The sequence below is a fragment of the Actinomadura sp. NPDC049382 genome (assembly GCF_040677125.1).
Lineage (GTDB): Bacteria > Actinomycetota > Actinomycetes > Streptosporangiales > Streptosporangiaceae > Spirillospora > Spirillospora geliboluensis.
This window is the reverse complement of record NZ_JBFARO010000056.1, coordinates 1-50,800: the sequence shown is the minus strand read 5'-3', so window position 1 is coordinate 50,800 and position 50,800 is coordinate 1. Positions and strand designations below refer to the sequence as shown.

52 protein-coding genes are annotated in these 50,800 nt (G+C 71.2%); 22 read left to right on the top strand and 30 right to left on the bottom strand.

Annotated features, from left to right (window positions below):
• Positions 1-227 precede the first annotated feature (227 nt).
• Positions 228-1,667, top strand: coding sequence for a class I SAM-dependent methyltransferase (locus AB0K34_RS27795; protein ID WP_364551868.1), 1,440 nt, complete (start codon positions 228-230; stop codon positions 1,665-1,667).
• Here AB0K34_RS27795 and AB0K34_RS27790 read toward each other — a convergent pair.
• The 3 genes from AB0K34_RS27790 to AB0K34_RS27780 form a co-directional block, all read right to left on the bottom strand.
• On the bottom strand, positions 1,660-2,895 hold the full coding sequence (locus tag AB0K34_RS27790; protein WP_364551865.1) for a sodium:proton exchanger: 1,236 nt from the start codon (positions 2,893-2,895) through the stop codon (positions 1,660-1,662). The genes AB0K34_RS27795 and AB0K34_RS27790 overlap by 8 nt on opposite strands.
• Before the next feature lie 66 nt (positions 2,896-2,961).
• Positions 2,962-4,032, bottom strand: coding sequence for a quinone-dependent dihydroorotate dehydrogenase (locus AB0K34_RS27785; protein ID WP_364551863.1), 1,071 nt, complete (start codon positions 4,030-4,032; stop codon positions 2,962-2,964).
• Between the two features lie 39 nt (positions 4,033-4,071).
• The gene (locus tag AB0K34_RS27780) at positions 4,072-5,073 is read right to left on the bottom strand and encodes a hypothetical protein (protein WP_364551861.1); all 1,002 of its coding nucleotides are present in this window, start codon (positions 5,071-5,073) and stop codon (positions 4,072-4,074) included.
• Positions 5,074-5,262: 189 nt separating this feature from the next.
• On the opposite strand from AB0K34_RS27780, the gene AB0K34_RS27775 reads away from it, so the two are divergent.
• Together AB0K34_RS27775 and AB0K34_RS27770 are read left to right on the top strand one after the other, a co-directional pair.
• Positions 5,263-6,192: a hypothetical protein gene (locus tag AB0K34_RS27775; RefSeq protein WP_364551859.1), complete on the top strand. Its 930-nt coding sequence runs from the start codon at positions 5,263-5,265 to the stop codon at positions 6,190-6,192.
• Between the two features lie 418 nt (positions 6,193-6,610).
• Positions 6,611-7,267 carry a hypothetical protein gene (locus tag AB0K34_RS27770; RefSeq protein ID WP_364551857.1) on the top strand — a complete coding sequence of 219 codons (657 nt, stop codon included), beginning with the start codon at positions 6,611-6,613 and terminating at the stop codon, positions 7,265-7,267.
• On the opposite strand, the gene AB0K34_RS27765 is transcribed toward AB0K34_RS27770, so the two are convergent.
• On the bottom strand, positions 7,185-7,577 hold the full coding sequence (locus tag AB0K34_RS27765; protein WP_364551854.1) for a helix-turn-helix transcriptional regulator: 393 nt from the start codon (positions 7,575-7,577) through the stop codon (positions 7,185-7,187). The two genes, AB0K34_RS27770 and AB0K34_RS27765, sit on opposite strands and share 83 nt — an antisense overlap.
• 234 nt (positions 7,578-7,811) lie before the next feature.
• On the opposite strand from AB0K34_RS27765, the gene AB0K34_RS27760 reads away from it, so the two are divergent.
• Both AB0K34_RS27760 and AB0K34_RS27755 read left to right on the top strand, forming a co-directional pair.
• Positions 7,812-8,501, top strand: coding sequence for a class I SAM-dependent methyltransferase (locus AB0K34_RS27760; protein WP_364551852.1), 690 nt, complete (start codon positions 7,812-7,814; stop codon positions 8,499-8,501).
• 59 nt (positions 8,502-8,560) lie between these two features.
• Positions 8,561-9,085 (top strand): DinB family protein, encoded by a 525-nt coding sequence (locus AB0K34_RS27755; protein WP_364551850.1) that lies wholly within the window; start codon positions 8,561-8,563, stop codon positions 9,083-9,085.
• Between the two features lie 11 nt (positions 9,086-9,096).
• On the opposite strand, the gene AB0K34_RS27750 is transcribed toward AB0K34_RS27755, so the two are convergent.
• Both AB0K34_RS27750 and AB0K34_RS27745 read right to left on the bottom strand, forming a co-directional pair.
• Entirely contained in the window at positions 9,097-9,621 is a 525-nt protein-coding gene (locus AB0K34_RS27750; protein WP_364551848.1) for a GNAT family N-acetyltransferase, read from the bottom strand.
• A 25-nt stretch (positions 9,622-9,646) separates the two neighbouring features.
• On the bottom strand, positions 9,647-10,141 hold the full coding sequence (locus AB0K34_RS27745; protein WP_138639555.1) for a nuclear transport factor 2 family protein: 495 nt from the start codon (positions 10,139-10,141) through the stop codon (positions 9,647-9,649).
• A gap of 103 nt (positions 10,142-10,244) precedes the next feature.
• Here AB0K34_RS27745 and AB0K34_RS27740 point away from each other — a divergent pair, with 103 nt between their 5' ends.
• Entirely contained in the window at positions 10,245-11,228 is a 984-nt protein-coding gene (locus AB0K34_RS27740; protein WP_364551846.1) for an alpha/beta hydrolase, read from the top strand.
• Between the two features lie 62 nt (positions 11,229-11,290).
• Here AB0K34_RS27740 and AB0K34_RS27735 read toward each other — a convergent pair whose 3' ends face one another.
• The gene (locus tag AB0K34_RS27735) at positions 11,291-11,821 is read right to left on the bottom strand and encodes a hypothetical protein (protein WP_364551844.1); all 531 of its coding nucleotides are present in this window, start codon (positions 11,819-11,821) and stop codon (positions 11,291-11,293) included.
• A gap of 196 nt (positions 11,822-12,017) precedes the next feature.
• Between AB0K34_RS27735 and AB0K34_RS27730 the strand changes: the two genes are divergently transcribed.
• Positions 12,018-12,218 carry a hypothetical protein gene (locus AB0K34_RS27730; RefSeq protein ID WP_138639558.1) on the top strand — a complete coding sequence of 67 codons (201 nt, stop codon included), beginning with the start codon at positions 12,018-12,020 and terminating at the stop codon, positions 12,216-12,218.
• 13 nt (positions 12,219-12,231) lie between these two features.
• Here the strand turns inward: AB0K34_RS27730 and AB0K34_RS27725 are convergent, their stop codons facing one another.
• Entirely contained in the window at positions 12,232-12,744 is a 513-nt protein-coding gene (locus AB0K34_RS27725) for a TetR/AcrR family transcriptional regulator (protein ID WP_171069275.1), read from the bottom strand.
• A gap of 120 nt (positions 12,745-12,864) precedes the next feature.
• Positions 12,865-14,031 carry an acyl-CoA dehydrogenase family protein gene (locus AB0K34_RS27720; RefSeq protein WP_364551842.1) on the bottom strand — a complete coding sequence of 389 codons (1,167 nt, stop codon included), beginning with the start codon at positions 14,029-14,031 and terminating at the stop codon, positions 12,865-12,867.
• 111 nt (positions 14,032-14,142) lie between these two features.
• On the opposite strand from AB0K34_RS27720, the gene AB0K34_RS27715 reads away from it, so the two are divergent.
• On the top strand, positions 14,143-14,727 hold the full coding sequence (locus AB0K34_RS27715; protein ID WP_301174738.1) for a TIGR03086 family metal-binding protein: 585 nt from the start codon (positions 14,143-14,145) through the stop codon (positions 14,725-14,727).
• 38 nt (positions 14,728-14,765) lie between these two features.
• On the opposite strand, the gene AB0K34_RS27710 is transcribed toward AB0K34_RS27715, so the two are convergent.
• The 3 genes from AB0K34_RS27710 to AB0K34_RS27700 all read right to left on the bottom strand — a co-directional run bounded on the left by AB0K34_RS27710 (position 14,766) and on the right by AB0K34_RS27700 (position 17,583).
• Entirely contained in the window at positions 14,766-15,674 is a 909-nt protein-coding gene (locus AB0K34_RS27710; protein WP_138640648.1) for a metal-dependent hydrolase, read from the bottom strand.
• 65 nt (positions 15,675-15,739) lie between these two features.
• Complete coding sequence (locus tag AB0K34_RS27705) at positions 15,740-16,705, bottom strand: alpha/beta fold hydrolase (RefSeq protein WP_138640647.1); 966 nt, start codon at positions 16,703-16,705, stop codon at positions 15,740-15,742.
• On the bottom strand, positions 16,702-17,583 hold the full coding sequence (locus AB0K34_RS27700) for a M24 family metallopeptidase (protein ID WP_364551839.1): 882 nt from the start codon (positions 17,581-17,583) through the stop codon (positions 16,702-16,704). The genes AB0K34_RS27705 and AB0K34_RS27700 overlap by 4 nt, the downstream gene beginning before the upstream one ends.
• Positions 17,584-17,738: 155 nt before the next feature.
• Here AB0K34_RS27700 and AB0K34_RS27695 point away from each other — a divergent pair, with 155 nt between their 5' ends.
• The 3 genes from AB0K34_RS27695 (at position 17,739) to AB0K34_RS27685 (ending at position 20,731) form a co-directional block, all read left to right on the top strand.
• Positions 17,739-18,341, top strand: coding sequence for a TetR/AcrR family transcriptional regulator (locus AB0K34_RS27695; RefSeq protein ID WP_138640645.1), 603 nt, complete (start codon positions 17,739-17,741; stop codon positions 18,339-18,341).
• 409 nt (positions 18,342-18,750) lie between these two features.
• Entirely contained in the window at positions 18,751-19,035 is a 285-nt protein-coding gene (locus AB0K34_RS27690) for a hypothetical protein (protein WP_138640644.1), read from the top strand.
• 178 nt (positions 19,036-19,213) lie between these two features.
• Positions 19,214-20,731 (top strand): hypothetical protein, encoded by a 1,518-nt coding sequence (locus tag AB0K34_RS27685; protein WP_364551835.1) that lies wholly within the window; start codon positions 19,214-19,216, stop codon positions 20,729-20,731.
• A gap of 59 nt (positions 20,732-20,790) precedes the next feature.
• On the opposite strand, the gene AB0K34_RS27680 is transcribed toward AB0K34_RS27685, so the two are convergent.
• Complete coding sequence (locus AB0K34_RS27680; RefSeq protein WP_364551832.1) at positions 20,791-21,135, bottom strand: hypothetical protein; 345 nt, start codon at positions 21,133-21,135, stop codon at positions 20,791-20,793.
• 185 nt (positions 21,136-21,320) lie between these two features.
• Here AB0K34_RS27680 and AB0K34_RS27675 point away from each other — a divergent pair, with 185 nt between their 5' ends.
• A complete protein-coding gene (locus AB0K34_RS27675) occupies positions 21,321-21,722 on the top strand; it encodes a cupin domain-containing protein (protein ID WP_364551830.1) in 402 nt (133 codons plus the stop codon).
• A 60-nt stretch (positions 21,723-21,782) separates the two neighbouring features.
• On the opposite strand, the gene AB0K34_RS27670 is transcribed toward AB0K34_RS27675, so the two are convergent.
• Complete coding sequence (locus AB0K34_RS27670; protein ID WP_364551828.1) at positions 21,783-23,249, bottom strand: M1 family metallopeptidase; 1,467 nt, start codon at positions 23,247-23,249, stop codon at positions 21,783-21,785.
• A 155-nt stretch (positions 23,250-23,404) separates the two neighbouring features.
• Here AB0K34_RS27670 and AB0K34_RS27665 point away from each other — a divergent pair, with 155 nt between their 5' ends.
• Entirely contained in the window at positions 23,405-23,959 is a 555-nt protein-coding gene (locus AB0K34_RS27665; protein WP_138640640.1) for a dihydrofolate reductase family protein, read from the top strand.
• An 88-nt stretch (positions 23,960-24,047) separates the two neighbouring features.
• Here AB0K34_RS27665 and AB0K34_RS27660 read toward each other — a convergent pair whose 3' ends face one another.
• The 3 genes from AB0K34_RS27660 to AB0K34_RS27650 are packed head-to-tail and all read right to left on the bottom strand — an operon-like array spanning position 24,048 to position 25,239.
• On the bottom strand, positions 24,048-24,221 hold the full coding sequence (locus tag AB0K34_RS27660; protein ID WP_364551826.1) for a DUF397 domain-containing protein: 174 nt from the start codon (positions 24,219-24,221) through the stop codon (positions 24,048-24,050).
• The gene (locus AB0K34_RS27655; RefSeq protein ID WP_138640638.1) at positions 24,218-24,433 is read right to left on the bottom strand and encodes a DUF397 domain-containing protein; all 216 of its coding nucleotides are present in this window, start codon (positions 24,431-24,433) and stop codon (positions 24,218-24,220) included. The genes AB0K34_RS27660 and AB0K34_RS27655 overlap by 4 nt, the downstream gene beginning before the upstream one ends.
• Entirely contained in the window at positions 24,430-25,239 is an 810-nt protein-coding gene (locus AB0K34_RS27650; protein WP_364551823.1) for a helix-turn-helix transcriptional regulator, read from the bottom strand. The genes AB0K34_RS27655 and AB0K34_RS27650 overlap by 4 nt, the downstream gene beginning before the upstream one ends.
• A gap of 102 nt (positions 25,240-25,341) precedes the next feature.
• Here AB0K34_RS27650 and AB0K34_RS27645 point away from each other — a divergent pair, with 102 nt between their 5' ends.
• Positions 25,342-25,794, top strand: a complete 453-nt coding sequence (locus tag AB0K34_RS27645; RefSeq protein ID WP_301176911.1) for an ATP-binding protein — start codon at positions 25,342-25,344, stop codon at positions 25,792-25,794.
• Positions 25,794-26,126: a hypothetical protein gene (locus AB0K34_RS27640; protein WP_364551821.1), complete on the top strand. Its 333-nt coding sequence runs from the start codon at positions 25,794-25,796 to the stop codon at positions 26,124-26,126. The genes AB0K34_RS27645 and AB0K34_RS27640 overlap by 1 nt, the downstream gene beginning before the upstream one ends.
• Before the next feature lie 42 nt (positions 26,127-26,168).
• Here the strand turns inward: AB0K34_RS27640 and fahA are convergent, their stop codons facing one another.
• From fahA to AB0K34_RS27620, 4 genes are all read right to left on the bottom strand, one after another.
• Complete coding sequence (gene fahA, locus AB0K34_RS27635; protein ID WP_364551818.1) at positions 26,169-27,335, bottom strand: fumarylacetoacetase; 1,167 nt, start codon at positions 27,333-27,335, stop codon at positions 26,169-26,171.
• Complete coding sequence (locus tag AB0K34_RS27630; RefSeq protein ID WP_364551816.1) at positions 27,332-28,189, bottom strand: hypothetical protein; 858 nt, start codon at positions 28,187-28,189, stop codon at positions 27,332-27,334. The genes fahA and AB0K34_RS27630 overlap by 4 nt, the downstream gene beginning before the upstream one ends.
• A complete protein-coding gene (locus AB0K34_RS27625; RefSeq protein ID WP_364551813.1) occupies positions 28,165-29,370 on the bottom strand; it encodes a cupin domain-containing protein in 1,206 nt (401 codons plus the stop codon). The genes AB0K34_RS27630 and AB0K34_RS27625 overlap by 25 nt, the downstream gene beginning before the upstream one ends.
• Before the next feature lie 129 nt (positions 29,371-29,499).
• Positions 29,500-30,027, bottom strand: a complete 528-nt coding sequence (locus AB0K34_RS27620; protein WP_138641771.1) for a MarR family transcriptional regulator — start codon at positions 30,025-30,027, stop codon at positions 29,500-29,502.
• A gap of 229 nt (positions 30,028-30,256) precedes the next feature.
• Between AB0K34_RS27620 and AB0K34_RS27615 the strand changes: the two genes are divergently transcribed.
• Positions 30,257-31,990, top strand: coding sequence for a pyruvate dehydrogenase (locus AB0K34_RS27615; protein WP_364551810.1), 1,734 nt, complete (start codon positions 30,257-30,259; stop codon positions 31,988-31,990).
• A gap of 46 nt (positions 31,991-32,036) precedes the next feature.
• Here AB0K34_RS27615 and AB0K34_RS27610 read toward each other — a convergent pair whose 3' ends face one another.
• Together AB0K34_RS27610 and AB0K34_RS27605 are read right to left on the bottom strand one after the other, a co-directional pair.
• Positions 32,037-32,732: a TetR/AcrR family transcriptional regulator C-terminal domain-containing protein gene (locus AB0K34_RS27610; RefSeq protein WP_364551808.1), complete on the bottom strand. Its 696-nt coding sequence runs from the start codon at positions 32,730-32,732 to the stop codon at positions 32,037-32,039.
• 57 nt (positions 32,733-32,789) lie between these two features.
• A complete protein-coding gene (locus AB0K34_RS27605) occupies positions 32,790-33,434 on the bottom strand; it encodes a hypothetical protein (protein ID WP_364551805.1) in 645 nt (214 codons plus the stop codon).
• Between the two features lie 107 nt (positions 33,435-33,541).
• Here AB0K34_RS27605 and AB0K34_RS27600 point away from each other — a divergent pair, with 107 nt between their 5' ends.
• Positions 33,542-34,264 carry a hypothetical protein gene (locus AB0K34_RS27600; protein ID WP_364551803.1) on the top strand — a complete coding sequence of 241 codons (723 nt, stop codon included), beginning with the start codon at positions 33,542-33,544 and terminating at the stop codon, positions 34,262-34,264.
• Here AB0K34_RS27600 and AB0K34_RS27595 read toward each other — a convergent pair.
• Positions 34,261-34,998 (bottom strand): TetR/AcrR family transcriptional regulator, encoded by a 738-nt coding sequence (locus tag AB0K34_RS27595; RefSeq protein ID WP_364551800.1) that lies wholly within the window; start codon positions 34,996-34,998, stop codon positions 34,261-34,263. The two genes, AB0K34_RS27600 and AB0K34_RS27595, sit on opposite strands and share 4 nt — an antisense overlap.
• A 151-nt stretch (positions 34,999-35,149) precedes the next feature.
• Here AB0K34_RS27595 and AB0K34_RS27590 point away from each other — a divergent pair, with 151 nt between their 5' ends.
• Positions 35,150-36,763, top strand: coding sequence for an MDR family MFS transporter (locus AB0K34_RS27590; protein ID WP_364551797.1), 1,614 nt, complete (start codon positions 35,150-35,152; stop codon positions 36,761-36,763).
• Between the two features lie 98 nt (positions 36,764-36,861).
• Positions 36,862-38,460, top strand: coding sequence for an AMP-binding protein (locus AB0K34_RS27585; protein ID WP_364551795.1), 1,599 nt, complete (start codon positions 36,862-36,864; stop codon positions 38,458-38,460).
• A 195-nt stretch (positions 38,461-38,655) separates the two neighbouring features.
• Here AB0K34_RS27585 and AB0K34_RS27580 read toward each other — a convergent pair whose 3' ends face one another.
• On the bottom strand, positions 38,656-39,054 hold the full coding sequence (locus AB0K34_RS27580; protein ID WP_364551792.1) for an ATP-binding protein: 399 nt from the start codon (positions 39,052-39,054) through the stop codon (positions 38,656-38,658).
• A gap of 254 nt (positions 39,055-39,308) precedes the next feature.
• Between AB0K34_RS27580 and AB0K34_RS27575 the strand changes: the two genes are divergently transcribed.
• Together AB0K34_RS27575 and AB0K34_RS27570 are read left to right on the top strand one after the other, a co-directional pair.
• Complete coding sequence (locus tag AB0K34_RS27575) at positions 39,309-40,574, top strand: hypothetical protein (RefSeq protein WP_364551790.1); 1,266 nt, start codon at positions 39,309-39,311, stop codon at positions 40,572-40,574.
• A 53-nt stretch (positions 40,575-40,627) separates the two neighbouring features.
• Entirely contained in the window at positions 40,628-41,509 is an 882-nt protein-coding gene (locus tag AB0K34_RS27570; RefSeq protein ID WP_138642014.1) for a hypothetical protein, read from the top strand.
• 6 nt (positions 41,510-41,515) lie between these two features.
• Here the strand turns inward: AB0K34_RS27570 and AB0K34_RS27565 are convergent, their stop codons facing one another.
• From AB0K34_RS27565 to rph, 5 genes are all read right to left on the bottom strand, one after another.
• Positions 41,516-42,121, bottom strand: a complete 606-nt coding sequence (locus tag AB0K34_RS27565; protein ID WP_138642013.1) for a DUF4232 domain-containing protein — start codon at positions 42,119-42,121, stop codon at positions 41,516-41,518.
• On the bottom strand, positions 42,118-43,527 hold the full coding sequence (locus tag AB0K34_RS27560) for a helix-turn-helix domain-containing protein (RefSeq protein WP_364551787.1): 1,410 nt from the start codon (positions 43,525-43,527) through the stop codon (positions 42,118-42,120). Before AB0K34_RS27560 ends, AB0K34_RS27565 begins: the two co-directional genes overlap by 4 nt.
• A gap of 133 nt (positions 43,528-43,660) precedes the next feature.
• Complete coding sequence (locus AB0K34_RS27555) at positions 43,661-44,845, bottom strand: serine hydrolase domain-containing protein (RefSeq protein WP_364551785.1); 1,185 nt, start codon at positions 44,843-44,845, stop codon at positions 43,661-43,663.
• A gap of 126 nt (positions 44,846-44,971) precedes the next feature.
• Positions 44,972-45,604, bottom strand: coding sequence for a dihydrofolate reductase family protein (locus tag AB0K34_RS27550; protein ID WP_301176896.1), 633 nt, complete (start codon positions 45,602-45,604; stop codon positions 44,972-44,974).
• Between the two features lie 82 nt (positions 45,605-45,686).
• Positions 45,687-48,461, bottom strand: a complete 2,775-nt coding sequence (rph, locus tag AB0K34_RS27545) for a rifamycin-inactivating phosphotransferase (RefSeq protein ID WP_301176895.1) — start codon at positions 48,459-48,461, stop codon at positions 45,687-45,689.
• Positions 48,462-49,273: 812 nt separating this feature from the next.
• Between rph and AB0K34_RS27540 the strand changes: the two genes are divergently transcribed.
• Positions 49,274-50,596, top strand: a complete 1,323-nt coding sequence (locus AB0K34_RS27540; RefSeq protein WP_364551782.1) for a DUF222 domain-containing protein — start codon at positions 49,274-49,276, stop codon at positions 50,594-50,596.
• Positions 50,597-50,800: the final 204 nt, after the last annotated feature.

The window sequence follows — 50,800 nt, the reverse complement described above, 5'->3', positions numbered from 1 at the left end:
GGCCCCGGCCGTGCCCCCCCCCCCCCGGCCCCCCACACCACACCCCCCCCCCCCCCCGGGCGGGGCGGGCGCCCCGCGGGGGGGGGGCCCCCCCCCCCCCCACGACCCGTGTTGGCCCAGGGAGGCGACCCCCGGAACTCGTGCGGCCTCCGGGCGCACCGGGGCTGGTGGTTGAGGTTCGGGGTTAGAGGGTGTGTGGGGGTGGGCTTGTCCGGGAGGATGGGTTGGTGAGCGGTCTGGTTCGGGTGCGGGAGTTGTTGGTCGGTGGCGGGTACACCGTTGCCGGGGTGCGGGAGCTGCTGGGGGGCGTCGCGGGTGGGGCGTTGGCGCGGGACGAGATCGTGCCGGCGTTGCGGGCCACGCGGGGCGGGTCGCCGGTGGAGGTGCTGACGCGGCTGTTCTGGTTGCAGGTGCCGGTTCCGGCGGACGCGATCGCGGCGGACGAGCTGGTGGCGGCGGGTCTCGCCGAGGTGTCCGGTGGGGAACTGCGGGCGCTGCTGCGGGTGGAGCCGCTGGAGGCCGTCGACGGCGATGGGCATGCCGGATATGTCGTGTCCGACCTGAAGGTGCGGCCCGGGGCGGGGCGGGTGCCGGCGGACGATCATGTCGTGGGGACGGGCGGGGCGTCCGGGAGTCTGGCGCGGCTCGTTGTCCACAGCCCTGTGGACAACGTTCTGGATCTTGGGACCGGGTGCGGGGTGCAGGCCGTCCATGTGGCGGGGCGGAATCCGGCCGCGCGCGTCACGGCGACGGACGTCAATCCGCGGGCGCTGGAGCTCGCGGCGATGAGCTTCGCGCTCTCCGGCGTGGACGGCGCCGAGCTTCGCGCGGGGTCGCTGCTGGAGCCGGTGCGGGGGCGGCGGTTCGATCTGATCGTGTCGAATCCGCCGTTCGTGGTGGCGCCGGAGGAGGGGCCGCGGTTCACCTACCGCGAGTCGGGGATGGCGGGGGACGACTTCTGTCGGCGGCTCGTCGGCGAGGCGGCGCAGCATCTGGAAGACGGCGGATACTGCCAGCTCCTGGCGAATTGGCTGCATGTCGACGGGGTGCCGTGGGACGAGCGCGTCGGCACGTGGGTGGACGGCTGCGACGCGTGGATCGTCCAGCGGGACGTCCAGGATCCGGCGGAGTATGCCGAGTTGTGGCTCCGGGATTCGTGTGAGGCGGGGACGCCCGAGTACCGGGCGCGGTACGACGCGTGGCTCGATCACTTCGAGCGGCGGAACGTCGTCGGGGTCGGGTTCGGGTGGATCACGTTGCGGCGGAGCGAGCGTCCCGTGGTGCGGGTGGAGGAGCTGCGGCACGCCGTCGAGGAGCCCGTCGGCGCCTACGCGGGCGAGATCCTGGACGGGCTCCGGAAGGGCGCGGAGTTTTCCACAGCCTGTGGACAGTTTCTCGCGGCGGCGGACGGGCTCGTCCAGGAACAGGTCGGCCCGCCCGGCGCCGAGGACCCGGAGCGGATCGTGCTGCGGCAGACCCGGCGGCTGCGCCGGGCGGCCGGTGTCGGGACGGTCGAGGCCGGTCTCGCCGGGGTCTGCGACGGCACGCTGCCCCTCGATCCGCTGCTCGGCGCCATCGCCCAGCTGACGGGCATGGACGCCGACCAGGTCCGCGCGCACGCCGACGCGGTGCTGCCGGAGCTGATCGCGGACGGCTTCTTCATCTAGGCCGGACGACCGCCGACATCGCCGCGCCCAGGTCGCGGTGCCGCTGGATCAGCACGGAGAAGCCGATCGCCAGGTAGACGCCCGACAGGACGAGCCGGGCGGTCTCGTCCGGCAGGACGAACTGCACCGCGAACAGCGCGAACAGCGCGGCGGCCTCCCACCGTTTGAAGACCAGGTCGATGAGGAGGGCGAGCCCGAGGACGGTCTGCGCGGCGGTCAGCAGCACCTCCTCGGTCTGGCGTGAGTCGAGCGGCAGCGACCAGGTGCCGCCGCCGAGCCGGTAGGCGAGCGGGAGGGTGCCGATCAGCAGCGTCCACTGGTTGACCTTGCTCGACAGCAGCGTCCCGATCGCGTCGGCGTCCCGCAGCCGCCACGCGAACATGACCGCGACGAGCAGTTCCGGGGCCTCGGACGCCAGCGGCGCGAGCCACTGGACCAGGAGGAACTCGTCGATGCCGAGGGCGGCGCCCGCGTCCACGAGCGCGTCGGCGAACGGCTTCGCCGAGGCGTAGACGAGACCGGCGCCGAGGGCGAAGCCGGTCCAGGTCGCGAGGCGCCGGCGGCGGGCGGGCAGCGCGGCCAGCCGGGCGGGGACGCCCGCGAGCTCCTCGACGTCCTGGCCGCGGTCGCGTGCGATCCGGGCGAGGTAGAGGGCGTAGACGGCGATCAGCACGATCGCGATGTACCAGCCGATCTCGCCGGCCAGCGCGGGGACGAAGCCGAGGACGCCCGCGAGCGCGAGGAAGCCCAGCTCGACGCGGTGGCGTTTCGTCAGCATGACGTCGCGGCGGCCGGTGCCGGGGGCCGCGTGCCGGCCCCGTCCGGAGACGCGGCGGACGCCGAGCGTGAACGCCAGCACCACGAGCGCCCAGCCGACGCCGACGAGCAGCCGGTTCGCGCCCGTCATGTTGGCGGCGGCATAGGCGGTGTACTGCGGCCGTGTTCCGGCGGCGTAGGCGTAGTACAGGTCGACCGCGTACTCGGGCAGCACCGCGATGAGGGCGAGGAGTGCCAGCGCGAGTGCCCCGGACATGTCGGCGCGCGCGGTCTCCGCGGCCCACATCAGCAGGACGGCCGCGGCCAGCACCCCGGCGCCGGACACGACCATGGCCGCGACCGCCGGCAGGTCGAACCCGCCCGCCCGCGTGACGGCGGCGGGGACGCCGAGGAGCAGCGCCAGCGCGATCCGGGTGAGCAGCGTCCTGCGGGTGATCAACTCGCCGGCCATACGGGCACGGTGCCCGCAGGCGTCCCGCCGATGCGCGCGGGCAGGGGAAAAGCCGGGCGGGACGCGTCAGCGGCGGGCTTCGTCCAGGGTGCGGAAGGTGCTCGCGCGGAGGCGGCGGGACAGGTCGCGGTTGACGCGGTGCGCCCAGAACGGGCCGCCGTAGATCATTCCGGTGTAGCCCTGGACGAGGGTCGCGCCCGCGCGGACGCGTTCCCACACGTCGTCGGCCGACTCGACGCCGCCGACGGAGATGAGCGCGAGCCGTCCGCCGGTGCGGGCGCGCAGGCGGCGCAGGACGTCCAGCGAGCGCTCCTTCAGCGGCGCGCCGGACAGCCCGCCGGTCTCCTTGACCAGGGCGGGCGGGCTGAGCAGGGCGTCCCGGCCGATCGTGGTGTTGGTCGCGATGATGCCGTCCAGGCCGAGGTCGAGGGCGAGGTCGGCGACCGCGTCGACGTCGTCGTCCGCCAGGTCGGGGGCGATCTTGACCAGGAGCGGGACGCGGCGCGCGGACGCCCGGTCGGCGGCCTCCCGCACGGCCGTCAGCAGCGGGCGGAGGTGCTCGACGGCCTGGAGGTCGCGCAGGCCGGGCGTGTTGGGGGAGCTGACGTTGACGACCAGGTAGTCGGCGTAGGGGGCGAGCCGCTCGGTGCTGGCGACGTAGTCGGCGGCGGCCGACGCCTCGGGGACGGCCTTCGTCTTGCCGATGTTGACGCCGACGATCGTGCCGGGGCGGCGGTCGCGCAGCCGCCGCGCGGCGGCCTCGGAGCCCGCGTTGTTGAAGCCCATCCGGTTGATGACCGCCCGGTCGGGCGGGAGCCGGAACAGCCGCGGGGTCGGGTTGCCGGGCTGCGGGCGGCCGGTGACCGTCCCGATCTCGACGTGGCCGAACCCGAACGCGCCGAGCGCCTCGTAGGCGACGGCGTCCTTGTCGAACCCGGCGGCGAGCCCGAGCGGGCTCGGGAAGTCCAGCCCGAGCGCGTGGACGGCGAGCGCCGGGTCGCGCGGGGCGAGCAGCCGCCGCAGCAGCGGCGCCAGCCCGGGCACGGCCTGGATCGCGCGCAGCCCCCGCAGCGTCAGGTGGTGCGCTGCCTCGGCCGGGACGCGGGTGATGACCACGGAGAACAGGAATCGATACATCGTGCTCGATTATCTCAGCCGCCTCCGGCGGGCCTGCGATCAGTGCCCGCGGAAGGTGCGGCGCAGGGCCAGGCGGACGTCCCGGGTCGCCTGCCGCATCGTCCGGCGGACGGACCGGGCGGGCTCCAGCACCGAGACCCGCCACGCCGCGGCGATGCCGTGCCCGATCGGCCGCAGCACGTTCGTCCCCACCCAGCGGGCCGGGACGACGACCACGACCCGCACCGGGAGCACGACGAACGTGCGCCAGAGCCAGCGCAGCAAGCGGGCCGCGAGCCGCCACGCGCCGACCGCCCCCGCGACGATCGGCGCCAGGACGTACCGCCACAGAGCCCGCGCCGGGACGACGAACAGCACCCGTCCCAGCCAGCCGAGGCACCGCCCGAGCGCCCGCCACGACCAGACCACCCCGGCCGCGAGGGCGCCGAGGACGAGGAGCGTCCCGCGTCCGAGCCAGGTGAGGCCGCTCCAGGCGACCCGGCACAGCCAACCGAGGACGAGCAGCGGCGGGCGCAGGACGTACCGCCACAGCAGCGTCGCCGGCAGGACGATGAGCACGCCGATCAGCCACACCAGCGGACGCAGCAGGACGAGTTCCAGCAGCCGGCCGAGGCCGCGTCCGAGCATCGCGAAGAACCGGCCGACCGGGGCGATCAGCGCGCGGTAGAACCACCGGGCGAGCCGTCCCGACCCGCGGCCGAACCAGCGCAGGAACCCGAGGACCACCACGACGGCGAGCCACCGCAGCGGCCGCAGCAGGAGGAAGTCCAGCACGGCGGCGATGCCGCGGCCGATCGCGGCGGCCAGCCGGCCGAGCGGGGCGAGCAGCCACCGGTACAGCGCGCGCCCGGTGCCGCGCAGGCCGCGGCCGAGCAGTACGAACAGGTCGTGGACGAGCCGCAGCGGCAGCACGACGATCAGCGCGACGACACGGGCGGGGACGACGATCCAGGCAGGGCCCTGCCGCTCGGGTTCCGGACGTCTGCTGGTCGGCCGCTTGGTCAGGTCGATCGTGCCGCCCGCAGGTTCGTCTCCGGTCACCGCTGCCTTCCTTGTCGCCTTCGCCCTGCTTTGACCCGTCCGATGGGTCCGCGGTTCCCGGCTTGAACCCCTTCCGTGCGGTTCACCGTACTCCTCGTCGATCCGGGCGAGCGGCGCGGCGGCTCGCCCCGGATCGCGGGACGGGACCTGGACCGGAGCCGGGGCCCAGACGACCGGGAGGACAACGCCATGAGATTCCCACGCTGGGTGATCCCCCTAGCGGCCGCCCTGACCGCGACGGGACTCGTCGTGAGCGCCTGCGGGCAGGAGCGCCCCGGCGGCGGGCAGAACACCGCCGCCGGCTCCCAGGCGCAGGCCGCGCCGGCCGCCCCGCCCGCGCCCGCCGCGGCGCCGACCGCGCTGGAGGTCGCGGGCGTCGCGAAGCTCGGCAAGGTCGTCACCGACGGGAACGGCATGACGCTGTACCGGTTCGACAACGACACCGCGCGCCCGCCCGCGTCCACCTGCGCTGACGCGTGCGCCCGCGCCTGGCCGCCGGCCGTGGCCGGCCAGGGCGACATCAAGGCGACCGGCGTGGAGCAGTCGCTCGTCGGCAAGGTCAAGCGTCCCGACGGCACCTGGCAGGTCACCCTCGCCGGATGGCCGCTGTACCGGTTCGCCAAGGACCAGGGCCCGGGCGACGTGAAGGGCCAGGGCGTGGGCGGCACCTGGTACGCCGCCGCCCCGACCGGCAAGAAGGCCGCTCCCGTCAAGACCGACAACCGCTGGAAGGGCTGGACGGTCGTCAAGGCGAAGAACGACCCGAAGCTCGGCCTGATCCTGACCGACGGCGACGGTCGGACGCTGTACCGCTACGACAGGGACACGAACAAGCCGCCGACCACCAACTGCTTCGGCGCCTGCAAGAAGGCGTGGCCCCCGGCCACCTTCAAGGGCTGGAAGAAGCTCAAGCTCGAAGGCGTCAGCAAGAAGGTCGTCGGCTTCATCGAACGCAAGGACGACGGCAAGTGCCAGCTCACCATCAACGGCTGGCCCATGTACTACTACGAGAAGGACGAGCAGCCCGGCGACACGAAGGGCCAGGGCGTCGGCGGGGTCTGGTGGGCGACCACCCCCACCGGTAAGAAGGCTGCAGGCGCCGCAGGAGGCGGCTACTGACGCGCCCCACGAGCGAAGGCGCGGAGGTCTCGCGGGTCGGTCGGGGTCCGCGAACCCTCCGCGCCTTCTCCCCATTCCGAATGGACTCCATCTCCCACCGCGAACACCCTCGCTTCCGGGCGCGAGTAGGGAGATAATAGAACTATAACCCGACAGATAGCTTGCAGTAGATATCAGTCTGTCAGGTGGCAGATCGCCAGGCGTCTCATTGTTCTGGTGCGGCTACCAGCGGCCTCTCCGAGTCATTTGCTGTAATGCACGCAGCCTGCCTGCTGGCTCTGCGAAGCGTGGCCAAATGACATATGTCAGTGTGCTCCCTGCCGTCCTCCAGGTGGCTGCAAAAAGGCCCGGCGAAGTGCGATTCTTGAGCCGAGGCCAACCAGAGTCGCACCAGGGCCAGATGGGGGCGAGGGCACATATGACGATCACTCCAGCACCGCCGGCCGAGTCGGGTTCCACCGCACGGCTGCTCTTCCGATTCCTGCTCGCGATAGACATCCAGGGGTACAGCGCCCGGCCGCCCCGCCTCCAGTTGCAGGCACAGCAGGTCCTGCAGGAGTCGATCGAGGCCGCGGCCGCGGCGGCCGGCCTTGACAGGGGGCAGTGGCTGCGGCAGGTCAGCGGCGACGGAGAACTGGCGGTACTGCCGGAGGACGCGGACATCGTCACGGTCATCGGCGTTTTCGCCCCCGCCCTCGAACGCGCGCTCGCGGAGGCGAACCGCCGGGCGTCCCGGCATCCCCGGGTGCGTGTCCGGCTCTCCTTCCACCACGGAGCACTGATCATGGGATGGCCGGCCTCGCTCGGGCCGGCCGGGGACGCGCCGGTGGTCGTGAGCCGGCTCCTCGACGCCCGCCCGCTCCGCCGGCACCTGGACTGCCGGCCGGAACGGAACGTCGCCCTGATCGTCTCGGACCAGGTCTTCCGCGAAGTGGTCTGCAGCGGCTTCTGCGCGCTGTCGCCGCGGCATTTCCAACCGACCCGGACGACGGTCAAGGGCATGGTCTACACCGGGTACATCTACGACCCCGACCGGGCGGAGACCGCGGCGAGCGACGGGGAGAAGCCCCGCTGACCCGATGGGGGCCGCGGACTCGTAACCGATCAGGTCGTAAATGCGGCGGCAGCACTTTCAGGTAGCCGCTCCGCCAAGTGCGTTCACGCGCTGCCTTGGTCAATTGTGCGAGGTCGTCGAGGCGATCGATCGCGATGCCGTAGAGCGCGAGGACCGCTTTGGGGCGGGTGTCCGAGATATTAGCCGCGCCGGACTCGATGCGAATGGTTCTTGAAAGGGACCAGTCGAGGTTTTCGGCGACCTGCTCCTGGGGGAGAGCGGCTTCATCCCTGGCCCTGCGAAGCCCGGCACGCAGGTGCTGCCGTCGCACCGTGGGACGGTCTGTCGCAGGCACCGGCTGCGGCCCGCCCCGGTTCGTGTGGCGCTTCCGAACGTGGTTTTGCCCCTTGGTGAAGAGTCACTCGCTCGGTGGTGAAGGGCGTGTGGCCTGAGAGGTGTTGCTCCTGCTCAAGCAGAAGGCGGCACCATCGGCACCCGTGAGGCTGACCCGCCATGGTGGGACATATTGACAGGGGCAGTCGATCTTTCTGGCACGATCGGGGGCATGTACGAGCAATTCGCCCGCGAGTATGCGGCCCATGCCGAGAACAGTGCCTACAACGCCCTCTACGACCGTCCGGCCGTGCTGGGTCTTGCCGGTGACGTCGGCGGGCTGGCGGTCTTCGACGCCGCTTGCGGCCCCGGCCTGTACGCCGCCGAGCTGCTGGAGCGCGGGGCTCGCGTCGCCGGCTGCGATGCGAGCCCCACCTTCGTCGACATGGCCCGCGCGCGCACCGGGGGCCGCGCCGACCTGCGCGTCCACGACCTGTCCCAGCCACTGACGTGGGTCGAGGACGACGCGTACGACCTCGTCGTCCTCGCCCTGGCCGTGCACTACATCGACGACCGTGTGGCGCTGCTGTCGGAACTGCGCCGGATCCTGAAGCCCAGCGGAGCTGTCGTCCTCTCCACCGAGCACCCGACCATGGCATGGATGCGGCTCGGCGGCTCCTACTTCACGGAGGAGCCAGTCGAGGAGTCCCTGAGCGGTGACCGGGACTGGCCGATCCGGGCCTGGCGACGCCCCTTGACGTCGATCTGCGCCGAATTCCGCGCGGCGGGCTTCCTCATCGAGGAGTTGCTGGAGCCGCGTCCCGTCCCCGAAATGGCCGACCGCTACCCGGACGACTACGCCCACCTGGAAGCTCTCCCGGCCTTCATCGCCTTCCGGCTCGTGCCCGCCCCGTCCCGGTGACGCGGCAGGGCCGATAATCGCGTGGCGGCGCGGGCGGCGGCGGAGTTAGCGTCCGCCGTATGGCCGACTCATCCCCGGTGCCCGAACCGCCGGACACGCTGACCGACACCCGCGAACTCCTGCTCGGCTACCTCGACCACTACCGGTCCGCGCTGCTGCGGAAACTCGACGGCATGCCCGAGGACGACCTGCGCACGAGCAGGCTCCCGTCCGGCTGGACGCCGCTCGGGCTGCTCAAGCACCTGGCCTATGTCGAGCGGCGCTGGTTCCGCTGGGGCTTCGCCGCCGAGCGGGTGGACGACGTCGACGGCGACCGCGACCCCGGCAGCGATCGCTGGCACGTCGGCCCGGAGGAGTCGGTGGACGGTCTCAAGCGGCTCTTCCTGGACGAATGCGCACGGTCGCGCGAGATCGTGGCGGGCGCCGACCTGCAGGACCCGGCGCGTACGGGCGGCGGGTTCGGGCCGTCCGAGCACCGGCCGGCACTGGTCTGGATCTTGTTCCACGTGCTGCAGGAGTACGCCCGGCATGTCGGGCACCTCGACATCGTCCGGGAGTTGGCCGACGGCGTGACCGGCGAGTAGCCGCGCGGCTGTCAGGCGAGCTTCTTCACGAGGAGTTCGAACTCCAGGTCGTCGCGTTTGGGCAGGCCGAAGCGCTCGTCGCCGTAGGGGAAGGGGCTCGTCTCGCCGGTCCGGGCGTAGCCGCGGCGGACGTACCAGGCGATCAGCTCCTCGCGGGCGCTGATCACCGTCATGTGCATCTCGGTCGCGTCCCACTCCTCGCGCGCCACGCGCTCGGCCTCGGCGAGGACCTGCTTGCCGAGGCCGCCGCCCTGGAGGGACGGGGCGACGGCGAACATGCCGAAGTAGGCGTGGCCGCCCCGGTTCTCCAACTGGCAGCACGCCGTCAGGGCGCCGCCGGTCTCGGCGACGAGCATGCGCGAGCCGGGGCTGGTCAGGACGTCCGTGACGGCCTCGGCGTCGGTGCGCTGACCGCCGAGGAGGTCGGCCTCGGTCGTCCAGCCGGCGCGGCTGGCGTCGCCGCGGTAGGCGCTCTCGATCAGTGCGACGAGGGCGGGGACGTCGGCCGGGTCGGCCGTGCGAAATGTCGTGTCCATCGGGCGGAACTCTAGCCGGGGCGGCCTACTGGTCGACGCGGCAGTCCGGGCCGATCGGGCGAGTGATCGACCAGTAGCGGTGGAAGTGGCATTTCGACATCTTCCAGCGGCCGTCCTCGATGACGTATTCGTCGTCGTACTCGCCGGTCGCCACGGTCTCGGTGTTGTCGAACAGGTTCACCTGGCGGAACTTCAGCGTCCAGCGGCCGGACGCGCTCGTTTCGCTGTGCACGGTGATGTCCGGGTGCAGCGCGTGGTGCATGTCGAGGATCGCATTCCGGCCGTCGATCTTCTGCAGCGCGATCCGCTCGAAGACCTGGGCGATGCCGTCCGCGTCGTCGAAGGCGCCGAGCCGGCCGTAGTCGATCGAGGCGCCGGACGCGATGAAGCACGCGCGGAACTCCGCGGGGTCCTTGGCGTCGCAGGCGCGCAGGTAGCGGTGCTTGAGGGCCTTGATGGCCTCGACGGCCTCCAGCCGCGCGACGCGCGCGGCGAGGTCGGGGCTCGGTGGCTGCGGCATGGTGGCTCGACCTTCGCCGACGGCCGGCGGTCCGTCCAGTCCCCTGTCCCGGTGAACGGGAGGGGAGCGGACCGCGGCGGGACGGGCGCCGAGGATCGTCGGCATGAGCCTTGGCGAGGAGGACGTCCGGCACCGCGTGCTCGACGTCGGCGGCATCGCGCTTCACGTGGCCGAGTCGGGTGAGGAGCAGGGGCTCCCCGTGGTGATGTGCCACGGCTTCCCCGGCCTCTGGTACAGCTGGCGCCACCAGTTGCCGGTGCTGGCGGCGGCCGGGTACCGGGCCATCGCGGTCGACATGCGCGGTTACGGACGCAGCGGCCGTCCCGCCTCGCCGGAGCAGTACGACCGGAGCCGCACCGTCGCGGACATGGTCGGGCTCTTGGATGGCCTAGGCATCGATGAGGCCGTCTTCGTCGGACATGACTTCGGAGCCGCTCTCGTCTGGGACCTGCCTCAATGGGCCCCTGGACGAGTCAAGGCGCTGATGCAGCTGAGCGTGCCGCGCATGCCGGTTTCCAGCCGTCCGCCCACCGAGCTTTACGCGCGGATGGCCGAACAACACTTCGTCCACGTGCACTACTTCCAGGAGGAGGGGCCTGCCGACCGGGAGCTGGGGGCCGAGCCAGAGCGCTTCCTGGCGAACGTGTTCTGGGCGCTCAGCGGCGGTTACCGATACCTCGACATTTGGCAGCACCCCAGCGAAGGCAACGGCTACCTGGACGTACTACCGGAAGCCCCGCCTCTGCCCTGGCCGTGGCTGTCGCAGGAGGAGTTCGCCTACTACGTCGACGAGTTCCGCCGGACGGGGTTCACCGGCGGCCTCAACTGGTACCGGGCCTACGACCATGTGTGGAGAGAGAAGCAGGATCGTCCGGACGAGCCCGTCACCGTCCCGACGATGTTCCTTGTGGGCGAGCGTGACCCCGTCCTGCAGATGATGGGGTCGAATGCTCTGAAGCAGATGGAGAGCCTGGTGCCGGGCTTGCGCGACGTCCACACCGTTGAAGGAGCGGGACACTTTGTGCAGATGGAGGCCCCGGAGAAGGTCAACGAAGCGATGCTCGCCTTCCTAGCGCGCCTCGGCTGACCGACGGCGTCAGCGGCCCAGATCCCCACCGCCACCGCCAACGCCGCCGGGCCAGTGGTGTGTCAGCAGGTGCCCTCGTCCACGGACGTGCTGATCGAATGGCTCCAGGGGTCGGACCCGCCCAGCCTCAGTTTGTTGTCGACCGTGACGGTGAGGCAGACGGGGTTCTTGCCCTTGCGATTCGTCAGCTCGTACTTGCCGCTGCCGGCGCGCCGGACCCTCACGTTGCCGTTTCCCTCCTCCTGCACGGCATCGAAGACGTCGCTCCCCGCTCGATAGCTGGAACCGAGCCCCGTCCCCGACCCCCGGTCCACTTCCGAGGCCGCCGCGTACGCGACCGACCTCACCTGCGCGGTGGAGTAGTCGAGCGAACTGTCCGCCGCCTTGAAGACGAACCCCATGACCACGAAAACCACGGCGCCGATCACCAGCGAGGCCCGGCGCATGGCGAACGCCGACTCGGAAGGCTCGTTGGCCTCCGGGTTCCGGTACTGCCAGGCGCCGGTCTTCCAGTAGAGCTTCCGCTGGTCCACGCACGCGAGGAGCAGGCAGCAGGCCGCCAAGACGAACATGAGGGCGATCAGAGCTGTCATGGGGGTCCTTCCCTGCCGCGGGCGGTTCACCATCGGACTCGCCGGAACGCGATTCGGTTCATCCGAAAGCCGGCCGCCGTGCCCGCCCTCGTGCCCGCCGCAGCACCCCCGAGCCCCGGCGCCGGAGGGTTAGCGCAGGTCGGCGGGGTAGCAACAGCACAACGACCGGTCCATCCGGAAGCGGGGGAAGCCCGATATGAACCAGCGAGCCAGTGGCCAGGACGCCGAAGCGGACATGCGGCGGCGCATCCACCGGGTCGGCACCGGGGCGAGCGACGCCCCCGGACACCTCGACGCGGACGAGGGCCCGAGCACCCACGACGCCGAGCAGGACATCGAGGGCCGCATCGAGCGCCGGGGGACGGGCGCGAGCGACAGGCCGGGACGCGCGGACTAGCCGCCCGGCCGGGTCACGCCAGCAGGATCTCCAGCGTGCGTTCGTACAGGTCGGAGCCGTCCTCACCGGGCATGAGGTAGCCGCCGACCCAGGAGCGCAGCATCAGCCGGGCGCGCAGCCGCGCCTCCTCGGCGCCGAAGCCGAGATCGTCCAGGCAGGCGGCGATGTGCCCGAGCAGGGCCCGGTCGGCGTGCCGCACCGCCTCCTCCGCCGCGGGCTCGTGCTGCGCCCACAACCGCATGGCGCGGTCGATCGGGGCGACCTCCCGGCCGAGCGCCTGGATGCGGCGCAACCGCTCGCGCGGGTCGGCGGTGCTGCCGAGGGAGAGGCCGAGCACCTCGTCCGTCCGCTCGTGCGCCCACCGGTCGAGCAGCGCCCGCATCAGCTCGGGACGGTCGGTGAAGTGCCAGTAGAAGCTGCCCTTGGTGACGCCGAGCCGGGCCGCGAGCGCGTTGATCGTCACGCCGCGCTCGCCGGCGCGGGCCAGCTCCTGGTAGGCGGCCTCGATCCAGTCCCGCCGCGCCATTCTCGTCCGCGCCGTGCTCGTCCGCGCCGTGCTCGTCCGGGTTGTCCTTGTCCGGGTTGTCCTCGTCCGGGGCGTCATGCCCGGCTCACCGGGGGACGTCATGCCCGCGCCCGCCGCCGGTCAGACGAGGACGACCGGGCCGGGGTCGAGGCCCAGCCCGATCCTGCCGTAGAGCGCGTAGGCCGCGTCCGGGTCGAACACCACATGCCCGGAGATCGTATTCACATCGCGCTGCGCCCGCTGGAACGGGGAGGACGTGAACTGCGCGCTCGCCCCCGCCGCGGAGCACAGCTCGTTCACGACCCGCCGCGCGGTCACCGCCACGTGCGCCGCGACCAGCCGGGCCCGCGCCCGCTCCGTCATGTCGAGGGGACGGCCCTCGGCGATGGCGGCGGTCACGTCGCCCAGCGCGCCGTCCAGCAGGAGGCGGGCGGCTGCCAGGTCCGCGGTCGCCGCGGCGAACCGGATCTGCCCGCTCATCAGGTCGCGCTGCCGCTGGCCGCTGTAGGCCATCACGCGGGTCGACATCCGCTCGGTGAACCGCGCGAGGACGCCCTCGGCCGCGCCGAGCACGGGCGCCGCGCCGGTCAGCGCGAACACCGGCACCAGCGGCGTCCGGTAGAGCGGCCCCGGGTGGACGCGCGACCCGGGCGACCGGCCCTCGGCCAGTTCCAGCATCGGCACCGAGCGGTGCGCGGGGACGAACACGTCCGCCACCTCGATGTCGTTGCTGCCCGTGCCCCGCATGCCGCTGGTGTGCCAGACGTCGTGGACGGTCACGTCCGCGCGGGGGATCAGGAACAGTCGGGGCTCGATCGCGTCGTCCACCGTGACCAGCGCCATCACCATCACGTGGTCGGCGTGCATGACGCCGCTGCCCCATCCCCAGCGGCCGGTGACGGTGTGGCCGCCGTCCACGGGCTCCGCGGTGCCGGACGGCGACAGGGCGCACGGGATCAGCGCGTACGGCCGCTCCGCCCACACCTCGGCCTGGGCCTGCTCGGGGAACAGCCCGACCATCCAGTTGTGCAGCGTGTAGATCACCGAGAGCCATCCGGTGGACGCGCACGCCGCCCCCGCCTCCCGGCACGCCGCCGCCATCGCCTCGAACCCCAGCTCGGCCCCGCCGAACCGCTTCGGGACCAGCATCCCGAACAGCCCGGTCGCGGCGAGGTCCGCGATGGTCTCGTCCGGCAGCCGCCGCGCCGCCTCGGCGGCCTCCGCGCGCTCAGCCAGGACCGGTGCCAGTTCCCTGACGCGCTGCACGATCTCGTCTCCATACTCCATGGTACGGAGACCATACTCATAAGTATGGTCCAGCGATAGAGGCTTCCCCCGAATTCTGTCGGGGACGGTGAGTAACGTTGCGGCTACCTGTTGTATCGGAGGTGTCAGCGCATGACCCCATCACCCGTCGAAGACCTCGCCTCGCTGCTGGCGGCGGCCGGCGACCTGGTCGCCGGCGTCCGTGACGACCAATGGAACGACCCGACTCCCTGCACCGACTGGGACGTCCGCGACGTGGTCAACCACCTGGTCATCGGCGACCGCGTGTTCACCGCGACCCTGCGCGGTGAGGAACCTCCGGCGCCGGGCGCCCGCGATCCGAAGTTCAACGACGCCCTCGGCGACGACGCCGCCGCGGCCCAGCGGAAGGGCGCCCGTGAACTGATCGCCGAGCTCGCCCGGCCGGGCGTGCTGGAGCAGACCTTCCAGAGCCCGATCGGCCCGATCCCGGGCAGCGCCGCCGCGCGCCTGCGCGCCACCGAGGCCGTCGTCCACGGCTGGGACATCGCCCAGGCCACCGGCCAGGACCCCCGTTTCCCGGACGGCATCGTCGAACGGATCCTGGAGTTCACCCGCGCCCGACTCGCCGACGTCCCACCCGACCGCACCCCCTTCGGCCCGCCGCAACCGGCCCCGGAGGACGCCCCGCCCGTCACCCGCCTAGCAGCCCTGCTGGGCCGCCCCGTTCAGCCATGACGTGCCGTCCGAGACCGTCGCCCTTGGACGGGCGGCGGTCAGGTGGGTTTGTTTGAGCCGATCGCTTGGGCGGCGGGGGAGGTCGCCAGGTAGTCCAGGGCCTTCTGGGTGGAGCACTCGGTGGACGGGTGGTAGTCGCGCCGCAGGTAGCGGCGGGCGGCGGCGACCATGAACCGGTTGCCGGGCAGCAGGCCGCGGCGGACGGCGCGGCGGTAGTCGCGGACGCGCGGGCGCACGCCGTGCAGGGTGGGGTCCTTGGCGCACAGGTAGGCCGCGCCGGCGTAGGCGGCGAGCGGCAGCGCGAGGACGCCGACGAAGAAGGTGACGAACCGCCGCCAGTAGGCGCCGGACACGTACTCGTAGACGTCGAAGGCGACCGAGCGGTGCTCGACCTCCTCCGCGCCGTGCCAGCGCAGCAGGTCCATCATGGTCGGGTCGGCGCCCGCCGCGTCCAGCTCCTCGGCGTCCAGGATCCACTGGCCGAGCACCGCGGTGTAGTGCTCGATCCCGGCGATGATCCCGACGCGCAGGTTGAGCCAGCGCCGGCGCGAGATGAGCGGCAGCGGCGGACGGTCGCCGAGGAGGGCGGTGAACAGCCATTCGATCTTGCGGGTGAGCGGCCGCGGGTCCAGCCCGCGCTCCAGCATCTGGCGGTCGAGCACGCCCTGGTGGGAGTAGGCGTGCACGGCCTCCTGCCCCATGAAGCCCTTGACCTCCGCGCGGAGCCGGGCGTCGCGCTCGTCGATCAGCGGAAGCGTCTGCTTGTAGACGCGGACGAACCAGCGCTCACCGGCCGGGAGCAGCAGGTGCAGGGTGTTGATGAAGTGCGTGGCGACGGGCTCGCCCGGGATCCAGTGCAGCGGCGTGCCGTCCCACTCGAACTTCACCCGCCGCGGGGCGATCACCGGGTGCCGCTCCCTCTCGTCGGCGGCGCGGGTCTCCGTCATGGCTTCCTTCCTCGGGTGCACCGCTGTGCAGTGCGGTCAGGGGGTTCGGGCGGGGGGTCAGTGCGTCAGGAGGTCGCTGCGCGTTCGGCGGTGCGCGGTGCCGGGAGGGCGGTGACGCGCGCCCGCTTCAGCGCCGCGGGCTCGTCCCGTCCCTCGATGTGGTGGACGAGTTCCGCGACGGCCGTCGCCACGGCCCCCGAGTGCGCGGCGATGGAGCCCCAATGGCCGGCGGGCAGCTCGCGCCGCCACAGCCGGCCGGTGTAGCGGGCCAGGTCCTTGGACTGCTCGGGCGAGACGAACCGGTCCCTGGTCGGTGCGATGACCTGGACGGGGACGCCGGTGCGGATCATCCGGCCCGGACGCAGGAAGCGCAGGCCGTTGGCCTTGTACAGCTTCATCCCGTGCAGCGCGTCCTTCTTGAACGTCGCGGCGGGGGTGCGTTCGATGCCTTCCGTCCGTTCGACCAGCACCGGGAACAGCCGGGTGCCGCCGAGGTGCCACACCATCCGGCCGACCCCGGGGATCATGCCGCCCACCAGGTACCAGGACCGCGCGAGTTGGCCGAGCAACTGCCGCATGTGGCGGGGCGTGGGCCTGCGCAGCCGGTCGCGGACCCACTGGCCGAAGTGCTCGATGCACGGCCCCGAGATCGAGGTGAACGATGCGATACGTCCGTCTGCGCGCGCGCCCGCGACGGCTGCCCAGCTCTGCACCGACCCCCAGTCGTGCCCTACCAGGTGCACCGGGCGGTCGGGGGAGACCGCGTCCAGTACCGCGTGCAGGTCGCCGTTCAGCTCGTCCATGACGTAGGACCGGGTGCGGCGCGGCCGTGTCGAAGCACCGGCACCGCGCACGTCGTAGGTGACCACGTGGAAATCATCGGCCAAAAAGCGCGCGACCGGTTCCCAGACCGCCTGGGTGTCGGGGTAGCCGTGCACCAGGACGACGGTCGTCCGGCCTGGTTCGCCGTACTCGCGGACGGCCAGCCGCACCCCGTTCGACGTGACCGTACGGCCGGTGAACCCGCTCACGCCGACTCCCCGCTCGCCGACTCCCCGGTCAACGACTCCCTGGTCACCGGCTCTTCGGGCACTGGCTTCCCGGTGTGCGATGCCGTCCAGCGCCGGACGTGCGGCAGGTCGTCGTCCAGCCAGTACGCGCCGTCCTCGGTGACCACCAGCAGTTCCTCGAACTTGGCGCCCACGCCGCCGAGGGCGAGGTGCGGCTCCACCGCCCAGAGGCCCGGCGTCGGTGCGTGTCGTGACCGCCGGGAGCCGTTCCAGAGCGTGGACCGCCCCTGCAAACGCTCCTTGACCAGTTCGCGCGCCACGGTCTGCACTGTGCGCGCCCCGAACGCCCCCACGATGACCTTGCGCGGCAGCCGGCTGGTGACCCGGCCGACCTGATGGCCGATGACCCTGCCCGGGTACTTGCGGTGCCGGTTCTCGTACCCGTGCCGGACGATCTGCCGGTCGACCTCGGCGTAGATGTCGGCGAAGGGGCGCCTCTCCCGCACCAGCTCCACGATCATCTCGCGGTACACCGCCAGGTCGGCGGTCAGCTTCTCCCAGGTCGGGTTGGCGCCCAGGCATCCCGCGTAGCCGATGTCCGCGGTGTACCCGTCGGCGATCGGCGCCGCGTCCAGGATGTAGGGCATGCCCTCGGCCAGCCGGCGGCCGGTCGGCAGGAACTGGTGCGGCAGGACGACCCCGCGGAAGGCGGTCCGGTCGCCGAACCAGGCGAACGGGACATGGAACCAGTCGTCGACCCCGCGGCTCTCCAGCAGGCGGCGCAGCCGTCGTGCGGCCTGCCGTTCCGTCACCCCTGGCGCGAGGCTCGCCGCCACCTCCTCGGCCGCCTCGTACGCCAGCCGCTGCAGGTCGCGAAACCGCTCCGGACTCTCGTTCATCGCATCACGCTCCGTGCGCCGGGTCGCCGGGTCCCTCGCGTCCCTCACGGGCCGCACAATTAGACTCGCGATCTAATATCGGCCCGGTTTGAACGAAAGTCAAGAACGACGGATCCCTTAGCCTTGGGGCGCTGGACGACGGTCAGGAGGGCGCCATGGCGGACCGGCACCGTCCCGACCGGCGCGCCGCCATCATGCGGACCGCGGCGCGGCTCTTCGCCGACCGCCCGTACGACGTGCTGTCGATGGACGAGATCGCCGCCGCCGCGGGCGTCGCCAAGGGGCTGATCTACTACTACTTCGGCAGCAAGCGGGGCCTGTTCCTGGCGGTCATCGAGGACGCCGCCGGACACCTCGGCGAACTCGCCGCGGAGTTCGGCGACCTGTCCCCGGTCGAGCGCCTGACCCGCAGCCTGGACGGCTTCCTGTGCTGGGCCGAAAGCCACCGCGCCGCCTTCCAGACCATCACCAGCGGAGGCGTCGGCGTGGACGCCGAGGTCGCCGCCCTCCACCACCGCGTCCGCGGCGACCTGCTCGCCGCCCTGTCCCACGGCCTGACCGGCCGCGCCATCCCGTCTCCGGCCCTGCGCATCGCCCTGGAGGGCTGGCTGTCGTTCGTCGAGGGAGCCGCCACGTCCTGGCTGGCGGAACAGGACATGGAGCGAGACGACGTCCGCGACCTCGCCGTCCGCGTCCTGGGCGGCGTCCTGAAAGCCGTCGAGGCCCCCGCGCGTCCACCGGGGCCGGGCGAACACTGACCGTGCGGGCGTGGGGCGGCGTCCAGCTCTCCGCCCCACGCCGGGACGAGCGGGCGCAGCGCGTCGTGGACGGCGCCGGCCAGCGCCGCGTCCTGGAAGTTCGGGGCCTTTCCCGGCACGCCGACCGCCATTGTCGGCGCGACACCGCAGACCAGCAGTCGCCGGGCATCGAATCGTCATGAAGTAACCCCTTCACGAAGGTTGGCCAACACCCCCCGACAACGGCCTCGCGCCATCGCCATTCACCGAGCGAGAGCGTCCGTAAGACCACCGTGACAAATGGCCCGCTTGAGCGGCCCTTCCGGCCGCCGGTCATGGCCGCCATTGGCCTGATGCGGCCAACGGCGATTCCAATGGCGGGCGGCCGCTATGATCATGCAGCTTTGTCACGCACATTCAGAGGGAAATCATGAATATCGACTTCGGCGCCGATGCCGCATTCTCGTGGTACGTCGTCTTTCTGCTGGTGTCCGGCCTCGCCATGCTTCTCATGGCGGCCGTCGGGGGCGGCCAGAGCGGGGGCGAGCGGCTGCTCAACCTGGCGTTCGGCGTGGGCTTCCTCGGCTACGCGATCTACCTCGGGTTCATCTTCGACGGCGGCGAGTACTTCATGTTCTTCTACGCCTTCATTCTGCCGGTCCTGATGCTCTTCAGGTTCGTGAAGGCGCTCTTCGGAGAACGCGCGAGCGCCTGACCCGAGAGGCCCGGGACGCCGGCCGCGGGACCGCTCCCCCGGTCCCGCGGCCGACGTCTCTCCCCGGCGATCCGGCCGTCTCCTCGGTGATCAAGCTGTGGCCTAACAGCTGTCCGTGTATCGTCGATTCCGCTACGTAGTGGCCGGTCCGCCGGCTCGCGACGGACGGGAGCGCCGATTGAAGAAGCTCCGTTTACTGGTCGCCGTCAGAGAAGGCGATTGGGCCACGTTCCATGGCCCCTTCAGCGCCCGCCTCACTTACCGCATGAGGGATATAGCGGCCTTTTCTCCCACGGCGGCCACTACGGCGGACATGACGGAGCGGTGGCGTGAACTGGATCGGGCCGGATTCGGCGAGACGGTGCGGGTCGCCGTCCCGCCGCGGCTGCCGATCGCGGAACTGACCTCCCTGGCCCTTGCCGCCGCACGCAAGCACGGCCTCGCCCAACCCGACGACGGCAGGCGTCCGCGGTACGGCGGCGACACCGGCCCGCTGTTCTCCCGGTACGGGTCCCTCATCCGCATATGGCTTCATGACACGGACGGTGAGCGATACCCCGAGGACATCTCGGTGGGGGACGCCGGGCTGTGCGATGGCGACACCGTCGTCCTGAGCATCGAGCGCGAGGCGGGCGGCGCCTATTCCGTGGGACCCGCGCCCGATCCGCAGGCATTGTTCCGCAGCCTGCAACTGGGCTCACGCTCACCGTCGCCCCAGTCGCTGCCCCGGCTGTGGGGAATCCTTCTCTACACCGACGCGGACGTCGAACTGGCCACCTATGTCCGCACGCACTTCGACGAACTGAACGCGCTCTCGGGCCCGATATTCCGGTTGTTCGTCCTTGAACGCCCGTCCAACTGGTCGGCGACGAAGCGCTACTGGCGCGACAACCTCGAACCCGAGCTGTACCGGGTCTTCAACACGCTGCGCTGGCTCAAATGGAAACCCTACGAGCGGCACCGCGCCTACGACATCGCGCGCACTCTCGGCATCGACCCGGATCTGCTGCCGTGTCTCGCACTGGTCCGCGGCGACGCGATGGAGAACCGGATCGTGTTCCCCATCAACGAGGTCTCGGCGACGTACCTGCGCAAGCTGTTCGGCGAGATCCTGCGAGCGCTCGACGCTCCGCCCGAGCCGTACTCCATCGCCGAGGCGCTCTACTCGTTCGAGGAGAATCACCCATCGGCCGTCGACGGCGACGCGGCCGAGAACGACCAGGCGGCGTTCGAGCGGGTCGCCCGCGCGGAGGAGCGCATCCGGCGGTCGCTCGCCAGGCCGCTCTTCCGCAAGCGCGAGAACAAATACATCCTCAACGGCCACACGGCCATCGTCGAGAGCGGTGCCAGCATGGTGGAGAACTTCAATTTCCACGGCCAGACCACGTTCATCAATCGGCCGGTCGACACCGTCATCCAGGACTTTCAGAACACCCATTCGGCGTTGGCCGGGCAGGAGCACCTCGCCGAGTTGCTGCGGCTCGTCCTGTCCAGTGCCGATCTGCCCGACGAGGACAAGGAGGAGGCGGCCAACGTCATCCAGGGCGTGGCCGTCGACCTCGACCGGGCCGAACCCGACCAGGCGGCCGCGAAGACGAAACTGGAGATGCTCCGCACGGGCCTCGCCCAGGCCGCCGACATAGCCGGCCCGGCCTCCACGATCCTGGCATCGATCCTCGGTGCGCTAGGCGCCTGACCCGCCACCCCGAACCCGCGACCTGCCCCCGCCTCGTGGAATCTGCCGATTCTCTGCCGTCAGGTGGAGTATTCGCCGTCCCAGGGGGCGCTGAATCCGAGGTTGTCGGGATAGAGCTCGGCCCAGTCGTCTTCGTTCTCGTCCTCCCCGTGCCGCTCGATGACCAGGCCGAATAGGACGCCGTCGGCGGTCACCCGGAACGGGCGGATTCCGATGTCCTGGTATTCGCGCTGCGGTAGAGCGTCCAGCAACTCCGCCATGCGCGCCTCCGCGCGAACCCCGGGCGAATCTGCTTGGCCGCGTTGCTGCTGCTCCTCGCGTGCTGTCCCAGCGCACCAGATGTCGGAGTCGATGTGGCGGCCCTCGAAGTCGAACCGATGGAGGACGGTGTAAAGCCGCTTCACGTCCTCCCAGCCCTCGCCGTGGCGGTACCCGTCCGGGAACGCGTAGGTGATCGACGCGAGGAACTGGCCGCCGGCACCCTAGCCGCGGGCTCCGACATGATCCCCGCCTTGCGCGGCGCTGTCACAAACGGGCGGGGCGTCCGGTCCTTAGCTGTGGACATTCACCAGCTGTGGAGGAGGAACGCATGAGCTCTCACCTGCCCCCGGGCGTCGAGGTGGTCTCGACCCTGCCGGACGCCGCGGCCAAGATCGTGGACGGTGCCGAGGCCAGGACGATCCGCGTCACGCTGCCGCCCGGCGACCCGGGCGCGCCGCCGCACCGGCACCCCGGACCGGTGTTCGGCTACGTGACCCAGGGCGAGATCCTCTTCGAGCTGGAGGGCCAGGCGCCGCGGGTGATCAAGGCCGGTGACGCCGTGTTCGAGCCGGGCGGCGACGTGATCCACATCCAGGGCGCCAACAACCTTCCGGACGCGCAGTCGCAGCTGGTGGTGACCATGTTCGCGCCTCCCGGGACTCCCGTCCTGACCGTGGTCGGCGAGGAGGAGCTGGCCGAACGCCGACACCTGCGGGTCCCCAGGTCCTGAGGGACGCGCAGGGAGGAGCCGGGCGGGCGGGGGCTGCCGCCCGTCCGGTCCGCCGGGGCGCTACCACCAGGCGGGCGGTTTGCCGGTGCTGTGGAGCCACGTCGTGAAGAACGCGCCGAGGTCCTGGCCGGAGACCCGCTCGGCGAGGGCCTCGTACTCCTCGGTGGTGCCGTTGCCGTACTTGTGCTCGTCCAGCCAGGTGCGGGTCAGCTTCATGAACAGGTCGTCGCCGATCCTGTGCCGGAGGGCCTGCAGCGCCATTCCGCCGCGAAAGTAGATCGAGCGGTGGAACATCTGGTCGCGGCCCGGGTCGGCGGTCACGACGCCCCAGAACGCGGGCCGTCCCGGCGGCATGGGCGGCGGGTCGGCGTAGATCTGCTCGAACGCCTCCTGGGCGGACGGGCCGCCGTGCTTCTCGGCCCAGTACTTCTCAGTCCACAGCGCGTAGCCCTCGTTCAGCCAGACGTCCTTCCAGCGTCCGGGGGAGACGCTGTTGCCGAACCACTGGTGGCTCATCTCGTGCACCACACCCTTTTCGATGGGGTGCTTCTGGTAGGTCGGACGGGTCTGCGTCTCCAGCGCGTTCTCGATGTTGAGCGGCGGGACGGAATTGTTCTCGATGATGGAGCCGGAGCTGGTGAACGGGTAGGGGCCGAAATAGTCGGCCAGCCCGTCGGTCGCCCGCGTCGTCCATTCCGGGGTCTGGAGCGCGTCGGGGTCGGACGCCACCGCCGGGTCGACCGCGTCCAGTTGCGGGACGCCCTTGGGGGTGGTGGTCGTCGACACGTTGAACCGTCCGATCGAGACGGTCGCGAGGTAGGTCGTCATCGGCCTGTCCTCGCGCCAGCGGAAGGTCTCCTTGCCGCCGGCGGTCCACCGCTTGACCAGGTGGCCGTTGGAGATCGCCTTGAGCCCCTTCGGCACCGTCGTCTCGATCGTGAAGAGCGCCTTGTCGCGCGGGTTGTCGTTGGACGGGAACCAGGTGGAGGCGGCGTTGGGCTCGGAGACCACCGTGGCGCCGTCCGGCGTGTGCAGGAACCCGTACGGCAGGTCGAACACGATCGGGCCGCCCAGCGTCCGCGGCACGCCGTCGTACCGGACGACCACGGTGAACGGCCGCGACTTGCGCAGCCCCCGCCGCGGCGTGATCTCCAGCTCGCGCTCGCCGGTCCGGGCGAACGCGGCCTTGTGCCCGTTCACGCGCACCGACCGCACGTTCAGTTCGAACAGGTCCAGGTTGAACCGGGACAGGTTCTGGGTGGCGGTGGCCGTGATCGTGGTCGTCCCTGTGAGATGGTCGGTGTCGGGGTCGTAGGCGGTCTTCAGGTGGTAGCGGGCGACGTCGTACCCGCCGTTGCCGAGGTCGGGGAAGTAGGGGTCGCCGAGCCCGGGCGCCCCGGGCTCGTACCGGACATCGGCGGATGCGCCGGGCACGCAGAGCCCGAACGTCACGGCGGCGGCCGCGCCGACCACCACCGGAAGCCGCCTCGCCCCGCCGACCGGCCTGTCTCCATCAGATCCGAACATGATCATTAACGTCCCCGGCCCGCTCCGGTGATGATCATGGCCCCGCTCCATTGACCGCATCCGGCCACCCCGCCCGCCCTGCACGGCGGCCGATGAGTTTCGGCGCTCCGCCAGGTCTGCACGCTGGACGACCTCTACGACCGGTGAGGAGCTTCATGGGCAAGGTCATCTACTGGATGAACACCTCGATGGACGGCTATATCGAGGACCCCGGCGGCGGCATGGGCTTCATGGACCCGGACGACGACTTCCGCCGGGCGGCGAACGAGCATGTCCGCCGGATCTCGGCGTTCCTGTTCGGGCGGCGCCTGTACGAGGCGATGGAGAAGCCCTGGACGCAGGACCTCGGCAAGGAGGACGCCCCGCCCCTCGAGCGGGAGTTCGCCCAGCTCTACAAGGAGACGCCGCGGTACGTCTTCTCCGATACCGTCCAGACCGTCCCGGAAGGGGTCACGATCGTCCGCCGCAAGGACGCCGAGTCCACGGTGACGCGCCTCAAGCAGGAGTTCGACGGCCCGCTTCAGCTCGGCGGCCCCGAGCTCGCCGCCTCCCTGGCGGACCTGATCGACGAGTTCTGGGTGTACGCGTCCCCCGTGATCATCGGCGGCGGCAAGCCGTACATGCCCGTGAGCAAGGAGGTGCGGCTGCACCTGGCCGAACACCGAGTCTTCCCCTCGGGCATCACGTTCCGGCGCTACACCCGCGCGTGACCGGCCAAGAGTCGAACCCGCCCTACCGACCAGCGTGAAGGCGGCCGACTAGAGCATCTCGCCGACAGGCCCTCGCCTGGCAATGGAACTAGTCCCGCTTGGCTTGGGCAATAAGGGAGGCGAAGGCCCGGCGGGTGAGGATGAGGTGCCCGGCGTCGGCGTCCTTACTGTCACGGACGCCGACGCCCCCCGCGAGTCGTGCCAGTTCGACGCAGTTGCCGTGGTCGTCCGACCGCGTGGATTTGCGCCATTGGGTGGTCATGAGAGCGCGATCGAGGGGCCTCGGTGAGGCGACTCATCCCGCAGAGCTAGGGAAAGGAGGCCGGCGAAGGCTTGCCGGGAGAGAGCGAGGTGGCCTGCGCCGGGTGCCTTGCTGTCCCGAATGCCAATCTCCGGGCCGAGATCAGCGACCTCAATACAGTCCGACTGGGTCGAGGTACTACCGCTGTAGCTGGACTTTCGCCATTGGATCATGAGAATCGCTCCAGCATCTTGATGAGCACGTTCAGTGATGCGTTCTTGGGTAAGGCCACATCTCCGATGAGGTCGAACCACACCCGATATGAGGCTATCTCGGTTGCATCCTGGACGAGTCGTCCGCCCCCATGGGCAGCACAGTAGACCGTGTGCGAGCGGTCCACGGTCATGATCTTGAAAGAACCGTCGCGGCCTACGTGCGCACCGGCGTCCCTGGGAACGATTCTGATGGTGACATGGGAGAGACTGGCCATCTCCACGAGATGGGCAAGTTGCTCGCGCATGATCGCGGTGGAGCCCACCGGCTGCTCTATGACGCCTTGGTCGAGCAGAACCCACACTCGGGGCCGTGGCTTGCGGTGGAGGTACTCCTGGCGCTGGAGACGGGCCTTGACTCCGTCCTCGGGGTCTTCTATCCCGGCCGCGTCGAACATGGCGCGGATGTAGCCCTCGGTTTGGAGTAGGCCCGGAACCCAGCCGAGCTCCCATATCCGAAGTTCAGCGGATCTTGCTTCAAGATCTAGATGTGTCTTGAACCATTCGACCTCGTGCCCCGCCTTGGCGAAGTTCACCAAGCGCCTGAAAGAGCAGCCCAAGCCCCAGGCGCTGTCGATCTTGCTTGCGTGGTTCGCCTGGAGCCTGGTGTCTCCTGATTCAACACGGGCAACCAATGACCGATCCCTGTCGATCAGGTCGCCCACGGCAGCGAGGGACAGTCCTCGCTCAAGGCGCTGTCTTCGCAGCTCAACGGCTATGAAGTCCCAGAGATCATTGTCGGGATCGAAGCCGTGACGCGTGCGCATGGTCATCCTTGGCTTGTTGAGCTTGTTGAACTCCCGTAGCCAATATATGTCAACCGGAGGCAGCCTTGTCGTGGAAACGCGAGGGAAAGGGAGGTGGGTGAAATGGGAGTGAAAGCCTCGGGTTCGGGCGAGTTGGACATTTCTTGTCTCGCGGCCGGGACGGTGTCGGGGCTGGTGCGGACTCTGGTGGAGTTCCGGCTTGCGGAATGGGGGCTGGAAAAGCTCGCGGACGATGTTCTGTTGATCGCCGGTGAGCTTGTCGCCAATGCCGTCCGGCACGCGCCGGCGGATCGGGAGATCCGGGTCCGGTTCACGCGGGAGGCTTCGGCCGTCGTGCTGGCGGTCTGGGACTCGTCCGATGCCATGCCGGTGGTGCGGCCGGTCGTGGAGCTCACGCTGGACGACGTCGTGCCGGACGCTCGGGCCCTGGAGGACGGGCACGACGACGGGATCGGCGGGTGGGGCCTCCCGCTCGTCCAGGCCCTCTCGTCCGGCTGCGGAGTCCGTGACACCGAGCCGCACGGCAAGTGGGTTTGGGCGAAGGTCGCCACCTGATGCGTACGGCCTTGCTGTGGGGGCGGACGGCGGCGGGGCGCCGCATGGCCGTGCGCTGGCTCGATCTTCTTGCCGACGGGGTCGGTGCGCGCGGGTATCGGTGCGTCCGGCTCTATCGGGTCGGGTGGCGGCCGATGCTGTGGGTCTACGCGCGCGGGGCCGTCCGGGATGTCGGGGTCCTGCTGGACGTGCGGGCCGTCCCCGGGGGCCTCGCCTACCACGAGACTGAGCGGGGACGGGCGGGCTACCTATCTCCGTGCGGAGAGGTCGAGGGAGCCGTTGAGCAGGTTGACCTGCTTCTCAAGCACCGCATGTTCCCGGCCACCTGGTAGAGCTGAGCCACCGCCCACGGAGGCTGTGGGCGGTGGCTGTGTTCAGCGGGCGGGCAGGATTCGGCCCGTGACTTCGCCGAAGCCGATGCGGGTGCCGGACGGGCCGGGGGCCGTGGCGGTGATGGCCACCTCGTCGCCGTCCTCTAGGAAGGTGCGGGGCTCGTTGTTGACCTCGATGGGCTCCTTGCCGCCCCAGGTCAGTTCTATGAAGGCGCCGCGCTGGTCCTTGGCCGGGCCTGAGATGGTGCCGGACGCGAACAGGTCGCCTGTGCGGGACGAGGCGCCGTTCACCGTCATGTGCGCGAGCATCTGCGCCGGGGACCAGTACATCTCGCGGTAGGGCGGGCGGGAGACCACCTGGCCGTTCCACGAGACCTCAAGAGAAAGGTCCAGGCCCCACGGGTTCTTCTCCTGGAGGTAAGGGAGGGGCTCCGGGTCCTGGGGCGGGGTCGCCACGCGGGCCGCTTCCAAGGCGAGGAGGGGGACGACCCAATGGGAGATGGACGTCGCGAAGCTCTTCCCTAGGAAGGGCCCAAGGGGGACGTACTCCCACGCCTGAATGTCACGGGCCGACCAGTCGTTGACCAGGACGACCCCGAAGACGCGCTCGGAGAAGTCTTCCGTGGTGACCGGCGTGCCCAGGGGCGAGCCGGTGCCCACGACGAAGCCGACTTCGGCCTCGATGTCGAGGCGGCGGCTCTCGCCGAAGGTCGGGGCGTCCTCGCTCTTGCGCTGGCCGGTGGGGCGGACGATGTCCGTCCCGGACGGGACGACCGTGCCGGCGCGGCCGTGGTAGCCGACCGGGAGGTGCTTCCAGTTCGGCATCAGCGGTTCGGAGCCGGGGCGGAACAGGCGGCCGAGGTTCGACGCGTGGTGCTCGGACGCGTAGAAGTCGACGTAGTCGGCGACCTCGAACGGCATGTGCATGGTGACCGCGTCCACCGGGTGCACCGCCGCGTCGGGGATGTCGTCCCCGACCAGGTCGAGGAGCTGTTCGCGGACCTCGACCCAGCGGGCGTGGCCCTGCGTCATGAACGGGTTCAGGGACGGTGCCGCGAAGACGTCGTCGCCCAGCGCCGCGGCGAGGTCCACGACCGAGTCGGCCACGCGGACGCCCGCGCGCGGTGAACCGCCGGGGGGAGAGAAAACGCCGTACGGGAGGTTGGCGAGCCCGAAGTGGGAGCCTTCGGGGATCGCGATGCGGGTCATCGGGTGGTCTCCTGGAGGGCGGACGCGAGCAGGCCCAGGTCCGCGAGTTCGTTCAGCGGGTCGGTGATGCTGCACGTCCCGAAGGACAGGAAGCGGCCCCGGGCGGCGATCGTGCGGGCCGTGCCGAGCGTCGAGACGTGGGACGCGACGGAGCGGGCGTCGCGGTCGGCCAGGATCGCGGCCAGTTCGGTGACGGGGCGGCCGCGCAGGGCGGCGTCGGTCGCGAGCAGCAGGTTCAGGAAGCCGTGCTGGTGGAAGCCGGTCTCCGGGTCGGTGTTGCGGACGGGGTGGTGCAGCCCGGCCGTCGCCTTGAACGGGAGGCGGGCGTCCACGACCTGCTTGATCCCGGCGGCGAGCTCCTCCGGGCTCGGGTAGAGGTGCGCCTTGACGCCGCCGGTGCGGAACTTGGCGCGGTGCCGCCGGGCGGCGACGGCGGCGATCATCGCGGAGCGGCGGTCGTCGCGCGGGATCTCGACGTAGACGGGGACGTCGGCGCGGCCGAGCAGGCGGAAGAACTCCTCCGGCTGCATGCCGGGCGGGACGGCGACCTCCAGGCCGCGCACCGTGATCGGCAGGTCGGCGGCGGCCGCGAGGGCCTTGGACGCCTGGCACGGGCCGCTCGGCGCGGTGATCGACACGTCGAGGGGCTCCCCGCCGAGCAGCGGGTAGAGGTCGTCCAGCGCGGTCGCCGGCAGGACGAGCGGGCCGACGAGGTCGGCGTACGGGGCGGCGCGGTGCGCGCGGTGGGCCGGGACGGCGTCGGCGAGCGGCGCGAGACCCGGCGGGAACACGGCGGCGTCGTCGCACAGGCCGTGGGCGAACGCGGGGATCACGGCCGCCTCGCCCAGGTCCACGCGTAGGCGGAGTCTTCGCAGGCCAGCCCGCCTTCACCGAGTTCGAGCGGGTGGAACGTGTCGACCATGACCGCCAGCTCGTCGAAGAACTCGACGCCGATGCTGCGCTCGTAGGCGCCGGGCTGCGGGCCGTGCGCGAGGCCGCCGGGGTGGACGGAGACGGAGCCCTGGCCGATGCCGGAGCCCTTGCGCGCCTCGTAGTCCCCGCCGCAGTAGAACATGATCTCGTCGGAGTCGACGTTCGAGTGGTAGTACGGCACCGGGATCGACAGCGGGTGGTAGTCCACCTTGCGCGGCACGAAGTTGCACACGACGAAGTTGTGGCCCTCGAACACCTGGTGGACGGGCGGCGGCTGGTGGACGCGGCCCGTGATCGGCTCGAAGTCGTGGACGCTGAACGTGAACGGGTACAGGCAGCCGTCCCAGCCGACGACGTCGAACGGGTGCCGCGCGTAGGTCATGCGGGTGCCGACGATGCGGCGCGACGTGCGGTGCTTGACGAGGACCTCGACGTCGGTCTCGTCGGAGAGCAGAGGTTCGGACGGGCCGTGCAGGTCGCGTTCGCAGTACGGGGCGTTCTCCAGGAACTGCCCGTAGCGGGACAGGTAGCGCTTGGGCGGCGCGATGTGGCCCGTCGCCTCGATCGCGTAGGCGCGCAGCGGCTCGTCGCCGGTCGGCAGCCAGCGGTGCGTGGTGGACGTCGGGATGATGACGTAGTCGCCCTGCTGCGCGGACAGCGTGCCGAAGACCGTCTCGACCGTGGCCGTTCCCGACTCGATGTAGACGATCTCGTCGCCGGTCGCGTTGCGGTACAGCGGCGAGTCGGCGGACGACACGACGTAGGAGAGGCGCACGTCGCTGTTGGCGAGGATCACCCTGCGGCCGGTGACGACGTCGGTGTCCGCCCAGGTCTCCTTGGGGAACAGCTCGTGCAGCTTCAGGTGCCGCGGCTTGAGCGGGTGGTTGGGGGTCGTCGCCGTGTCGGGGACGTCCCAGGCCCGGGAGTCGGTGATCGCCGACGGGATCTCCCGGTGGTACAGGAGGGACGAGTCGGACGAGAAGCCCTCCTCGCCCATCAGTTCCTCGAAGTACAGCCGCTCCTCGCCGTCCCCGTGGTCGATGTGCCTGTGCTGGGTGTGGCGCTTCGGCGGCACGTGGCCGACCCGACGGTAGTGGGCCATGTCCATCGCCTCCGATGGTTAATGCATTAACTACTTTCTGCCGACCTTACGGGTGTTCTTCCGTTCAGGGAAGGGCCTAACCCGGTCACGGCGGCCCGGCCCTCCCCGTGCCGCCCGGCCGGCGTGGGGTCAGGAACGCTCGCGGGCGTCGAAGGACGTCCGGCCCGCGATGAGCTTGTCCAGCAGCATGATCAGCATCCGCTGCTCGGTCTCGGTCAGCGTGCCGGCCCACTGCCGCTCGCGCTCGTGCTGCGCGGCGAAGATCTCCAGCATCGCCGTGCGGCCCTTCTCGGTCAGCGACAGGATCACCGACCGGCCGTCGCGCTCGCCGGGCGTCCGGTCCATCATCCCGTCCGCGACCAGCGTCTTCGCCAGGTTGGAGACGGCGGCGCGGCTCATCCCGGCGAGCGTCGCGGCCCGGCCCGGCTCCAGCGGACCGGCGAGCCAGGTCACGAACAGCAGCCGGAACCCGGCCCAGGAGTGCCCGCGCGGCCGGTGCACCGTGGACTCCAGGTCGTAGGTGACGATCGCCGACGCCCGGTTCAGGGTCAGCAGCAGCCGGGTCGCGAGGCGGTCGGGGAAGCCGAACTCCTCCGCCAGCCGCCGCCCCGCGAGGTCGACGAACGTCCAGAAGCCGAGGTCGTCCCGCTCATCCATCGCCCCCACCCCACATCCCACCCGCGCTCCACATCCCACCCGCACCCCACATCCCACCTGCGACCCGCAGTCGACCGCCACCCCACATCCCACCATCGCGCCGCATTCGACCCGCACCCCACATCCGGTTCATGGTTTGACCATTTAACCCGGCGGGCCGCCGGGTGTCAGGGGGAGATCATCGGGCATTTCCCGGAGCGGGGAGCGGGCAGACCACGGGGAGGCACGCATGGCGACCGTCGCCGACCAGTTCATCGAGGTGCTGCGGCAGGCCGGCGTACGGCGCGTCTACGGGGTGGTGGGCGACAGCCTCAACCCCGTCGTGGACGCCGTCCGCCGGACGGCCGGGATCGACTGGGTGCACGTCCGCAACGAGGAGGCGGGCGCGTTCGCGGCGGCGGCCGAGGCGCAGACGACCGGGCGGCTCGCGGTGTGCGCGGGCAGCTGCGGGCCCGGCAACACGCACCTGATCCAGGGCCTCTACGACGCTCACCGGTCAGGGGCGCCGGTGCTGGCGCTGGCGTCGCAGATCCCGAGCGTCCAGATCGGCAGCGGCTACTTCCAGGAGACGCATCCCGAGCGGCTGTTCACCGAGTGCAGCCACTACTGCGAGCAGATCGTCACGCCGGAGCAGATGCCGCGCATCCTGCGGACCGCGATCCAGCACGCGATCGGGCACGGCGGCGTCGCGGTGCTGACGATGCCCGGCGACACCGCCGGCAAGGACGCGGTCGCCCCGACCGGGGAGCACGACTTCCTCGTCCGGAAGGGGATCGTCCGGCCGCCGTCCGACCAGGTCGCGCAGCTCGCCGGGGCGCTGAACCGGGCGCGCAGGCCGATGCTGTTCTGCGGCTCCGGCGTGAAGGACGCGCACGCCGAGGTGATGGAGCTGGCGCACAGGCTGCTGTCGCCGGTCGGGCACGCGCTGCGCGGCAAGGAGTGGATCCAGTTCGACAACCCCTTCGACGTCGGCATGAGCGGGCTGCTCGGCTACGGCGCCTGCTACGAGGCGATGCAGGCCGCCGACCTCGTCCTGCTGCTGGGCACCGACTTCCCGTACGACCCGTTCCTGCCCGGCAAGAACACGATCCAGGTGGACGACGACCCGGCGAAACTGGGGCGGCGCACACCGCTCGACCTGGCCGTCCATGGTGACGTGGGCGAGACGCTGAGACTGGTCATGGACCAGGTCGAGCAGAAGCAGGACCAGTCGTATCTGGACGACATGCTGCACCGCCACACGCGCGCGCTGGAGAACGTCGTCTCCGCCTACACGCGCGACATCGAGAAGCACATTCCGATCCATCCGGAGTTCGTCGCGAGCGTCCTGGACGACCTCGCAGCCGACGACGCGATATTCACCGTCGACACCGGCATGTGCAACGTGTGGGCCGCCCGCTACCTCACCCCCAACGGGCGCCGCCGCGTGATGGGCTCGTTCGTGCACGGCTCCATGGCCAACGCGCTGCCGCACGCCATCGGCGCCCAGTACGGCGCGCCCGGACGCCAGGTCGTGTCGCTCTCCGGCGACGGCGGCCTCGGGATGCTGCTCGGCGAGCTGCTCACCGTGAAGCTCCACCGCGTCCCCGTGAAGATCATCGTGTTCAACAACGCGTCGCTCGGCATGGTGAAGCTGGAGATGATGGTGGACGGCTTCCCCGCCTACGAGACCGACCACGAGGCCGTCGACTACGCGGCGGTCGCGGCGGCCATGGGGATCGAGTCGGCGCGGGTGGAGCGCCCGTCCGACGTCCGCACGCTGATGGAGCGGGCCCTCGCCGCGCCCGGCCCGTACCTGCTGGACGTCGTCACCGACCCGAACGCCCTGTCCATCCCGCCGCACATCACGCCGCAGCAGGTCAAGGGGTTCGCGCTGTCGGCGGGCAAGACCGTCCTCACCGGCGGCGTCGGCAAGATGCTCGACCTGGCGCGCAGCAACCTGCGCAACATCCCCCGCCCCTGACCGCCCGGGCGCCGCGGTCGGCATCAGGGGAGAGCCGCGGTCGGGGTCAGGCGGGGAGCCGCGCCGCGATCCCGTCCAGGACGATCGACAGGCCGAGCTCGAACCCCGCGCCGAAGTCGGTGCCCCCGGCGTCCATGTGCGCGGCGAGCGTCGGGTAGTCGGCGGCGTCCCGCCGGATCAGCTCCCCGGCCCGCTCCCGCAGCTCCGCCTCCGCGGCCGGGTCGCGGAACCGGGCGCGCCATGCCAGCTCCTCTGCGACGAACCCGTGCAGGTAGCCGCTGACCGCGCTCACGGCCGCGGTGAGCTCCGGTCCCGACAGGCCCGCCCGGTGGAGCGCCGCGAACACGCGCTCGGAGCGGGCCAGGGAACCGGGGCCGAGCAGCGGTCTCGTCCCCATCAGGGCGGGCACCCACGGGTGGCGGAGCAAGACCTCCCGCCCGCGAGCCATGTGCGCGGCGACGACGTCCCGCCAGCCGCCGGTCTCGTCCGGCACCGGCTCGATCTCGGCGATGGCGGCGTCGAGGGCCAGATCGAGGACGTCCTCCTTGGCGGCGACGTACTCGTACAGCGACATGGTCCCGGCGCCGAGCCGGGCGGCGAGCCGCCGCATCGAGAAGCCGTCCACGCCCTCGGCGTCGAGCAGCGCGACCGCCGCCGCGACGATCCGCTCGCGCGACAGCCGGGGCTTGCGCGGACGTTCCGCGCCGCGAAACCAGACCGAGTCCGTGCGTGCAGTTCCCATCCGTGCAGTTCCCATCCGCGCAGCCTCTATCCGTGCAGTGTACGGAAAACCGTACGGCTAGCTTGGCCTCGATTGCGGAACCCCCTCTGACAGAAGGAGGCCGACATGGACGACGAGTGGCTGCGCTCGTACGCGCTGCTGGCGCTGCGGGTCGCCCGAGCCGCGGACGGGCCGAACACCAGCGGGCTGGCGCTGGTCTACCGCGGCCCGGCCGGATGGCGGGAGGCGGTCGCGGCGGAGGAGCCGGTCCCACCCGCCCGCCTCGCCGACGACGCGGACACGCTGCTGGACGCCCTGCCGTCCGAACCCGCCCACGCCCCTCACCACGCCACCCGCCGCACTGACCACCGCGCCGACCGCGATGCCGACCGCGATGCCGGCCACCGCACTGACCACCGTGCCGACCACCGCACTGACCACCATGCCGACCGCGATGCCGACCGCCATGCCGACCAGCGCGCTGACCACCGCACTGACCACCGCACTGACCACCGCACTGACCACCGCACTGACCACCGCACTGACCACCGCACTGACCACCGCGCCGACCACCGTGCCGCCCATCTCGCCGGGCAGGTGCGGGCGTTGCGGGCGGTGGCGCGGCGGCTCGCGGGCGCGCCGGCCGCGCTGCCGGAGTACGTCCGCGAATGCCTGGGCATCGAGGCGGAGCGGGTGCCGGAGGCGGTGTTCGCCGAGGCGCACGAGATGCTCGACGCGGCGCTCCCGCCGGGCACCCCCGGCGGGTCGCTCGCCGGGCGGGCTGGCGCGGCGCCCACCGGCTCGACGACGTCGACCGGCTGCCCGCGCTCGTGGACCGCGCGGTCACCGAGACCCGGGTCCGCACCTCCCGGATCGTCCCGCTGCCCGAGGACGAGACCGTCACGTGCCGGCTCGTGTCCGATGTGCCGTTCCACGCGGCGGGCGAGTACGCGGGCGGGAGGTCCTCCACCATCCACATCAACCGCGATGTCCCGTTCAACCTGGCCGACCTGCTGTACGTCGTGGCCCACGAGGGGCATCCGGGGCATATCGCCGAAGCGGTGCTCAAGGAGATCCATCTGCCCGGACGGCTCGAACGGCGGGTCTGGTTCCTGCTCTCACCGCAGGGCGTCCTCAGCGAGGGGCTGGGGCTGGCGGCGGAGGAACTGGTCTTCCCCGGGGACGAGGCCCGGGAATGGCTCTCCCGGAACGTCCTCGGCCGGGACCCCGGCGAGGTCGCCGCCCTGCACCGCGCGGCGAACCTGCTGTGGGGCGTCTGGCCCAACGCCACGCTGATGGCCGCCGAGGGGCGGCCGGAACGCGAGGTCCGCGAGTATCTGGTGCGCTGGGCGCTGCTCGGGGAGGACGAGGCGGCCGCCGCGATGCCGCTCGTCATGGTGCCGGGAGGCAACCCCTACCTCTACGCCTACTACCACGGATGGCGGCTCGTCCGGGCCTGGCTGGACGGCCCCGACCGGTGGGCGCGGGCGCGGCGGCTGCTCACCGGGGACCTGCACCCCGCCGAGCTCGCGGAGAGCGCCGGCGCCGGTTAGCGGTACTCGCGGGCGATCTCGGCCAGGGACTCCTCGACCACCTCGGCGAGGGAGCGGGTGGAGCGCTCCTCGGTCCAGGTCACGGACGCGACGCGGAGCGCGGTCATGAACGCCCCGGCCATGACGCGGTGGCGCAGGCCGGCGGACGGGACGCCGTCGCGGGCGGCGATCAGCTCGGTGAGGGCCCGCTCGAACTCGGCGTAGTGGGCGAGCTGCCGGGCCAGCACGGACGGGTGGTTGCGGGCGAGCCGGACCTGCGCCGCCCACTGCGGGTCGAGGTCGCCGAACCGCTCGTGGACGAGCCGCCACGTGGCCTGCAGCGCCGTCCAGGACGACTCGTCGTCCGGGCGTGTCGCGAAGGTCTCCAGGAGGGCGCGCATCCGCTGCTCGCCGCCGTAGAGGAGGGCCTCCTCCTTGCCGCCGAAGTAGTTGGAGAAGGTGCGGCGGGACACGCCGGCGGCGTCGGCGATGGCCTCGACGGTGACCTCGTCCAGGCCGTGCTCGACGGAGAGGCGCATCGCGGCCTCGTGAAGGGCGCGGCGCGTCGCCTCCTTCTTGCGCTCGCGGAGCCCGCCGCGCGGCTCAGGCCGCGCTCCCTGGGGCTCGGGGCGTCCGTCCTGCTGCCCGGACGATCCGCCCTGGGGCTCGGGGCGTCCGCTCTGCCGCTCGGGCGACCCGCCCTCGCGCTCGCGCAGTCCGCCCTTGTGTTCGCGCAGCCCACCGGTGCTCTCCATGGTGCGTCCAGCCTACCCATCTTCAAATGCTGCTCTGTGAGAAAATTTGCCCACTGGGAATAAGAGTCCGGGGCGGCGGGGTTGAAGCCTCGTTCCCAACTTCTCGCGGAGGCGTCTCTTGACCGTTCCTGCCCCGACCAGACCTGCGCAGATGACGCACCGGCAGGTCCTAGAAGCACTCAGCGGCCTGCTGCTGGTGCTGTTCGTGGCGATGCTCAGCGGCACCGTCGTGTCCACCGCGCTGCCGCAGATCATCGGTGCGCTCAAGGGCAGCCAGTCGCAGTACACGTGGGTCGTCACCGCGACCCTGCTGGTGTCCACCGCCAGCACCCCCATCTGGGGAAAGCTGGCCGACCTCTACAACAAGAAGACGCTGCTCCAGGCGGGCGTCGTCATCTTCATCGTGGCGTCGGCCGCGTCCGGGTTCGCGCAGAACACCGCGCAGCTCATCTTCTTCCGGGCCGTGCAGGGGCTCGGCGTCGGCGCGCTGCAGATCCTCGTCCAGATCATCATGGCCGCCATGATCAGCCCGCGCGACCGGGGCCGCTACTACGGCTACCTCGGCGGCGTGATGGCGGTCGCGACCGTCGGCGGGCCGCTGCTCGGCGGGCTGATCGTCGACTCGGCGCTCGGCTGGCGCTGGTGCTTCTTCATCGGCGTCCCGTTCGCCGTCGTCGCGTTCGTGCTGCTGCAGAAGACCCTCAAGCTGCCGGTCATGCGGCGTCCCGACGTGAAGATCGACTACGCGGGGGCGACGCTGATCGCCGCCGGTGTCAGCGTCCTGCTCATCTGGGTCACCTTCGTCGGCGAGAACTTCGCCTGGCTGTCCTGGCAGACGGCCGCGATGGCGGGCGGCGGCGTCGTGCTGCTGGCGATCGCCATGTGGGTCGAGAGGCGGGCGGCCGAGCCGATCGTCCCGCTGGACATCGTCGCGCGCCGCAACACCGCCCTCGCGATCATCGCGAGCCTCGCGGTCGGCATGGCCATGTTCGGCGGCGCCGTCTTCCTCGGCCAGTACTTCCAGATCGGACGCGGCTACAGCCCGACCAAGGCGGGCCTGCTGACCTTCCCGATGATGCTCGGCGTGTTCGGCGCGTCCACCATCGCCGGACGCCTCGCCACCAAGACCGGCAAGGTGAAGCCGTACATCGTGTTCGGGACGCTCGTCCTGACCGCCGGGTTCGGCATGCTGGCGACCATCGACCACGAGACCTCGCTGGTCTACCTCGGCGTCGGGATGTTCCTGATCGGCGCCGGGGTCGGCATGACGATGCAGAACCTCGTGCTCGTCGTGCAGAACTCCGTCCACCTGAACGAGATCGGCGCCGCCAGCGGGACCGTCACCTTCTTCCGCTCCCTCGGCGGGACGGTCGGCGTGTCGGTGCTCGGCGCGGTGCTCGCCAACCAGGTCGCCGACAAGATCGCCGGCGGGCTGCGGCAGCTCGGCGTCGACCCGACCGCGGGCGGCGGCGACGCCGGCAACCTCGACATCGCGGCGCTGCCGGGACCGGTCAAGGAGATCGTCCGGGCCGCCTACGGCGACGCCACCGGGCACATCTTCCTGGTATCCACCGCCATCGCGGTCGTCGGGATCATCGCGGCGGCGCTGCTCAAGCCGGTCACGCTGCGCGACAGCCTCGACCTGGCCGAGCCCGCGAAGCCCGCCGAGGCGGGCGCGGCGGACGCGGCGGAGAAGGCGGGCAGGACGCACAAGGCGGACGCCCCGATGACCGCCGCCGCGGACGGTTCGTTGTCAGGCACCTGACAATCGCCGCCGCGAAGAGCTGACTTCAGTCAGAAGTGCACGAAAGCCGCCAACCGTACGGTCGGTAATCCGGATCCCCGTACCGGAGGCGGTGGGAGATGAGCGGACGATCGGAGTTCGGGCACCGTGCGGCGTCGGTCGCGCGCGCGGGCGGCATGTTCGCCCGGAGCGGGCTGTGGCGCCCCGGGCCGCCGCTGAAGGTCGTCCGCCAGCTCGACGCCCTGCGCCGCTGGGGCACCCTGCTCGGCGGGACGGTCGCCTCCGCGGCCGCCCGCGACCCCGGCGTCGTCGCGATCGCCGACGACGCCGGGGAGCTGACCTACGGCGAGCTGGACGCCCGCACCGACCGGCTCGCCGCAGCGCTCGGCCGGTTCAACGACTCGCCCCGCGTGGCGGTGCTGTGCCGCAACCACCGCGGCATGGTCGAGGCGCTCACCGCGTGCAGCAAGCGCGGCTCCGACCTCGTGCTGCTCAACACGGGGATGAGCACCGAGCAGCTCGTCACCGTCCTGCGGCAACAGCGGGTCGAGGTCGTCATCGCCGACGCCGAGTTCGCCGGGTTCGTCGCGGCCGTTCCGAAGACCGTGCACGTCATCACAGCCGGCGGGCTTGGGTCGGAGCTGGAGAACGTCATCGCCACCGCGCCCGCGGCGCCGGTCGACCCGCCGGCGAAGCCCGGCCGGACGATCGTGCTCAGCTCCGGCACCACCGGCCACCCCAAGGGCGCCGACCGGCACTCCCGCCCCGGGCTGTCGCCGCTCACCTCGATCCTGTCCCGCATCCCGTACCGGGTGCACGAGCGGATGTTCATCGAGGCGCCGCTGTTCCACACCTGGGGCTACGCGATGCTCCAGACCGCGATCTCGCTGCGCGCCACGATCGTCCTGCGGAGCCGGTTCGACCCCGAGCAGACCCTCCGCACGATCGACCTCACGGGTGCGACCGCGCTCGTCGCCGTGCCGGTCATGCTCCAGCGCGTCCTGGACGTCCCGGAGGCGGCGCGGCGCAAGCACGACACGTCCTCGCTGCGGATCGCCGCCGTCAGCGGCTCGGCCCTACCCGCGACGCTCGCCACCGCGTTCATGGACGCGTTCGGCGACGTCCTCTACAACCTTTACGGGTCGACGGAGGCGTCCTGGGTCACCATCGCCACGCCCGCCGACCTGCGCGCCGACCCCGACACGGCCGGCACGCCGCCGCCGGGGACGAGGGTCGCGATCCTGGACGACGAGGGACGCCCCGTCCCGCCCGGCACCACCGGCCGCATCTTCGCCGCCAACGAGCTGCTGTTCGCCGGCTACACCGGCGGCGGCACCAAGGAGATGCGGGACGGCCTGATGAGCCTCGGCGACGTCGGGCACCTCGACGACCAGGGCCGGCTGTTCGTGCACGGCCGCGACGACGACATGATCGTCTCCGGCGGCGAGAACGTCTTCCCGGGCGCGATCGAAGAGGTGCTGGAGAAGCTGCCGCAGGTCAGGGAGGTGGCCGTCGTCGGCGTCCCGGACGAGGAGTTCGGGCAGCGCGCCGCCGCCTTCCTCGTCCTGCGCGAGGGCGCGGAACTGGACGCCGAAGCCGTTCGCGCGCACGTCCGGGAGCATCTGGCCCGCTTCGCCGTGCCCCGCGACGTCCACTTCCTGGACACGCTCCCCCGCAACGCCACAGGCAAGGTCGTCCGCCGCGCTCTGCTTTCCTAGCGCTCTGCCGTCCTACCGCTCTGCCGTCCTACCGCTCTGCCGTCCTACCGCCCGGCCGTCCTACCGCCCGGCCCGCCTACCGTCCGGCCCTCCAAGAGCCCAGCCCGCCTAACGCCCTGCCTCTTAACGCCCTGCCTCTTAACGCCGCTCCCTAGCGTCCTGCCCTCCTAGCCCTGCCCTAGCGCTCAGCTGGGTTCAGGCGCTGAGGGTGAACCAGAGGCGGGTGCGGTCGGGGGTCTGCTCCAGCCCCCATTCGTCGGCGAGGGCGTCGATGACGGTCAGGCCGCGGCCGTGGTCGAGGCGCCGGCGGACGTGCGGGTCGGCCGCCGCCGGGCCGGGGCGGGCGGGGCCGTCGTCGGCGACCTCCACGAGCAGCGCGCGGCCGTCGGTGGCGACGGTCACCGTGACGAGCCCGGAACCGTGGAGGACGGCGTTGGCGACGGCCTCGGCCGTCATCAGCTCGACGTCGTCGAGAAGCCCCTCGTCCGCGATGAGCTTGGCGGCGCGCTCGCGCACCGCCCGGCGGGCCCGGCGGCCGCCCTCGCCGTCGCTGAAGCCGAACGGTTCGCCCAGCCTCTCCAACCTGACCGACACTGCATCACCACACCTGACTCGGAAGCGCACCGCAATCATTCCCCTGCGGTGAGTGATCGGCAATGCGCCCGATGCATTGATCTTGGCCTTTCCGGGACAGCCGGGCCCCGCGATACTCACCGAGGCGCACAAATCGGGTGTTTTCTCCGTCTCGCGGCGAGAATCGGCGGACGCCCTCCTCATGTCACCATCCGTTTCGACAGCGTTTTTCGCCGGGTGGGGTGAAGGACGCGAGTCCGTCCCGGAGGTGCGCCATGTACGCGGTCGTCCTCGCCTGCGCCGCGCAGGCCGTCTATATCGCCGCCTACGTTCTGTTCAAGACGGCCGCTGGGCGGATGAGCCCGATCGGGGGCCGGCACCCGCTGCACGCCGCCGGACGGCTCGCGCGCAGCCCGCGCTGGCTCGCCGGAGTCGCGGTGCTGCTGGCGGGGTTCGCCCTGTCGGCTTTCGCGCTCGTCACGCTGCCCGTGGTTGCGACTCTGCCCGCCTACGGGCTCGGCCTCGTCACGCTCCTCGCGGTGGGGATGAGCGGGTTCGGTGAGCGGCCCACGTCGCGGGAGTGGCTCGCGGTCCTCATCACCGTGGCCGCGATGATCACCGCGGCGCTGTCGGTGCTGCCCGGCGCCGGCGAGTCGCTGCCGGACGCGCTGCACCGTCCGGGCGGTGCCGGCGCCGCCGGTGCGCTCCCGCTGTGGAAGGCGGGCCTGGTGTTCGTGCCGTCGCTGGTCCTGCCGCTGTGGATGTTCTGCGTGCGCGACCGCCCCGTCAGCGGACGGCACGCGCGCCCGCTGACCGGCATCGCCCACGGGCTCGGCGCGGGCGTCCTGCTCGGCGCCACCGAGGTGTTCGGCCAGGGCATGGCGATGATGCTCGCCGACGGCCGGGGCGCTGGGGTGCTGGCCTCGCCGCACCCATACCTGTTTCTGCTCGCGGGCCTCCTCGGCCTGGGGCTGCTCTCGATCGGCCTACAGCGCTGCCGCCTCATGATCATCGTCACGGTCGTCACGGTCACCGCCAAGACGCATCTGCTGCTGTCGGCCACGCTGCTGTACGGCGAACCGTGGCCGCACGAGTCGGGACCGTTCCTGCTGCGCGTCGCGGGCGTCGGCCTGGCCGTCCTGGCGCTCCTGGCCTTCCCTCGCCACGAACGCCGCACCCGCCGCACCGTGCCGCCGCCGGCGCCGTCCACGACGGGACGCCCACCGGCCCGCACCGGCGCCCACCCCCGCACCCTCCCCGCCGCCGCCGCCACGCCCTCACACTCCGGAGTGTCTGGCGCTTACCCGGCCGTGTTGGGCGAGCATCCCGCAGCGTCGGGGGCCTATCGCGGGGTGCCGCACGGCCAGTCCGCGGCATCTGGTGCTTATCCGGCAGCGTCGAGCGGTGCCTATTCGAGGGAGGCACATGTCGCTCCGGGGATGCCGTCAACGCAGGTCAGCGGGATGTCGGGCGCGTGGTCGGCGGCGTTGGGGACGGACGGGCGGTGGTCTGAGGCGGACGCGTTCCGGCTCGGCCGGTGAAATCTTGTCACTGTCTAGATAGGCTGGTGGTGATCCCGAGCGAAGGAGCGCCGATGACGGAGAACCCCGGCCTGGCACGGCAGATGTGGCACCAACTCGAAGCCGTCCACGCCCTGTTCTGGTACTCGCCCGACGTCTTCGCGGAGGCGGCGGAGCTCGGGTACGAGGTCGATACGCGCTGGCCGAGCTACTTCGCCTGGCGCGCCGCCCCGCTCGGCGCCGCCGGTCCGGAGCGGGTCGCGTCCGCGTTCTACAGCTTCAGCCCGCGCATGGTGGCCGAGCACGTCCCCGCGGTGTGGACGGTCGCGCCGCCCGAGCGCGTCCTGCGGGCACGGGTGCGCGCCGTCGACCGCATGTACCGGGCGCTGCTCGGCGACGCCATCGGCTCCCCGGACCTCGCCGAGGCCGCCTCGCTGGCCCGTGCCGCCGCCGAGGAGGCGGGCACCGCGGGCCGCCCGATCGCCGCCGCCAACGCCGACCTGCCCTGGCCGGACGAGCCGCACCTCGCGCTGTGGCACGCGATCGGCATCCTGCGGGAGCAGCGCGGGGACGGCCACGTCGCCGCGCTCCTCACCCACGGGCTCGACCCTGCCGAGTCGCTCGTCTCGTTCGCCGCGGTCGGCGCCGCGTCCGTGGAGACGTTCGCGAGCCGAGGCTGGACGGACGAGGAGTGGGCCGCCGCCCGCGACCGCCTCGCGTCCCGCGGCCTCGTGAGCGGTGACGGCGCCGCGACCGACCGGGGCCGGGAGCTGCGCGACTCGGTCGAGCGGATGACCGACGACCTCGCCTACGCGCCCTGGCGCGCCCTCGGCGAGGCCAAGGCCGAGCGGCTGGGGCAGCTGACGATGCCGATCCTGGTCAAGGTCCTGGAGACCGGCCTGATGCCCGCGGAGAACACGCTCGGCATCGGCAAGGTTCAGGCGCCGCCCCGCTGAGCCGGGTCAGGGGCGGGGGAGGCGCCAGGCGGTCTCCTCCAGGCGTCCGGTGTTGCCGAGGTCGAGGGGCCCGTCGGACTCCACGATGACGACCGGCCGTCCCGGCGCGGGCCGGACCTCCAGGTACGTGCCCGCCACCGCGGTCGTCGTCGGGTCGGTGACGAGGTTCCGCCAGACGATCCCGAAGACGGCCGACCCGCCCGGACGGATCGTCAGCGGCTTCGGCCCCGGGTCCTCGACCTGCGTCGTGCCGCGCACGATCTCCACGTCGAACGGCTGCCGGTCCTTGTCGAGGACGCGCACGGACGGGTAGCCGTTCAGCCGGTACGGGCGGTCGCCGCAGTTGCGGAGCCGGATGGTCGCGGCGCGCAGGCCCATCGCCGCCTCCGGCTCCTCCATCCCGATGCTGATGCCCTCCGGCGTGCAGACCGGCGGGGCGGGCGTGTTCCGCTCCAGCGGGATCGGCGTCGGCGTCGCCGGCTTCGACGGCAGCACGGGATACGGCTCGGACGGGAGGGCGGCGGGCGCGGTCTCGGTGCCGCAGCCCGCCGCGCCGGCCAGCACCGCCGCCGCCGCGAGCAGCAGGATCGATGTCCGCTTTGTCGGAGTCACCTGGGGATGATGGCAGACGGATGTGGACGCCGTGTGCCGGTGTCGGTGCCGATGCCCGTCCCGGCCCGCCCGGCGCGGGCCCGCAGGTGGGCGGCGCGCAGCACGGCCTCGATGCCGAACCGGGCCTCCGGGTCGGCCAGTTCGGCGCCGAAGGTCTGCTCGATCTTGCGCATCCGGTACCGGACGGTCTGCGGGTGGATGTGCAGGATCGCGGCCATCTCGGCGGCGGTGCCGCGGGTGACGAGCCAGGTCCGCAGGGTCTCGGTCAGCCGGTCCCGCTGGCCGGGCGTCATGCCGTCCAGGACGCCGAGGCGGCGCCGGGCCAGCTCGTCCACCAGCGCCGGGTCCGACAGCAGCCACAGCGTCACGAGGTGCTCCTCGCACCGGACCACCGGGCCGTCGAGGACACCGCCGAGCGCGAGCCCGAGCGCCCGCCTGGCCCAGCGCAGCGAGTCGGCGGCCTGCCCGGTCGGCATTGTCACGCCGACCGCGATCAGGCGGCCGGGCAGCGCCTCGTCCAGCATGCGGCGCCGCTCCGGCGTGAACGGGCCCGGCAGGAGCAGGTGCGGGGCGGCGCACTCCAGGTCGGCGAGGACGTCCTCGTCCAGCGCCGCCCACGCGCAGCGGGCGTCCGGTTCGACGGCGACGAGCGTGACCTCGTCCGGGACGGGCCACCCGGCGGCCTCGGCCGACTCCGCGATCTCCGCCTCGGGGCCGTCCAGGAGCAGGCGCAGCAGGCGGCGGCGCCGCTCGTCCAGCGCCGGGATCGGACGGGCCCTGGCCTGCCGGTACCCGTCGAGCGACAGCTCCGCCAGCTCGTCCAGGTAGACGAAGAGGGCGTCGGCGAGCCGGGACATGACGGCTGCGGAGATGTCGTGCCGGGGCGCGACCCGCATGACGCGGCGCCAGGCGACCTGCCCGCCGATGCGGTATGCGGCCTGGAGGGAGTCCAGGTCGCGGCCCTCGTGCGCCTCGTACTGGCCGAGCATCCGCGCGGTCGCCGCGGAGTCGTCGTCGGCCGGCGCGCCGTGCGGGGCGGCGATCCGGTCGACGAACGCGGCCAGGTTGTGCTCGACGCTGAGCCGCAGCACGTGCCCGTAGGGGCCGTCGAGCGGCCGGGCGTACTCCGGGATGGCGCGGCGGATCTCGGTGACGATCTCCTCGGCGAGGCTCGGCAGCTCCGGCCGCATCAGCCCGGCGAGGCGCGGCGGGAGGAGCACGGGCCGCGCGCCGGCGCCCCGCCCCTCGCGAGCGCCCCGCCGCTCGCCGTCACCTCGCCGCTCGCCGTCACCCTGCCGCTCGCCGTCACCCTGCCGCTCGCCGTCACCCTGCCGCTCGCCGTCACCCTGCCGCTCGCCGTCACCCTGCCGCTCGTCGGCACCTCCGGATGCGAGGGTTCTGGTCATCGGCACACCTCCGTCTGCCCGGCTGTGCTGCTGGACGCCCCGACGGTACGCACCGCCCCCGTCGCTGTTCTGTAGTGCGGAAGAACAAAACCCTGCGGCCACTGCTCACCCGCTTATAACCGGGTGCCTTCGTTCAGGCGCAGACAGCCGTGTCGGCGGCCTTGGCGAGGTCCGCCCGGAAGGCCGTGTCGTGCTCCAGCTTCGACTCGTTGTAGGTGATGATCGCCTGGCGGCCGCCGTCGGCGCTGGTGTAGGTCCAGGTGCGGTAGCCGGGGAAGCCGCCGTCGTGGCCCCACGCGTACCCGCAGGAGAACTTGATGCGGGCGACGCCGAGCCCGTAGTCCTCCACCACGCCGTCGTCGTCGACGGGACGGACCGTCCGCAGCTCGCGCATCTGCTTCGCCGGCAGCAGCCGCCCGGTGAACAGCGCCCGGTGGAAGCGCGCCACGTCGTCCACCGTGCTGACGATGCCGCCGGACGTCCGGGCGCTGGATGGGCTCACCAGCGTGCTCACGTCGCCGTAGTCGTAGTAGTAGCCGTGGACGTACGGGCCGCGGAAGCCGGGGTCGGTCGTCGGGTAGAAGGTGTGCCGGAGCCGCAGCGGCGTGAAGATCCGCCGCTGCAGCTCCGCGCCCACCGGCCGCCCGGTCGCCTTCTTGATGATCATTCCGGCGAGGATGTAGTTGGTGTTGGAGTAGTTCCAGTCCGTGCCCGGCGCGTACAGCGGCGGCTTCTCCGTCGCGATCGCGATCAGCTCCTCGGGCGTCCAGGACCGGGCCGGGTCGGACATCACCCGGGGGTCGGGCGTGTAGTCGTTCAGCCCGCTGGTCTGCGCGAGCAGCTGCCGGACGGTGATCTTCGACCCGTCGTTGCCGTTCGCGCCGAGCAGGCCGGGGAGCCAGTCGTCCACGGTGTCGTCCAGCGACAGGCGGCGCTCGGCGGCGAGCTGCAGCACGACCGTCGAGGTGAACGACTTGGTCACGCTGGCGATGCGGAACTGGAGCCGGTGGTCCATCGGGGCGCCGGTCGCCTTGTCCGCCACCCCGGCGGTCACGTGCGACACCCGGCCGCCGCGCCGCGTCATGACGATGACGCCGGGCGCCCCGTCCGCGACCAGCTTCGCCGCCTGCTCCCGCACCTTCCGGTCGAGCTGGTTGCCCTTACCCTTCCCATTGCCGTGGGTGGTGGCGGGGTTGGCGGGGTTTGCGGGGCCAGGGCCGGGGGCGGCGGCGTACGCGGCCGGTGCGAGCCCGGCCCCGACCCCGGCGACCAGAGCGGACGCCGTGGCGAGCGCGGCGAATCGGGGGATGCGCGACATGAATTCCTCCTGGAAGGCCGTCCGTTGACGTGATCAAGCCTTCCGGCGGGCGCGCATCCCGGCACTGGGCCAAGGCCCCGAGCCGGTGGTGTACTTGACGACACCCCGCGGGACGCCGCCTTCGCGTCAGACGCCGCGGTCGGGCGCGCTCATGTCGCCCGTCCCCGGGATGCCGTCGGCGAGCCCGTAGCGCAGGTACACGGTGCCCTTCGGGCTGGCCGCCGGCGGTTCGAGGAGCGTGAGGTTCGAGGGCACCGCGCCGCCGTCGAACACCTTCTTCCCGACGCCGAGGACGATCGGGTGCACCCACAGGTCGAGCCGGTCGAAGAGCTTCTCGCGCAGGAGCGTCTGCACCAGGTTCAGGCTGCCGACGACCTTGACGTGCTCGTGCCGGTCGCGGATCTCGCGCACGGCATCGGCCAGGTCGGGGCCGAGCTGCTCGGATCCGGCCCACGACAGGTCGGGCTTGCCGCGGGAGGCGACGTACTTCGGGACGCTGTTGAAGAGCGTGGCGATCTCGTTGTCCTCGTCGCCCTCGTAGTTCGGCCAGTAGGCGGCGAAGATGTCGTACGTCCGCCGGCCGAGCAGGAGGGCGTCCGTGCCCTCGTAGGCGGCGCCGACCTGCGCTCCGGAGACCTCGTCCAGCAGGGGCGCCTGCCAGCCGCCGAACGGGAACCCGAGCGGGTCCTCGTCGGGAGCGCCGGGCGACTGCCCGACGAGGTCGAGGGTCGCGAACATCTCGATCTGGATGACGCCCATATCTTCCTCCAACGCGTTGGTCTTCTCGGTCAGGAGGTAGACCCGCGGGCACCGGCGGACTCATCGGCCCCGGCGGGGTGGATCAGTGGAGAATCTGGACGTACCCATCGGTTCCGTGGATACGGATCTGCTGCCCGTCCCGGATCAGCCGGGTGGCCTGCTCCACGCCCACGACGGCCGGCAGGCCGTACTCCCGCGCGACCACCGCGCCGTGCGTCATGAGGCCGCCCACCTCCGTCACCAGGCCGGCGGCCGCGACGAACAGGGGCGTCCAGCTGGGGTCCGTATAGGCGGTGACGAGGATGTCGCCCGCTTCGAGGTCGGCTTGTGCCATGTCCAGGACGACGCGGGCGCGGCCCTCGACGATGCCGGCCGAGACCGGGAGGCCGACCAGCGCGCCGGGCGGGGCGTTGTCCGGCTGGTACTGGCCGGTGATGGCCTCGCCGTCCGATGTGATGACGCGTGGTGGGGTGAGGGCCTCGTACGACCGGAACGCTCGTCGCCTTTCTGCGATGAGTTCGGCGTCGGCGCTGCCCGTTCGTACAACCTCCTGCAACTCCTGGAAACGGAGGAAGAAGATGTCGTCCTTCTGGCGCAGAATGCCGGACCGGACGAGGCGATCGGCTTCCCGCAGCAATGCCTGCTTGTAGACGAAGTAGCGGCTGACCATGCCGTACTTGGGGTACTCCCGGTATCCGGCGAAGGTGCGGACACGGTCGATCATCCGCTTGGTCTCCTCGGCCTTCTGCTCCCCGTCGTCGTCTAGGGCGCGCAACCGCGTCAACAGTTCCCGTTCTTTCCGCTGCGCCTCCTCGCGGCCTTCAGCGAAGCGCTGCCTTCCGGCACCCGGCCCGAAGTTCTTGACGTTGCCGAGGAGGGCGGGGACGAGCATGGCGGGCTGCTCGCTCCAGCGCGTCCTGGTGATGTCGATCTCGCCCGCGCAGCGCATGCCGTAGGCGTCGAGGTAGCTCTGGATGGCTTCCCGTGCCTCGCGTCCGCCGGGCATGTCGGCCAGTTCGCTCAGGAAACCGTCGCCGTCCCGGCCCTCGTCCGCGACGCGTTGCAGGAATGCGACGACGTCCGCGTGCGGGCGGATCACGTCCGCGACATCGAGGAGCGCCAGCCCCATCTCCGACGTCACGTTGTGCGGGACGGACAACGTCAGCGCATCAGCCGCGTTCTTCTCGCCGAGCCACGCCTCCATGTGCTCGTTGAGCCACCAGGCCGCCTCCATCCCGGCCATGATCGCCTGGTGACTGCGCGGGGCGAACAGAATGCGCTTCACCTCCGCGATGTCGCCGAGGATGAAGTCGAGCAGCTCCGTCCCGGACAGCTCCCGGATCTCGCGCCGCAGCGCAGCGACGGACGCCTCACTCTCGCGGATCAGCTCAGTGACGATGCCCGGATCGGTCTCCATCGGGACGGGTGCCGGACGGCCACTAGGACGCCCGCCGAACCCCTCGTCCGAAACCGGGGGAAGGAAATCAGGACGGTCGAGGACGACCTGTAGCGCGTCCCGCATCAACGGATCGGCTTTCCCCGCGGTCTCCAGAAGGTTCGCGCGCGCTGCGGGCGAGGCCAGGAGTGGGGCCACATCGACGAACAGTCGTCCACCCGCCTCATGCATCGGTCGAGGCGTCGTCAGCTGCCACATCGAGAGCCCCAGCGGCTTCATCGCGTCGGTCATCATCTGCTGGTGGCCGACGGAGAGATAGGCGTGGTTCTCCTGGTCATCGGCCTCGGGAATGGGGAACAGAGTGGTGATCGGACGGCTCTGGACAATGTGGAAGTCGTCGCCGACCAGGCACCATTCGATGTCCTGCGGCCGCCCGAAGTGCGCCTCGATCCGCCGGCCCAGCCGCACCAGGCGCACGACTTGCGCGTCCGTCAACGCCGCCTGCCTCTGCCGCTGCGACTCGACCGGCACGTCCTCGGTGCCGCCGCCCGGCGCCGCCCGAACAGAACGCGCCTTGGCAACGACCGCTGCAGTGAGCACCTGGTCATCGCGCACCGCGTAGACGTCTGCGGCGACCAGTCCTGACACGAGCGCCTCACCGAGCCCCCAACCGGCCTCCACGGTGGCGACCTTCCGGTTCGAGGTCACGGGGTCGGCGGTGAACAGGACCCCGGCGGCGTCCGGGAACACCATCCGCTGGACGACCACGGCCATCCGCACCTTCCGGTGGTCGAACCCGTTGCGGTGCCGGTAGGCGACCGCCCGCTCGGTGAACAGCGAGGCCCAGCAGCGCCGGACGTGGCGCAGAACCGCGTCCGCGCCCACGACGTTCAGGTAGGAGTCCTGCTGCCCGGCGAAGGACGCCGTAGGCAGATCCTCGGCGGTAGCGCTGGAACGCACCGCATAGGCGCCCCGCTCCCCGAGCCGGGCGAGTGCTCCACCGACCGCCGCCACGAGATCGTCCGGCATCGCGAGTTCCTCGACGGCCCGGCGTACCTCGGCGCTGAGGTCGCGGACCGCCGCACCGTCGTCCGGATCCACGCGCGCCAGCAGGTCGAGTTGAGCGCTGACCGCGGGCGCCTCGGCCACGACCCGCTGAAAGGCGTCCACGGTGACGCAGAAGCCGTCCGGCACCTGCACGCCGTCGATCCGCGAGAGCTCCCCGAGGTTCGCCCCCTTACCGCCGACGTCCGCGACATTCGTAGCGTCGATTTGCTCGAAACCCAGCACGTCAGCCAATTCCGCTGCCCCCATCGTCCGTCGAGCCGACTCGCAACGACGGCAGTATGAGCCATTTTTTCGCGTCTCATGAGGAACGGGTTTCTGATATAAAGTGAAAGTGGGGGGCAGGACGTCGCGCTCCTCCGCAACCTCTTCGTCCAGACCACAACGGACGATCAAGGCTCCTCACGGCCCCGCTGCTCCGAACGGCCAACGCAGTGCGGTGACGGCCGTTCCGCACACGGTCACCCTCTCAACTCTCCTGATGAGCTGCTTGCCCGAGCCGACAGGCTCGTCACGCCCTCGCCCGTACCTCTGGACGTCGAACTCCCCCCGCTCCCACACGTCCGATGAACTGAGCGAACCCCTCGCAGAAGAGGACGAGGTGTCCGCCTTCGGGCGCCTTGCAGTCCAGTCCCAGACACCACGCTCCCCGAGCACGGCTCACAGCAGAAGCACCACGAGCACTCACCACCGCCAGCGCCGTCGAAGAAAACCAGTACCTCGTAGTCTTCGCCTTGCTGGGCGTGTGGGCGAGTGCATCAACCGACCCGCAAACTTGATCAACACACGCCTGGGACGCTCCAGTGGACCCACCTACCGGCCGATTGATAACACCCGTCGTTCAAGCTCTCTAGCGAGTGTTCTGTTGTTGCTCAAGGTTGCGGCGGTCTTTTGCCGGATTAGTGTGGTTTCTGTGGGTGCCCGGTCGCGGTGGCCTCTGACAGGTCGGCGCGGACGCTTCGGTCGCTGTGGGCTGGAGTCACTTCGGCTGGGCTCGCTGGCAGGGGTGTGGTGATTCGGCTGCTGGTCTGTGCATGGTTGCTGTCCCCGGGGGCCTACGGCCCCCGAGAACTTCGGCTAGGTGACCGGGTTTCCCTTTCTGTGCCCGGAAGGGGTGAAATATCCCGCAACGCGGCCAGCCTCCAAGACGGACAAATTATTTTCCGGAACGACTGTACGATAGCGTGACTGTTCGATAACATGGAGTTATGTGTTCGAGTGAGATCGATACCGCGTCGATGTCCACCAGCCAACTGGTGCACGCGGCCGCCTCGATCGCCACCGAACTCGCCTCCCGCCCCGCCCCCGAATCAGCAGCGGCGTGCATGGAACTCACCGAAACCCTCGCCACCGCCACCGACCTGCATGAAGCCGCCCTGTCGGAATTGATCGGCACCGTCGACCGGTCCCGCGAAGTGCAGCGGTGGGGATACCCCTCCACCCGCTCCTGGCTGCGGTCCCGGCTGGGCATGCGCGAGTCCCGCGCCAAGGAACGTCTCACCCTGGCCCGGCACCGCCACCGCCTGCCCGAGATGACCGAGCGGTGGGCCGCCGGTGACCTGTCGGCCGGGTATGCCGCCACCATCGCCGACGCGACTGCCCGACTCGACGACGATGACTGCGGTAAAGCCGAAGACATCTTGTTGGGCATGGTCGACCAGGGCTTCTCCGCCGGGAAGGTCGCCTCCTTTGGTAAGCGGATCCGTGATGTCATCGCCGAACGCGACGGCTCCGAACAGGCACCCGAGGACGCCCAACGCGGTTATGAGCGGTCGTGGATCGATTCGACGCGTTCGCTGGACGGTGGCCGCTACATCAAGGGCTGGCTGAACGCCGAAGACGCAGCCATCTGGGACGGCACGCTCGGGCCGCTGGCCAAACCCGCAGGAACCGACGACCACCGCGACCTGTCCGAACGCACCGCCGCCGCACTCACCACCGTCCTGTCGGGCGGGCACAAGGCCACCAAGGTCACCGTCATCTGCGACCTGGACACCCTCACCGGCGGCCAAGCCCCCGCCCGCCTCACCGACGGAACCCCCATCCCCGCCGCCCAAGCCCGCCGCATCGCACTTGCAGCCGGAGTCTCACCCCTCCTGCTCGGCGGCGGCAACACCCCGCTCTACCTGGGCCATCGAGTCCGGTTCGCCACCGCCCCACAACGCCAGGTCCTGGAAACCCTGTACTCCACCTGCGCCGTTCAGGACTGCGAAGTACCCGGGACACTGTGCGAGGTCGACCACGTCCACGGCTGGGCCCTCGGACGAAGCCCCACCGACATCGACAAGCTCGCCCTCACCTGCGGCTGGCACAACCGCTTCAAGCACACCCACCCGCACCAGATCACCATCACCAAAGACCCGACCGGACGCTACCGCTACCGCCTCCTCCCACCCGACACCCCACCACCCACCCCCCAAACACCACCCGCCACCAAACTCTGGACCACCACCACACACCACGCCCACCCACGCCCCCGCCGCACCCGACCAACCACACCCAGAAGCCGCCGCCAAACCGCCGGCCCCTAACACCACCACCAGAAGAGTCAAGGCGAGCACCGCCCAAAGGCGTCAGGTGCGGAGAGTCCTTGGCAGCCGACTGATCCTTGACCGGATGTCCGGACTTAGCGACTACGCGGGGGGTATTCCCTCAGGTGTGGAAAGTGATCTTGCTGGGGAGCAAGTGATCAGTGGGTGAAGCGCCCACGTTCTTCGGGGGGAGAACCACACGTC

What these genes read in the sequence shown, in the direction of transcription:
- AB0K34_RS27745 (WP_138639555.1), bottom strand. Translation starts at nt 10,141, where the DNA reads ATGCCGCAGCCACCGAGCCCCGACCTCGCCGCGCGCGTCGCGCGGCTG.
- AB0K34_RS27670 (WP_364551828.1), bottom strand. Translation starts at nt 23,249, where the DNA reads ATGTTCGGATCTGATGGAGACAGGCCGGTCGGCGGGGCGAGGCGGCTT.
- AB0K34_RS27575 (WP_364551790.1), top strand. Translation starts at nt 39,309, where the DNA reads ATGTACGCGGTCGTCCTCGCCTGCGCCGCGCAGGCCGTCTATATCGCC.
- AB0K34_RS27725 (WP_171069275.1), bottom strand. Translation starts at nt 12,744, where the DNA reads ATGGCGCGGCGGGACTGGATCGAGGCCGCCTACCAGGAGCTGGCCCGC.
- AB0K34_RS27650 (WP_364551823.1), bottom strand. Translation starts at nt 25,239, where the DNA reads ATGCGCACGCGTCACGGCTTCGATCCCGACAATGATCTCTGGGACTTC.
- AB0K34_RS27730 (WP_138639558.1), top strand. Translation starts at nt 12,018, where the DNA reads ATGAACCAGCGAGCCAGTGGCCAGGACGCCGAAGCGGACATGCGGCGG.
- AB0K34_RS27540 (WP_364551782.1), top strand. Translation starts at nt 49,274, where the DNA reads ATGTGTTCGAGTGAGATCGATACCGCGTCGATGTCCACCAGCCAACTG.
- AB0K34_RS27755 (WP_364551850.1), top strand. Translation starts at nt 8,561, where the DNA reads ATGGCCGACTCATCCCCGGTGCCCGAACCGCCGGACACGCTGACCGAC.
- AB0K34_RS27720 (WP_364551842.1), bottom strand. Translation starts at nt 14,031, where the DNA reads ATGGAGTATGGAGACGAGATCGTGCAGCGCGTCAGGGAACTGGCACCG.
- AB0K34_RS27590 (WP_364551797.1), top strand. Translation starts at nt 35,150, where the DNA reads ATGACGCACCGGCAGGTCCTAGAAGCACTCAGCGGCCTGCTGCTGGTG.
- AB0K34_RS27675 (WP_364551830.1), top strand. Translation starts at nt 21,321, where the DNA reads ATGAGCTCTCACCTGCCCCCGGGCGTCGAGGTGGTCTCGACCCTGCCG.
- fahA (WP_364551818.1), bottom strand. Translation starts at nt 27,335, where the DNA reads ATGACCCGCATCGCGATCCCCGAAGGCTCCCACTTCGGGCTCGCCAAC.
- AB0K34_RS27595 (WP_364551800.1), bottom strand. Translation starts at nt 34,998, where the DNA reads ATGGAGAGCACCGGTGGGCTGCGCGAACACAAGGGCGGACTGCGCGAG.
- AB0K34_RS27700 (WP_364551839.1), bottom strand. Translation starts at nt 17,583, where the DNA reads ATGAACGAGAGTCCGGAGCGGTTTCGCGACCTGCAGCGGCTGGCGTAC.
- AB0K34_RS27640 (WP_364551821.1), top strand. Translation starts at nt 25,794, where the DNA reads ATGCGTACGGCCTTGCTGTGGGGGCGGACGGCGGCGGGGCGCCGCATG.
- AB0K34_RS27750 (WP_364551848.1), bottom strand. Translation starts at nt 9,621, where the DNA reads ATGGACACGACATTTCGCACGGCCGACCCGGCCGACGTCCCCGCCCTC.
- AB0K34_RS27715 (WP_301174738.1), top strand. Translation starts at nt 14,143, where the DNA reads ATGACCCCATCACCCGTCGAAGACCTCGCCTCGCTGCTGGCGGCGGCC.
- AB0K34_RS27790 (WP_364551865.1), bottom strand. Translation starts at nt 2,895, where the DNA reads ATGGCCGGCGAGTTGATCACCCGCAGGACGCTGCTCACCCGGATCGCG.
- AB0K34_RS27620 (WP_138641771.1), bottom strand. Translation starts at nt 30,027, where the DNA reads ATGGATGAGCGGGACGACCTCGGCTTCTGGACGTTCGTCGACCTCGCG.
- AB0K34_RS27760 (WP_364551852.1), top strand. Translation starts at nt 7,812, where the DNA reads ATGTACGAGCAATTCGCCCGCGAGTATGCGGCCCATGCCGAGAACAGT.
- AB0K34_RS27615 (WP_364551810.1), top strand. Translation starts at nt 30,257, where the DNA reads ATGGCGACCGTCGCCGACCAGTTCATCGAGGTGCTGCGGCAGGCCGGC.
- AB0K34_RS27695 (WP_138640645.1), top strand. Translation starts at nt 17,739, where the DNA reads ATGGCGGACCGGCACCGTCCCGACCGGCGCGCCGCCATCATGCGGACC.
- AB0K34_RS27555 (WP_364551785.1), bottom strand. Translation starts at nt 44,845, where the DNA reads ATGTCGCGCATCCCCCGATTCGCCGCGCTCGCCACGGCGTCCGCTCTG.
- AB0K34_RS27550 (WP_301176896.1), bottom strand. Translation starts at nt 45,604, where the DNA reads ATGGGCGTCATCCAGATCGAGATGTTCGCGACCCTCGACCTCGTCGGG.
- AB0K34_RS27610 (WP_364551808.1), bottom strand. Translation starts at nt 32,732, where the DNA reads ATGGGAACTGCACGCACGGACTCGGTCTGGTTTCGCGGCGCGGAACGT.
- AB0K34_RS27740 (WP_364551846.1), top strand. Translation starts at nt 10,245, where the DNA reads ATGAGCCTTGGCGAGGAGGACGTCCGGCACCGCGTGCTCGACGTCGGC.
- AB0K34_RS27560 (WP_364551787.1), bottom strand. Translation starts at nt 43,527, where the DNA reads ATGACCAGAACCCTCGCATCCGGAGGTGCCGACGAGCGGCAGGGTGAC.
- AB0K34_RS27660 (WP_364551826.1), bottom strand. Translation starts at nt 24,221, where the DNA reads ATGACCACCCAATGGCGCAAATCCACGCGGTCGGACGACCACGGCAAC.
- AB0K34_RS27655 (WP_138640638.1), bottom strand. Translation starts at nt 24,433, where the DNA reads ATGATCCAATGGCGAAAGTCCAGCTACAGCGGTAGTACCTCGACCCAG.
- AB0K34_RS27770 (WP_364551857.1), top strand. Translation starts at nt 6,611, where the DNA reads ATGACGATCACTCCAGCACCGCCGGCCGAGTCGGGTTCCACCGCACGG.
- AB0K34_RS27735 (WP_364551844.1), bottom strand. Translation starts at nt 11,821, where the DNA reads ATGACAGCTCTGATCGCCCTCATGTTCGTCTTGGCGGCCTGCTGCCTG.
- AB0K34_RS27585 (WP_364551795.1), top strand. Translation starts at nt 36,862, where the DNA reads ATGAGCGGACGATCGGAGTTCGGGCACCGTGCGGCGTCGGTCGCGCGC.
- AB0K34_RS27645 (WP_301176911.1), top strand. Translation starts at nt 25,342, where the DNA reads ATGGGAGTGAAAGCCTCGGGTTCGGGCGAGTTGGACATTTCTTGTCTC.
- AB0K34_RS27690 (WP_138640644.1), top strand. Translation starts at nt 18,751, where the DNA reads ATGAATATCGACTTCGGCGCCGATGCCGCATTCTCGTGGTACGTCGTC.
- AB0K34_RS27625 (WP_364551813.1), bottom strand. Translation starts at nt 29,370, where the DNA reads ATGGCCCACTACCGTCGGGTCGGCCACGTGCCGCCGAAGCGCCACACC.
- AB0K34_RS27775 (WP_364551859.1), top strand. Translation starts at nt 5,263, where the DNA reads ATGAGATTCCCACGCTGGGTGATCCCCCTAGCGGCCGCCCTGACCGCG.
- AB0K34_RS27785 (WP_364551863.1), bottom strand. Translation starts at nt 4,032, where the DNA reads ATGTATCGATTCCTGTTCTCCGTGGTCATCACCCGCGTCCCGGCCGAG.
- AB0K34_RS27570 (WP_138642014.1), top strand. Translation starts at nt 40,628, where the DNA reads ATGACGGAGAACCCCGGCCTGGCACGGCAGATGTGGCACCAACTCGAA.
- AB0K34_RS27665 (WP_138640640.1), top strand. Translation starts at nt 23,405, where the DNA reads ATGGGCAAGGTCATCTACTGGATGAACACCTCGATGGACGGCTATATC.
- AB0K34_RS27710 (WP_138640648.1), bottom strand. Translation starts at nt 15,674, where the DNA reads ATGACGGAGACCCGCGCCGCCGACGAGAGGGAGCGGCACCCGGTGATC.